Source organism: Bowmanella yangjiangensis, from assembly GCF_017255015.1.
Classification (GTDB): Bacteria; Pseudomonadota; Gammaproteobacteria; order Enterobacterales; family Alteromonadaceae; genus Bowmanella; species Bowmanella yangjiangensis.
Window position 1 is genome coordinate 58,772 of sequence record NZ_JAFKCS010000001.1, and the last position, 57,671, is coordinate 116,442.

Annotated in this window: 48 protein-coding genes and 1 pseudogene (1 of these 49 cut by a window edge); 33 read left to right on the forward strand and 16 right to left on the reverse strand. The window is 50.2% G+C overall.

Annotated elements, in window-relative coordinates; translation table 11 throughout:
* The 9 genes from J0A65_RS27230 to J0A65_RS00295 form a co-directional block, all read left to right on the forward strand.
* Nucleotides 1-1,359, forward strand: a 1,359-nt coding sequence (locus J0A65_RS27230; RefSeq protein ID WP_232849659.1) for a bifunctional aconitate hydratase 2/2-methylisocitrate dehydratase, incomplete at its 5' end; no start/stop codon positions are given.
* A gap of 569 nt (nucleotides 1,360-1,928) precedes the next feature.
* Nucleotides 1,929-3,104: a hydroxymethylglutaryl-CoA reductase gene (locus J0A65_RS00260; protein WP_206592108.1), complete on the forward strand. Its 1,176-nt coding sequence runs from the start codon at nucleotides 1,929-1,931 to the stop codon at nucleotides 3,102-3,104.
* Between the two features lie 49 nt (nucleotides 3,105-3,153).
* Nucleotides 3,154-3,522: a hypothetical protein gene (locus J0A65_RS00265; protein WP_206592109.1), complete on the forward strand. Its 369-nt coding sequence runs from the start codon at nucleotides 3,154-3,156 to the stop codon at nucleotides 3,520-3,522.
* A 62-nt stretch (nucleotides 3,523-3,584) separates the two neighbouring features.
* The gene (locus J0A65_RS00270; RefSeq protein ID WP_206592110.1) at nucleotides 3,585-4,019 is read left to right on the forward strand and encodes a DUF192 domain-containing protein; all 435 of its coding nucleotides are present in this window, start codon (nucleotides 3,585-3,587) and stop codon (nucleotides 4,017-4,019) included.
* Nucleotides 4,020-4,105: 86 nt separating this feature from the next.
* Nucleotides 4,106-4,456: a DUF4870 domain-containing protein gene (locus J0A65_RS00275; RefSeq protein WP_206592111.1), complete on the forward strand. Its 351-nt coding sequence runs from the start codon at nucleotides 4,106-4,108 to the stop codon at nucleotides 4,454-4,456.
* A gap of 2 nt (nucleotides 4,457-4,458) precedes the next feature.
* Nucleotides 4,459-5,019 carry an isochorismatase family protein gene (locus J0A65_RS00280; RefSeq protein WP_206592112.1) on the forward strand — a complete coding sequence of 187 codons (561 nt, stop codon included), beginning with the start codon at nucleotides 4,459-4,461 and terminating at the stop codon, nucleotides 5,017-5,019.
* A 180-nt stretch (nucleotides 5,020-5,199) separates the two neighbouring features.
* The gene (locus J0A65_RS00285; RefSeq protein WP_206592113.1) at nucleotides 5,200-6,033 is read left to right on the forward strand and encodes a hypothetical protein; all 834 of its coding nucleotides are present in this window, start codon (nucleotides 5,200-5,202) and stop codon (nucleotides 6,031-6,033) included.
* A 10-nt stretch (nucleotides 6,034-6,043) separates the two neighbouring features.
* Nucleotides 6,044-9,313, forward strand: coding sequence for a hypothetical protein (locus J0A65_RS00290; protein ID WP_206592114.1), 3,270 nt, complete (start codon nucleotides 6,044-6,046; stop codon nucleotides 9,311-9,313).
* Nucleotides 9,314-9,318: 5 nt separating this feature from the next.
* A complete protein-coding gene (locus tag J0A65_RS00295; protein ID WP_206592115.1) occupies nucleotides 9,319-10,761 on the forward strand; it encodes a vWA domain-containing protein in 1,443 nt (480 codons plus the stop codon).
* Here the strand turns inward: J0A65_RS00295 and J0A65_RS00300 are convergent.
* From J0A65_RS00300 to J0A65_RS00310, 3 genes are read right to left on the reverse strand one after another with little or no spacing between them, the layout of a single operon-like run.
* Nucleotides 10,748-11,677: a hypothetical protein gene (locus J0A65_RS00300; protein ID WP_206592116.1), complete on the reverse strand. Its 930-nt coding sequence runs from the start codon at nucleotides 11,675-11,677 to the stop codon at nucleotides 10,748-10,750. The genes J0A65_RS00295 and J0A65_RS00300 overlap by 14 nt on opposite strands.
* Nucleotides 11,677-12,240, reverse strand: a complete 564-nt coding sequence (locus J0A65_RS00305) for a hypothetical protein (protein ID WP_206592117.1) — start codon at nucleotides 12,238-12,240, stop codon at nucleotides 11,677-11,679. The genes J0A65_RS00300 and J0A65_RS00305 overlap by 1 nt, the downstream gene beginning before the upstream one ends.
* 43 nt (nucleotides 12,241-12,283) lie before the next feature.
* The gene (locus J0A65_RS00310) at nucleotides 12,284-17,581 is read right to left on the reverse strand and encodes a putative Ig domain-containing protein (RefSeq protein WP_206592118.1); all 5,298 of its coding nucleotides are present in this window, start codon (nucleotides 17,579-17,581) and stop codon (nucleotides 12,284-12,286) included.
* Between the two features lie 162 nt (nucleotides 17,582-17,743).
* Here J0A65_RS00310 and J0A65_RS00315 point away from each other — a divergent pair, with 162 nt between their 5' ends.
* Together J0A65_RS00315 and luxS are read left to right on the forward strand one after the other, a co-directional pair.
* Complete coding sequence (locus tag J0A65_RS00315; RefSeq protein WP_206592119.1) at nucleotides 17,744-20,029, forward strand: serine/threonine-protein kinase; 2,286 nt, start codon at nucleotides 17,744-17,746, stop codon at nucleotides 20,027-20,029.
* A gap of 111 nt (nucleotides 20,030-20,140) precedes the next feature.
* Nucleotides 20,141-20,650: an S-ribosylhomocysteine lyase gene (luxS, locus tag J0A65_RS00320; protein ID WP_206592120.1), complete on the forward strand. Its 510-nt coding sequence runs from the start codon at nucleotides 20,141-20,143 to the stop codon at nucleotides 20,648-20,650.
* A 64-nt stretch (nucleotides 20,651-20,714) separates the two neighbouring features.
* Here the strand turns inward: luxS and J0A65_RS00325 are convergent, their stop codons facing one another.
* The gene (locus J0A65_RS00325) at nucleotides 20,715-21,506 is read right to left on the reverse strand and encodes an alpha/beta fold hydrolase (RefSeq protein ID WP_206592121.1); all 792 of its coding nucleotides are present in this window, start codon (nucleotides 21,504-21,506) and stop codon (nucleotides 20,715-20,717) included.
* A 318-nt stretch (nucleotides 21,507-21,824) separates the two neighbouring features.
* Between J0A65_RS00325 and J0A65_RS00330 the strand changes: the two are divergent.
* Both J0A65_RS00330 and J0A65_RS00335 read left to right on the forward strand, forming a co-directional pair.
* Nucleotides 21,825-22,031: pseudogene (locus J0A65_RS00330) on the forward strand (GFA family protein); the annotation flags it as partial.
* An 8-nt stretch (nucleotides 22,032-22,039) separates the two neighbouring features.
* On the forward strand, nucleotides 22,040-22,846 hold the full coding sequence (locus tag J0A65_RS00335; protein WP_206592123.1) for a class D beta-lactamase: 807 nt from the start codon (nucleotides 22,040-22,042) through the stop codon (nucleotides 22,844-22,846).
* Nucleotides 22,847-22,885: 39 nt separating this feature from the next.
* Here J0A65_RS00335 and J0A65_RS00340 read toward each other — a convergent pair whose 3' ends face one another.
* Both J0A65_RS00340 and J0A65_RS00345 read right to left on the reverse strand, forming a co-directional pair.
* Nucleotides 22,886-23,416 carry a hypothetical protein gene (locus tag J0A65_RS00340; RefSeq protein WP_206592124.1) on the reverse strand — a complete coding sequence of 177 codons (531 nt, stop codon included), beginning with the start codon at nucleotides 23,414-23,416 and terminating at the stop codon, nucleotides 22,886-22,888.
* Between the two features lie 128 nt (nucleotides 23,417-23,544).
* A complete protein-coding gene (locus J0A65_RS00345; RefSeq protein ID WP_206592125.1) occupies nucleotides 23,545-24,081 on the reverse strand; it encodes an ECF-type sigma factor in 537 nt (178 codons plus the stop codon).
* Nucleotides 24,082-24,585: 504 nt separating this feature from the next.
* Here J0A65_RS00345 and J0A65_RS00350 point away from each other — a divergent pair.
* The 6 genes from J0A65_RS00350 (at nucleotide 24,586) to J0A65_RS00375 (ending at nucleotide 34,070) form a co-directional block, all read left to right on the forward strand.
* Nucleotides 24,586-24,855 carry a hypothetical protein gene (locus J0A65_RS00350; RefSeq protein WP_206592126.1) on the forward strand — a complete coding sequence of 90 codons (270 nt, stop codon included), beginning with the start codon at nucleotides 24,586-24,588 and terminating at the stop codon, nucleotides 24,853-24,855.
* A 282-nt stretch (nucleotides 24,856-25,137) separates the two neighbouring features.
* Entirely contained in the window at nucleotides 25,138-26,973 is a 1,836-nt protein-coding gene (locus J0A65_RS00355) for a sensor histidine kinase (protein ID WP_232849660.1), read from the forward strand.
* The gene (locus tag J0A65_RS00360) at nucleotides 26,970-28,313 is read left to right on the forward strand and encodes a sigma-54-dependent transcriptional regulator (protein WP_206592127.1); all 1,344 of its coding nucleotides are present in this window, start codon (nucleotides 26,970-26,972) and stop codon (nucleotides 28,311-28,313) included. The genes J0A65_RS00355 and J0A65_RS00360 overlap by 4 nt, the downstream gene beginning before the upstream one ends.
* Nucleotides 28,314-28,607: 294 nt before the next feature.
* Entirely contained in the window at nucleotides 28,608-31,613 is a 3,006-nt protein-coding gene (locus J0A65_RS00365) for a TonB-dependent receptor domain-containing protein (protein WP_206592128.1), read from the forward strand.
* Nucleotides 31,614-31,668: 55 nt separating this feature from the next.
* Nucleotides 31,669-32,571: an alpha/beta fold hydrolase gene (locus J0A65_RS00370; RefSeq protein WP_206592129.1), complete on the forward strand. Its 903-nt coding sequence runs from the start codon at nucleotides 31,669-31,671 to the stop codon at nucleotides 32,569-32,571.
* 2 nt (nucleotides 32,572-32,573) lie between these two features.
* Nucleotides 32,574-34,070 carry an SLC13 family permease gene (locus J0A65_RS00375; RefSeq protein ID WP_206592130.1) on the forward strand — a complete coding sequence of 499 codons (1,497 nt, stop codon included), beginning with the start codon at nucleotides 32,574-32,576 and terminating at the stop codon, nucleotides 34,068-34,070.
* A 35-nt stretch (nucleotides 34,071-34,105) separates the two neighbouring features.
* Here the strand turns inward: J0A65_RS00375 and J0A65_RS00380 are convergent, their stop codons facing one another.
* Both J0A65_RS00380 and J0A65_RS00385 read right to left on the reverse strand, forming a co-directional pair.
* Complete coding sequence (locus tag J0A65_RS00380) at nucleotides 34,106-34,891, reverse strand: DUF748 domain-containing protein (protein ID WP_206592131.1); 786 nt, start codon at nucleotides 34,889-34,891, stop codon at nucleotides 34,106-34,108.
* Nucleotides 34,892-35,011: 120 nt separating this feature from the next.
* Nucleotides 35,012-35,941, reverse strand: a complete 930-nt coding sequence (locus tag J0A65_RS00385; protein ID WP_332874281.1) for a 1-aminocyclopropane-1-carboxylate deaminase/D-cysteine desulfhydrase — start codon at nucleotides 35,939-35,941, stop codon at nucleotides 35,012-35,014.
* 30 nt (nucleotides 35,942-35,971) lie between these two features.
* On the opposite strand from J0A65_RS00385, the gene J0A65_RS00390 reads away from it, so the two are divergent.
* A complete protein-coding gene (locus J0A65_RS00390) occupies nucleotides 35,972-36,364 on the forward strand; it encodes an MAPEG family protein (protein WP_206592132.1) in 393 nt (130 codons plus the stop codon).
* Here the strand turns inward: J0A65_RS00390 and aceK are convergent.
* On the reverse strand, nucleotides 36,361-38,100 hold the full coding sequence (aceK, locus tag J0A65_RS00395; RefSeq protein ID WP_206592133.1) for a bifunctional isocitrate dehydrogenase kinase/phosphatase: 1,740 nt from the start codon (nucleotides 38,098-38,100) through the stop codon (nucleotides 36,361-36,363). The genes J0A65_RS00390 and aceK overlap by 4 nt on opposite strands.
* Nucleotides 38,101-38,160: 60 nt before the next feature.
* Between aceK and J0A65_RS00400 the strand changes: the two genes are divergently transcribed.
* The 5 genes from J0A65_RS00400 (at nucleotide 38,161) to ung (ending at nucleotide 44,284) form a co-directional block, all read left to right on the forward strand.
* A complete protein-coding gene (locus J0A65_RS00400) occupies nucleotides 38,161-38,553 on the forward strand; it encodes a response regulator (RefSeq protein WP_206592134.1) in 393 nt (130 codons plus the stop codon).
* A 376-nt stretch (nucleotides 38,554-38,929) separates the two neighbouring features.
* A complete protein-coding gene (gene thrA / locus J0A65_RS00405; protein ID WP_206592135.1) occupies nucleotides 38,930-41,389 on the forward strand; it encodes a bifunctional aspartate kinase/homoserine dehydrogenase I in 2,460 nt (819 codons plus the stop codon).
* Complete coding sequence (gene thrB / locus J0A65_RS00410) at nucleotides 41,389-42,345, forward strand: homoserine kinase (protein ID WP_206592136.1); 957 nt, start codon at nucleotides 41,389-41,391, stop codon at nucleotides 42,343-42,345. The genes thrA and thrB overlap by 1 nt, the downstream gene beginning before the upstream one ends.
* Before the next feature lie 2 nt (nucleotides 42,346-42,347).
* The gene (gene thrC, locus J0A65_RS00415; protein ID WP_206592137.1) at nucleotides 42,348-43,628 is read left to right on the forward strand and encodes a threonine synthase; all 1,281 of its coding nucleotides are present in this window, start codon (nucleotides 42,348-42,350) and stop codon (nucleotides 43,626-43,628) included.
* Nucleotides 43,625-44,284, forward strand: coding sequence for a uracil-DNA glycosylase (ung, locus tag J0A65_RS00420; RefSeq protein ID WP_206592138.1), 660 nt, complete (start codon nucleotides 43,625-43,627; stop codon nucleotides 44,282-44,284). Before thrC ends, ung begins: the two co-directional genes overlap by 4 nt.
* A 53-nt stretch (nucleotides 44,285-44,337) precedes the next feature.
* On the opposite strand, the gene J0A65_RS00425 is transcribed toward ung, so the two are convergent.
* Entirely contained in the window at nucleotides 44,338-44,508 is a 171-nt protein-coding gene (locus J0A65_RS00425; protein ID WP_206592139.1) for a DUF3545 family protein, read from the reverse strand.
* Nucleotides 44,509-44,746: 238 nt separating this feature from the next.
* Between J0A65_RS00425 and J0A65_RS00430 the strand changes: the two genes are divergently transcribed.
* Nucleotides 44,747-46,117 carry a sensor histidine kinase gene (locus J0A65_RS00430; RefSeq protein WP_206592140.1) on the forward strand — a complete coding sequence of 457 codons (1,371 nt, stop codon included), beginning with the start codon at nucleotides 44,747-44,749 and terminating at the stop codon, nucleotides 46,115-46,117.
* Between the two features lie 176 nt (nucleotides 46,118-46,293).
* Entirely contained in the window at nucleotides 46,294-46,722 is a 429-nt protein-coding gene (locus J0A65_RS00435; protein ID WP_206592141.1) for an N-acetyltransferase, read from the forward strand.
* Nucleotides 46,723-46,767: 45 nt separating this feature from the next.
* On the opposite strand, the gene pgi is transcribed toward J0A65_RS00435, so the two are convergent.
* Together pgi and tal are read right to left on the reverse strand one after the other, a co-directional pair.
* Nucleotides 46,768-48,411, reverse strand: coding sequence for a glucose-6-phosphate isomerase (pgi, locus tag J0A65_RS00440; RefSeq protein ID WP_206592142.1), 1,644 nt, complete (start codon nucleotides 48,409-48,411; stop codon nucleotides 46,768-46,770).
* A 100-nt stretch (nucleotides 48,412-48,511) separates the two neighbouring features.
* Nucleotides 48,512-49,465, reverse strand: coding sequence for a transaldolase (tal, locus tag J0A65_RS00445; protein WP_206592143.1), 954 nt, complete (start codon nucleotides 49,463-49,465; stop codon nucleotides 48,512-48,514).
* A 212-nt stretch (nucleotides 49,466-49,677) separates the two neighbouring features.
* Between tal and J0A65_RS00450 the strand changes: the two genes are divergently transcribed.
* From J0A65_RS00450 to J0A65_RS00460, 3 genes are all read left to right on the forward strand, one after another.
* Nucleotides 49,678-50,199 carry an O-acetyl-ADP-ribose deacetylase gene (locus J0A65_RS00450; protein WP_206592144.1) on the forward strand — a complete coding sequence of 174 codons (522 nt, stop codon included), beginning with the start codon at nucleotides 49,678-49,680 and terminating at the stop codon, nucleotides 50,197-50,199.
* Between the two features lie 139 nt (nucleotides 50,200-50,338).
* The gene (gene yaaA / locus J0A65_RS00455) at nucleotides 50,339-51,112 is read left to right on the forward strand and encodes a peroxide stress protein YaaA (protein ID WP_206592145.1); all 774 of its coding nucleotides are present in this window, start codon (nucleotides 50,339-50,341) and stop codon (nucleotides 51,110-51,112) included.
* Nucleotides 51,113-51,226: 114 nt separating this feature from the next.
* Nucleotides 51,227-51,964: a MipA/OmpV family protein gene (locus tag J0A65_RS00460; RefSeq protein ID WP_206592146.1), complete on the forward strand. Its 738-nt coding sequence runs from the start codon at nucleotides 51,227-51,229 to the stop codon at nucleotides 51,962-51,964.
* A gap of 399 nt (nucleotides 51,965-52,363) precedes the next feature.
* Here the strand turns inward: J0A65_RS00460 and J0A65_RS00465 are convergent, their stop codons facing one another.
* The 4 genes from J0A65_RS00465 to J0A65_RS00480 all read right to left on the reverse strand — a co-directional run bounded on the left by J0A65_RS00465 (nucleotide 52,364) and on the right by J0A65_RS00480 (nucleotide 55,124).
* The gene (locus J0A65_RS00465) at nucleotides 52,364-52,789 is read right to left on the reverse strand and encodes a DUF4426 domain-containing protein (protein ID WP_206592147.1); all 426 of its coding nucleotides are present in this window, start codon (nucleotides 52,787-52,789) and stop codon (nucleotides 52,364-52,366) included.
* 182 nt (nucleotides 52,790-52,971) lie between these two features.
* A complete protein-coding gene (locus J0A65_RS00470; protein WP_206592148.1) occupies nucleotides 52,972-53,520 on the reverse strand; it encodes a YggT family protein in 549 nt (182 codons plus the stop codon).
* 21 nt (nucleotides 53,521-53,541) lie between these two features.
* The gene (gene proC / locus J0A65_RS00475; protein ID WP_206592149.1) at nucleotides 53,542-54,360 is read right to left on the reverse strand and encodes a pyrroline-5-carboxylate reductase; all 819 of its coding nucleotides are present in this window, start codon (nucleotides 54,358-54,360) and stop codon (nucleotides 53,542-53,544) included.
* 59 nt (nucleotides 54,361-54,419) lie between these two features.
* Nucleotides 54,420-55,124 (reverse strand): YggS family pyridoxal phosphate-dependent enzyme, encoded by a 705-nt coding sequence (locus J0A65_RS00480; protein WP_206592150.1) that lies wholly within the window; start codon nucleotides 55,122-55,124, stop codon nucleotides 54,420-54,422.
* A 118-nt stretch (nucleotides 55,125-55,242) separates the two neighbouring features.
* Here J0A65_RS00480 and J0A65_RS00485 point away from each other — a divergent pair, with 118 nt between their 5' ends.
* The 3 genes in view from J0A65_RS00485 to J0A65_RS00495 are tightly spaced (at most 11 nt apart) and all read left to right on the forward strand, a layout consistent with a single transcriptional unit that may run on beyond the window.
* Complete coding sequence (locus J0A65_RS00485) at nucleotides 55,243-56,280, forward strand: type IV pilus twitching motility protein PilT (RefSeq protein ID WP_206592151.1); 1,038 nt, start codon at nucleotides 55,243-55,245, stop codon at nucleotides 56,278-56,280.
* 11 nt (nucleotides 56,281-56,291) lie between these two features.
* Nucleotides 56,292-57,404: a PilT/PilU family type 4a pilus ATPase gene (locus tag J0A65_RS00490; RefSeq protein ID WP_206592152.1), complete on the forward strand. Its 1,113-nt coding sequence runs from the start codon at nucleotides 56,292-56,294 to the stop codon at nucleotides 57,402-57,404.
* A gap of 6 nt (nucleotides 57,405-57,410) precedes the next feature.
* Nucleotides 57,411-57,671, forward strand: the 5' portion of a protein-coding gene (locus tag J0A65_RS00495; RefSeq protein WP_232849661.1) for a putative signal transducing protein. Its footprint extends 60 nt past the window's final position; only the first 261 of its 321 coding nucleotides appear in the window; it begins with the start codon at nucleotides 57,411-57,413; its stop codon lies off the right edge, out of view.

Genomic DNA, 57,671 nt, shown 5'->3' on the forward strand with positions numbered 1-57,671 from the left:
CCAATGACCCGTGATGAACTGAAAGACCTGGCTTGTCTTGGCTTCTCTGCCGATTTGACCATGCAGTCATTCTGTCACACTGCGGCCTATCCTAAGCCAGTTGATATTGAAACTCAGCATACCCTGCCAGACTTCATTATGAACCGTGGTGGTGTATCGCTGCGCCCTGGTGACGGTATTATTCACAGCTGGCTGAACCGTATGTTGTTGCCCGATACCGTAGGTACAGGTGGCGACTCGCATACTCGTTTCCCCATTGGTATTTCCTTCCCGGCCGGTTCTGGTTTGGTGGCTTTCGCGGCCGCTACCGGCGTTATGCCTTTGGATATGCCTGAGTCAGTGCTGGTACGTTTTAAAGGTAAGATGCAGCCTGGTATCACTCTGCGTGATCTGGTGCATGCCATCCCACTTTACGGTATTAAGCAAGGCCTGTTGACCGTTGCCAAGAAAGGTAAAGTGAATGCCTTCTCTGGTCGTATTCTGGAAATTGAAGGTCTGGAAGATTTGACTGTTGAGCAGGCATTTGAACTGTCTGATGCTTCTGCTGAGCGTTCAGCAGCGGGTTGTACCATCAAGCTGTCTCCAGAGTCTATTGCTGAGTACCTGAACTCCAATATCACTATGCTGCGCTGGATGATCAGCCAAGGTTACGGTGATCCTCGTACCCTTGAGCGTCGTGCACGTAAGATGGAAGAGTGGTTGGCTAAACCTGAACTGATGCAAGCTGATGCAGACGCGGAATACGCTGAAATCATCGAAATCGATCTGGCTGATATCAAAGAGCCAATCGTCTGCTGCCCCAATGACCCGGATGACGCTAAGACCCTGTCTGACGTAGCTGGCGACAAGGTCGATGAAGTCTTTATCGGTTCTTGTATGACTAACATCGGCCACTTCCGTGCCGCCGGTAAGTTACTGGAGCAGAACAAAGAAGCCCTGACCACACGTCTGTGGATGTCACCACCGACTAAGATGGATCAGGCGCAGCTAATGGAAGAAGGTTACTACAACATTTATGGCCGTGCCGGTGTGCGCACCGAAATGCCAGGATGTTCACTGTGCATGGGTAACCAGGCACGTGTAGCCGCTGGCAGCACTGTGTTGTCTACTTCTACCCGTAACTTCCCCAACCGTTTGGGTGACGGTGCCAATGTGTACCTGACCTCTGCGGAGCTGGCGGCAGTGGGTGCTATTCTGGGTCGTATCCCGACCACCGAAGAGTATCTGCAATACGCCAGTAAGATCGATTCTATGGCCGGTGATATCTACCGTTACCTGAACTTCGATCGTATGGATGAGTTCAAGCAAGCTGAGCAAAAAGCTAAGGCAGAAATCATTCCTACTTTGAATGTAGCCTGATAGCTGACTAAGCATTGAAAAGCCGGGACTTGTCCCGGCTTTTTTATGCTTAGGATGAGCGGTATGGCGCGGTGGCTTGGATGCCAAAGAGCGCCGATGTCCAAGGATGGACGGGCAGATAATTATAAGCTACCTCCCTGTAGCTTACCTGCTTCGCAGGCCAGCTAAAGCTGTTCCATAGCCTTCCTTACGCTATGGTGCTCCTCGGCTTTGTCTCCTGAGTCGCTCTACCTCCTCCGTCCGTGGAGTCGCGCATTTTCGGCACTTTCGTTATCCCTTCTTAGCACACTGGGACCCACAGGTTTTCCTTGTTCGTCACAGAGCAGTGCAGTTAAATTCATGCACTATATTGGTGCGAAAATTTGACTACTGCTTTAGCCTATTCAACTTTTTTGACAACCAAGCTGTTGTTATTTGTCATGTTTCTGCCATCTGCCCAACGTTTAATGGTAACTGGCGTAGATAATGCTAAAAATAGTAGTGAAGTCACGGCGAAAATACCGCCTTAAGGTAAGAAAACACCTGAAAAGTAGAATTTCCATTTAGATGAGCGCACTGAAGGACTAAGCATGAACATAGACGATCGCATTCCCAGGGACAGACGCAATGATTACAGCCGGGAGATGGCCGACAAACGCCGTAGTTTTCTTGCTGATAAAACCGGGGAGACACTGGAATACACAGGTCAATTCACTATTGATCCTGGTGTATTGCCAGGCAATATCGAGAATTTTATCGGTATAGTACAGATGCCGGTGGGTATTGCCGGACCCGTACAAATAAACGGTGAGTATGCTCAGGGGCAATTTTATGTGCCTTTGGCAACCACCGAAGGTACTCTGGTTGCCAGTTATAGCCGTGGTATGCGGGTGATCAATGAGTGTGGTGGCGTGACAACCACAGTCGTCGAACAGTTTATGCAGCGTGCGCCAGCCTTTTTATTTGAAAATGCCCGTCAGGCTCGCGACTTTGGCCAATGGGTTAGTGCCAATTTTGCCACTATTGCCGAAGTGGCAGAAAGCACCAGCAGTATTGCCAAACTGCAACATATCGAACAGTGGTCGGTGGCCAAAATGCGCTACCTGAGGTTTAACTACACCACCGGCGATGCTGCCGGACAGAACATGGTGAGCAAAGCCACGCTGGCCGCCAGTGAATGGATCAAACAACATTCTCCTATCCCCTGCGATTACCTGCTGTCGGGCAATATGGATACCGATAAGAAACACTCGCAATTGAATATGATCCACTCCAGAGGGCGGCGGGTGATTGCCGAGATTGTGCTGAAAAAAGAGGTGCTGCGTAAGATTATGCACGTAGATAGCCGGATGATGGCCAAGGCCGCCGTTTTGTCTAATGTGGGTGCCCGGATTGCCGGGGCTGCCTATAACGGTCCCCATTCAGCCAACGGTATTGCCTCTTTGTTTATTGCCACCGGGCAGGATGAAGCCAATGTGGTGGAGTCTCACGCCGGTCATATGTCCCATGAGTTACTGGAAAACGACGATCTGTATTTGTCGGTGACGTTACCTTCGTTAATTGTTGCCACTTATGGCGGCGGGACTGGGCTACCAACCCAAAAAGAGTGCCTGAATTTATTGGGATGCTACGGTAAAGGCAAGGCCAACAAGTTTGCCGAGATTGTCGCCGCGACTGTACTGGCGGGTGATATTTCGCTGGCTTGTGCGGTGATCGCCGGCCACTGGGTTAGCAGTCATGACAGATTAGGGCGTAACAGGCCCTAATCTGCTAACGAGTTATACTTGATAGCAATATGAAACGCGGAATGTAAGTATGCTGGAGCACGGTACTTTTACCCTTAACCTGAAAGGCCGGGTATTACATACCTTTCCTATGGGCAGTTTTAACCGACAAGGCTTGGTGAAATATCGCCAAGCCTTGCTGGCCGCAGTAGTTGGAAAGAGTAACTGGGTACTGTATGAACACGCTGGCAATGGCGCTGCCCTCACCAATGATGCCTTGCCAGAGCTAATCGCCACTTATTGCTTGGCGCAATCGGCTGGATGTATTGGCATCGCTTGTGAGGTCGGGCCGTTGTTTATGGATTTAATCAACAGTGCAGCAAAGGGAAAGGTACATATTCCCCTGCTGTTGTCCGAGCATAGTACTGACCTGGACGACTTTATCAGCCACTTACCCTAATCGTTGCATCGCGTCTTATGTGCCGCTAACGTGTTACCTCGTTTATTTATTTGGAAATTGGCATGCGTTTGATACTGATATTGTGCGGTCTGAGTCTGGCCCCGCTTCTGGCTATGGCCGGTGAATCCTTGTTTGGTCAGGTACAGGTATCGGTGGCTGACAAGCAGTTATCGTTGGAACTAGCGCAAAGTTATGAGGCCAGAGCTCGAGGCTTGATGCATCGAGAGCATCTTTGCAGCGATTGCGGCATGCTGTTTGAGTATACCGAGCCACGGGTAATCAGCATGTGGATGAAGAATACCCTGATCCCATTGGACGTAGCTTTTGTCGATAAGCAAGGCAGAATCTTAGTTATCAAGCCTATGCAGCCCCATGATTTGACTCCGGTTGATTCTGAACAACCTGCCAGTTACGCATGGGAAATGAATCAGGGCTGGTTCGCCCAAAATGGCATTCAAGCCGGGGATCAAGTGTCGTTCAAAGTACAGAATAACTAACCCGGCTGGTCGTAGTAGTGTATTTCTGGAATCTCTTGTAGAGTCTCGATTTCGGGTATCTAAACAAAAACAAAAGGAAAATTATCATGTCAGACTCACTTCCCACTGAATCCAGTGAAGTTAGCCAGGATTCTAAGAATCTGGCCTTATTGTTGTGGATCGGCACTATCTTTTTTGGCTTTATTCCGGGATTGGTGTTTTATCTGGTAAAGAAAGACGATGCCTATGTACTGGATCAATCTAAAGAAGCCTTGAACTGGTCCATTACGGCTATTTTTGCCTATATTGCCGCATTGATCCTGACCGTGATCCTGATTGGTGCATTACTGCTTCCTGTGATTGGCCTTGTGCACCTGATTTTCTGTATTTTGGGTGCGGTAGCGGTATCCAGTGGTAAGGAGTTCCGCGTACCTTTCGCTATCCGTCTGCTTAAATAGCTATGCCCGTCCGGCTAAACGCGCACAATAGTGCCCTGATACTGATTGATGTACAGGGCAAACTGGCGCGCATGATGCCGGACGTATCCGGTTTGTTGGCCCGCATAGGTGCTTTGCTGCAAGCGGCTGACAAGCTGGGTGTCCCTATCATCTGGTTGGAACAAAACCCGCAAGGCTTAGGTGCAACCTTGCCCGAACTCAGTGCCTTATTGGCGGGGCGTCAACCTATCATAAAACAGCATTTCGATGCCTGCGCTGAACCTGAATTTCACCAGTGTTTATCTGAGTTAACTGCCGAACATCTGGTGGTGTGTGGTATTGAGGCGCATGTCTGTGTTTATCAAACAGCCATGGGGCTATTGGCGTTGGGTAAGCAGGTGCATGTGCCGGTTGATGCAGTTGCTTCGCGCTATGACGAAGCCAGACAACTGGCTGTAACGCGGTTGGCACAAGAAGGGGCCAGACTCAGCAACAGCGATATGCTGTTGTTTGAATGGCTGGGCAGTGCCAAACATCCTGAATTCAAATCTGTGCTCGAACTGATCAAGGGCTTAAGCCATTGATAAGGTGCAAGGTGCAATACAAATATCTAGCTGCCTTGGCATTTTCCTCTCTGACACTAAACCCCTTCTAATCGCTTCTGACCTTTTCCCACACCGGCAAAAATATTTATTGTCGGTGGTGTCCGCTTTTTTCACCTAAGCACGATCTATCCCTGTTACAACCAAAAAAGGGACTAGAACATGAAAGCTTATCAAACTCTTGCCATCTCTCTTTGCTGCTTAAGCAGTAGCGCTTTTGCTGATATTCAGGCGGTATATGATTTCGCCGGGCAACAAATGGATATCGTGGTAAAGAACGACCAGCAAATGCGCATGAATTTTGCGCAAGGTCAGTTTTTATTGCGTCAGGGCGACGATGTATACAGTGTCAGTGGCGACCCCAAACAAGGCTATATCGCCATATCACTTAAGGACATAGCCGGTGTGGCTTTCGGCGGTCAAACTGCGGAAGCCGCTGCCACTGAGATGAAACCCGAGATTGTAAATACCGGTAAAACCGAGAAAGTCGCGGGTTTCCCCGGCAATATCTTTATTGCCACCTATATGCAAAACGGCAAGAAGGTGCGCTCAGAGATGGTGTTGTCCAAAGATGCCCGTCTGATTGAGATTCGTCGTGCGCTGCTGGATATGACCGCCAAGTGGGCCAGTATGGTGGGGGCCGATGGTGCGCTGCCCAAGCAGTTTGCCCAAATGGAAAAGCAGCTCGACGGCTATGGAGGTTTGCTAAGGCTCGACGATGACATGCGCCTACTGAAGGTCAACAAGGTGAGTAAAGGCGCCGACTACTATTCCCTGCCTGCTAATACCCGTATCCAGGATCTGTCGATGGTCTCGGGCATGCTCGGCGGTACCAAAAACATGAATTGTGAAGGAGAAGCCGCAGAGTATAACCCGCTGTGTTTGATGCAAGAGGCGACCGGTGAGGCGGTAGATGAAAGCAAAAACGAAGCGAAGCAAGAAGCCAAAGAAAAGGTCAAGGAAAAAGTAAAAGGTTTCCTCAAAGACCTGTTCTAAGGAAGAGAAGATGCGCGCAGTTAGCCTTGTCTTTGTTTCGCTGCTTGCTTGGTCAAACCTGAGTTTGGCCACGGAGCGTTGCCCCAGCAGTTTTACCGGCAAAAATGCTCCAATACTTGAGCCCGGCGAGGTGATTGGTAGTGTGGATGTGCCAGTATCTGAACCTGAGCAATTGTTTGCCTGGGTAAAAGCGCAACAAGGCGAAGGCTATCTGCTACCCCTTGAAGGCAATGCGGATGCCCTGCGTTTTAATTTGCTTTGGCATCCGGATACGCCCTGGCAAGGCGGGCGGGCCGACATCATTCTCACCGATGGTGAATGGGCCTGCCCTGCGGTTGGTGTAACTATTGCTCCCCTGCAACGTGCTGATGGGGCCTTAGATGCGTTGTTGGCCCTGCTCACCCAGGGATTGGAAAATGAAGCCTTGCCACTGGGTAAAAATGTCGACAGCCTGCGCGAGCAGGAGGATGGCGATATTCCCGCCTTGCAGATTTTATCGGCTTTTTCTCTGTCACTGGCCGATGACGCCGATCCCCAGAGTTTTGCCAATCTGTTGGCGAGCATGCGTGCCGACCCCGAGCAGAGTGAATCGCTGGCACTGATGGAGGCGCTGTTAGCCGCTACCGGGCTGCTGGAAACTATGTATGAAGATTTGGCGAGCCGAGCGGCGGCAGTGCGAATGCCAGACGACACGGAGCCGCTACCTCCACAAACACAGCTTTTACGTATGCTGGAAAAATCTCAGCATGGCAGTGAGATGGCGCTAGTGCCGTTGATATATCAGCCAGCATCCGAACAAGCTGGGCCATTTCTGCCCGTCGGCTCTACCAGCAAAGGGCCTGCCCCGTCGTTTAACTTTTCGGTGTTTCCTGATGCTAAGTCCTTATCTGAGGCTATGTATGGACAGTTTCACTCTGAAACTGGCTTATTGCCGGATGTGCAGATTTACCGTGATGCAGCTGGTGCCTTATTTACAGCGGGTAATGCCTTGGCCACGGTGGCGGGCAATAAGAAGCTGGGTAAGGTTTACGATTATGCCGGGCAGGGCTTATTCATATGGACCATATTTGACAAGCTGCGAGACGGCCTTTACCCACATAAATTGCTGGACATGAAAATTGCCGCGTCCAACGACCTTATTTATGTGCATACCAAGCCGGACGGTGGCGTGGTAAACGCGATTTGGGTTACACCAAGAGCCAAAGGGCTGGACATGAGCAAAATCGCCCTGGATTTTGTTTTACAGTATCTACCGGTCAATAAGCTGGCCAGCACCCGCACTGGGTCGGCTGCGAGTCTGGCAAGAAACAATTTTGGACGTCAGCTAGGTGCGGAGGCACAAAGTCAGTTTCAAAAGTCGTTGTATAAAGCACAGCGTAACGACGGGCTGCTGGAAGGTCTGTTAGATACCTCCAAATGGACAATATTAGGCAAAATTATTGAAAAACTGCCAGGTAATGGCGTGATCCCACCTTTTGATTATCCGCCGGTCAATATTTATCAGCGAGGTTACGTTGACCTCAAGCTGTCCAGAACTGGCGTTGTTGAGGTGGATTTTCCCGAAGATGGGCTGATGATCTATCGCGCCGTGGCTGCGGGGCGTGTGCTGCTTAACGCTTATACCCGTTCGGGAAAGTTCGGCAATACCAACGCCACGGCAGAATATGAAGTGCGGGTAAGAGAAAGTCAGGGTCTGCATATCAACCCTGGCAACCCAGTGGTGATGCCTGGTGAAACTATCCGGCTGTTTATTGCCTGGGGAGGCGAAGAGACCAGCTTACCGCCGCAGTTTGTCATTGATTTTCAAACCAGTCAGCCAACTCATCAATACAAGTTGTCCAGTACGCCAACACGCATGAACGTCAATGGATATGCACAGTGGGTTTATACCCTGGATGTGTCCACCAAGGCCAATGAACAACTTTTTCCTATCCATGTGTCTGCCTGGCTCAAAGAGCGCCCCGACATTAAGACGCAGGCCCGCATTGATCCAACCACAATTGTGCCGGGGGAAGGCTGCATTGAGCCAGACAGTACAGTGACTTTTCGGGTACCGGTGAGCGGCGGTAAAGTCATGCAGGGATTGAGTTGGCGGGTGCTGGAGGGGCCAGGTCAGATTAGCCGGCAGGGGGTTTATCAAGCCCCGGCCAAAACTCAAAAAGGGCAAAGTGTGCGGATTGAAGTGCGCTCTCAAAAGGGCCTGGTGCTGAGCCGGGAAATGCGTTTGTCCTGTGGCTGTGAGTGGCGCTTTAGCGCTTACGGACAGCAATGGGAGGGAGATAAGGTGTCTATCACCTCTTTTCATCAGCCGGGCAGACCAGTTGGTCATATGCTTCAGGCGGGGGACGATGATTCAAGCCTGATGATTAACTCTGATCAGGCACCAGGGCCAGGTTCGCTGCGCGGTGTGCTGAACGCGACCTTAGGTCAGCGGTATTTATTTACCAGTGGTTGTACCGATGAGAATCACGATGGTCTGTGTGATGCCGTTGAACGTAAAAAGGATGAGCCCGTGGAGCCGCCCCCGCCGACTTATACCATCACCTCAGTAGCCGGGGGATTTATTGAGGGGGTGATGTCCGGTCAGGCCATTGAAGGGCATCTGCTCAACGGTCAGCAGTCTATCTTACCTTCTACCCCGTTCAGTTTTCGCTTTCGCGCCAAACCAGCAAACTTGGATACGCAAGATCTGGGACTGGCTCGCGCCTTAGTCTCGTCTGCTGGATATACGTCCGAAGCTACCCTGGCAGAATTCGCTCAGCTCAGTGCCATGCTCGGGGTAGGAACTTGTGACTCCGATCCTGAGTGGGAACAAGCAAAACGCGGACGGCGCCGTGGAGGTGAAGATGACTACTCTGAAGGTGCGGCAGAAGACGAAGTAAACCCGCAGGAATCCTCTGATCCCTTCGGTCATCAGGGGGCTGAAGAGGGGGATGTCAGCCAGGATTACACTGACACAGATCCTTATGGCACATCATCACCTTCGCCTGAATCGGCCATGCTGCCCGATGACAGTATTCCGCTGTTGCCAAGCCTGCAATGCATCAATCCAGGTCAGGTCATCGACTTTTATTTACCCGCAACGCACAGTGCGCTTCGCGCCATGTTGGTGCTAAAAGTAAATGGCACAGCGCAGTTAAGTGATGATTGGCGATATCAGGCCCCGGCGATGTTCGAAGAACCTTTTGTGCGTGTCAGCTTGCATGAGAGTCAAAGCGGTATGCGTTTAGCACAGTACTTTTATACGGCCGGTTGTAACCGGTCCACAGCTAAGGAATAGCCTTTATGAAAACCGCCCCGCTGTTTGCACTTTTTTTGTCACCCTTGGCTTTCGCAGATGACAAACCACCCTTAGAAGCACCGACCGCCATTGTTATCGATGTGTCTAACTCCATGTGGGGACAAGTGCAAGGTACGGCCAAAATTGACAGTGCCAGAAGCGCATTACAGCGAATGCTGGAAGACTGGCCACAGAATCGGCCGCTGTCTCTCTGGGCCTATGGTCACCGAGTGAAATCTTCCTGTGACGACATCGAGCAAATTGCGTCGCCTGGTGAGCCGAACAGCGCTGCGCTCCAAGACAAGATTAATCGTCTGACGCCCAAAGGACGCACGCCGCTCACCGCTGCGGTGGAGCAAGCCGCTAGCGCCATGCAAGGGCAAGGCGGTACGGTGATCCTGCTCACCGATGGCATTGAAAGCTGCGAGCGCGACCCTTGTACCCTGGCTGCCACATTGAAGGCGCAGGGCATTGAGTTCACCGCGCATGTGGTGGGATTTGATATACAAAAGGAAGCCGATAAAGCGCAGCTTAGCTGCCTGGCGAGCAGCACCGGTGGGCGTTACTTTGATGCGGGCAACGAGCAGGCCCTGCGCGAGGCCCTGGATAAGGCCCGGCAAACCGATAAGTTACCGGAAGCCCCAAACATTGTGCTTATTGGCGCACAGGAGGTCATGGCGACACGCCTGTTCAGCTTGAGCTGGCAAGGTCAGGCACAGATTGAAGATAAGGTGGTGTTGGTTAAACAGGGAGCCACTCCTTCTCCGGGTAATGTAGTAGTTGAAGCTAAAACCTTTGGGCGTGACAAGGTTGAGCTGCTGGCCCCTGCTGAGCCTGGCCAGTATCAGGCGCATTATCTGTTTGACAGTTACAATAGGCGGGAAAGCCTATCCCATCTGGATGTGGTCGTGACGCCGCTGGTCGCTACCCTAACCTGGCAGGAGCCGGCTCTGGCGGGCAGTGATCTTATCGTAAGCAGTGATATTCAGACCGATGCTGAACTGAGTCTGGTGTTGGTCGGTCGTGGACAAGCCATGTCGCAAGCGTTATCCCGTGCCAGTTTTACCGATGGGCAAGGGGAGCTGCGGCTAGCTAACGACAGCGGCGAGTATGACTTGTTATTGGTGGCAAACTGGCATGCAAACCGTGAGGAAATGTTACGTCAGCCATTGAGTATTGCACCCATGCAAACCACGTTGACTGTGCAATCAATTCAAGGACAAACAATCAGCATTGACTGGCAGGGGCCAGGCGCCGAAGGGGATAAAATTGTGCTGGTGGCCAAAGGTAGTCAGGATAGTTGGGGCGGGGCCCTGGACGGAGACTTCCCCAGCCGCTCACCGCTTAGTCTTACCGCACCTTCTTCTGGACAGTACGATGTGCTGTATGTCAGCGATTACTATGGCGCACAGACTGAACTGGCAAGAGTCACCGTCAGTCTGCCTTAGGTTGGCAATCTGACTGACGGTCCGGGTGGCACAGGTCATAGCCGAACAGGGCTACCTCGCCACCTGGCCACACCCATAGTTCCCGCCAGCTTTCACTGAGGCTGTCATCGCCCAACTGTGTTTGTCTGGCCAGTGCATGCCATACAGGATCATTCCCTTCAACATTCGTGCTAAGCAGAATCTCCAGTAGCGGTTTATCCGGTAAATCACCCGGCTCTAAATTCGCCAGCGTCAGGGTGTGATACAAGGTATCCAGCAGCCAGGGTTCGCTCACGCCATGCTGTAGCCGGTAAGGTGCTTGCCATATAGGTAGATCTAGTGGTTTATCTGGCATGGCTTGTGGTGGTGACAGGGTTATTGTAAGGCATGAATAACCCAAACAATCCTCAGCGCTGGCCTGCTCATCACCGAACTGTCTTCGACTTGCCGCCACTACATGAGGCGCACCATACAAATTGATCAAATCAAAGCGCCAGCTTATATGCGGCCCTTCGCCAAATTCTTGAAGCGGTGCGACATGCGCTTCACCCAGTTCCAGCACCAGCTGTTTATGCAGCATGGGGCCAAGATTAAAGCGACTTAGCTCGATACGGCTGAGGGCCGGAGATTGAATGGACTGTGCGGGGTAGCGCCACAGGCGCAAACGATAACGAACCCGTGGCAGGGGGATTTCCTGGCTGGCAAACAGAAGATAGCTATAACTGAACTCTGATAACTGCGCAGCCAGCGACTGACCATTGGCATCAAAGCCACTGCCATCATGGTTGCTAAACCACTCTTTGTTCAGGGTAAAAAAGCCCTCTCCCTGCCATTGCTGTAACTTTGTCTGGGAGATGGCCTGATAGGGCTGTTCCAAGGCACCGGCGCTACTCGCCAGTGCCAGGGTCAGCCAGCAATATTTGCGATTGCGTGACATTAGAACTTGCCATGCTCACTGATAGTGGTGAGGAGCTTTTGGGCAGTATCTGCAGGGGCATTGGCGACTGAAATAACCACCAACAGGTCATCGTGGCGCAGCAACCCCTGGGTTTCTTTCATCTTGCCTACCGACACTTCCCGGATAAAGCCTTGGCCCCGGGCCAGATCGTCAACCTTTTGATTACGACTGAGATTGCTCCAGTGGCGTTCGAAGTCCAGTGTTGGTTTTTTACCTTTTTCTTCCATCAGGCTGTTGCCCTTGGCAAAGCTTTCCGGCGTATAGAGGCTGAAAATCAAGGTGCGCTGCTTAAACTGTTCAGCAAAGGTCGTGGGTGCCGGGTCATCGACAAACAGCACTTTACAGCGTGATGCCACGCCGCTTAAGCGGCGTTCAAAATCATCAACCAGGGTAGTTTGCAATTCGATATTGGCCGCCAGAATGTTTTGTAAACTGCCAGCATCCAGTAGTTCACATGCTGATTTTTCGTCTATGGGGCTACTGGTTGCCTGATTACAGCCAACTACCAGGGCAAGTAGCGCGGATGCGATGGTTTTCTTCATGGATGAGCTCCAAAGTTTTAGGGGGGCAACGGCCCCCCATGGGTTAAGGGCAACTGGCAATATCATTGCCAGCGCATTGATAAATCACGCTGTCATCCAGGATCCGATAAGGGTCCTCGTTGGATGCCAATTGAATAAACAACGCCAATTTGTACAAGGTGCCGGTGTTGTTATGGCGCAGGATAAAGTTGGGGGTAATGGCGGGCCCGGCAACGGGATTACCCTGTCCATCAAAGTCAATAGTGCCCAGCAGCGGATTCTCTGCCGGGGTCTGTAGTGGGGTAAAATCACTGCCTATGCTCCAGGTCAGGGCACCCAAAGATTGCGGGTCTAAATGCAGCGCAGTGGAAGCCGGTTGTGGGCTCATTGGTTGCAGCATCTGCCAGGTTGCTACCTGGCTTTGCACATGGATGCTGACATTGGCCGCCTCAAAACCCTGAGTTGACAGGGGGAGATTCAATTGGCTCAGGAGGTTGTTGGGCGACACGTTGTCTCTCACCAGCATCATTGCCAGCATGTCAGTTCGGTCGGCACGTTTTAAACTGCCGTCGCTACTGTCGAACATCAGTGACTGATGAGTTTGGGTATAAGGCGCGATGCCCGACCACGGCGTGGCGGTCCACATTGTCTGAACCGGGCTGGCAAATACCGCCATATTCATACGCACATTGCAGCGCCATTCAGTCAGGCTTTGCATTTCCTTGGCATTGGGCATGCGCCAGTCACTGTGGTTGTGATTAGTGCCATCCACACGGTCATTGAAGCTGGCCACCTGCGCCAGTCCCTCAATCCAACTGAAACTTTGCGCGGCACCACTTAAAACACATTGTTGCGTGGCGTCATCAAAGTCATACCCCAATGCACAGCGGCGCCACATCAAATTGGTATAGCTGTCCAGCAAAGTACCGTCGCCGATTATTTGGAACCTGTCACTGGCAGCCGTGCTGGGTAGCAGATTGTCACAGACCTGACTGCCATCTATTTGGGGCTGTGCATTGGTGGCCTGAGCATAGAGGCTGGGAGGAGCGCCACTAACCAGCAATACACTGCGCTGGCTAAGGTTAGTATCTTGCACCAGTGTATAGGTTCTCAGGTCAAGTGCCTGGCTGTTGGGTTGCTGACTGAAGTAAGGGATATCGGCCACAGCAAACAGACTGTCACTGCCGATTGGCAGCGGCAAAGGGCTGCCGCTTGCCAAGGCTGGTGGCGTGAACAATAAACTACCGTGCTGCATATCGGCGATGCTCATTAGCTCATTCAACGCCGGTAATCGCCAGTTGCTGAGCCCGCAGAGGCTTTGCTGATTTGTCACCTTGATATAACTCGTCAGGTTACACTGACTGTCAGAATGGCAATTCAGTGGATCGCTGTTGGTTGCATTAACTGCATAGAGATTATCGCCGTCATGTAACCCGGCATTGCCCACAATGCCGTCTGCACCTGGCTTAACTTGCCAGACAAGGCCGGTGACATCGTCCCGCCAGCATGACCATTGGCTGCCTGCTGCCTCAGAGCCGTTGTCGTCCCAATCCTGGTTTTGCTGGGCGAGGGCATTGCCCTGGCTATCCAGTTTGGTGAAACTGTCGGACGGTGTTTGCTGGCCTTTGGCGTCGGCCCCGGTTAATCCATCCTGCCCTTGCACCACGTTGCTGTTGGGATCAGTGGAACATGCCAGTTGGGACAGCCCGCCTGCCATGCTGTCGTCGTCATTGGCACATAACAAATATCCGCTATCTCGCAGGTTGAGGTTCTGGGTTTGCTGGGCGGTGGCATAAGCCAGCGGACTGTCTTGTCCCTGCCCAGCGAGGTTATAGGCGACGACTAGTGCGTAGCGGGCACTGCCGTTGGTCAGTTGGATTTGCTGGTGGGTGCCGGTCAAGTTATCCAACATCTGGCCTTGTGGCAGTCCCTGATAGTTGCTTGAGTTGAGGCTGGCATCATCGGCCAGATACAACCTATAACCTATAGTTTCAGCAGCATGGCGGGGAGCCACTGCTTGCCAGTTGATATCAATCAAACCATCCGAACCGACGGCTGACAACTGCTGTATTTGCGCTGGCACGCCGAGAATGCGCAGGGTAAAGCTAAGCGTATCAGTGCCAAATTGATTGGCTGCGCTTACCTCTACCTGAACATCCCCATCAGTGGCTGTGCTGCCGGTAATTTGCCCGTTGCTTGGGTTGAAACTTAAGCCAGCGGGCAGCGCGGCATTGATACTCCAAGTGTCGACATGGCCGCCGCTGTTAATTGGTTGCACACCGATGGCCTGATTGATAAAGAAAACCGGATCCATGCTCAAACTCAGTTGCGGCAGATTGCCATCCACAATAGTGAAGGTCAGTGCCAGGGTGTCGCTGCCTCCGCCATTAGTTGCGGCAATCACGACAAAGTGATTACCTGGCTGAGTGGGGGTGCCGCTGATTTCACCGCTTTGGGTGTTAAGGCTAAGGCCAGTCGGCAAGCTGCCCTGGCTTACAGACCAACTCGCGGCCTGGCCGCCGCTGTTGGAAGGGACAAAACTGAATATCTGGTTAGTCAGGATTTGGCCTGGTAACTGACCACCGAGAGCGGGGGGAGTAGGCTGAACAACGAGAGTGACGTTGTGACTGCTGCTGCCTGCACCATTGCTGGCGGTAAACTGCAATGGATAACTGCCACTCACCGTTGGTGTACCAGATAGGGTGCCATTTTGATGATTCAAGCCGCTGGGTAATGTCCCTTGAAGTTGCCAAGCGCTGACAGCTCCTCCCTGATTGGTCAGGCTGAAGCTAAAGGGCTGGTTCACCATAGCGTTGCCAGGGCTGCCGCTTAAACTGGGCGGTAAAAGCGGTTGAATAACTTGGGTGGCCAATGACAAGCTGGCCACTTGCCCTGCGGCATCTTCACCTTCCACCACAAAGCTGTAAAACCCCGCTGATTGTGGTGTGCCGCTGATTACGCCAGTTTGGCTGTTAAGTATCAGTCCGGTTGGCATACTGCCAGAGGCCAGGCGCCAGGTTAAGACGCTGCCCTGCAGGGTTTGCAGTGCCAGGCTCATCGGCTCGCCCAGATTCAGGCTGGCAGGTAAGGTGCCACTGATTTCCGGTGCTATCGACCGAATGAGCAGAGGGCTGGTCAGGGCAATGGTGCCATCCAGTTCGGTGGTTAGATTGATCGTCACCTCAAACTCACCACTTTGCTCGGGCGTACCGGCAATAACCCAGTATTCCAACTGCTTGAAGTTTTGCAGTTTAGTGCGCGATTGCAGACTTAATCCCACCGGTAAACCACTGACCTGCCAGTTATGCACCGGATCGGCAAAAATAAATCTGTCGTCGCTTTGGTTGTATACCAAGGTGAATTCATAACTTTGCGTTAATCGTCCGCTTGGCAATTCGCTGAACCCTAGTACGGCCGGTTCATAAACGCTGATCATTGGGCGGTAGTTCGTCTGCCCAAGGTCATCTCTGCAGGCATCGGCTTGTTGTTCGCAGACCACCATGTAAGGCAGATACTGGCCCTTTTGTGCCGTGCTGAAACTGAATTGCCCGGAACTGGGGTCTAACTGCATACCATTGTCTGGATTTACCAGCGTAAACAGATAGGGAGATAGGCCGCTGGAAGGCGTCAGATTCAGACTTAGGTTACTGCCGGTGAGGATTTTATGCTCTGCCGGTATGTTACTGGCGACAAAAGGAGGTGCCACCCCCAACTGCAGACTGGCTTGGGCCTGATTGCCAAATGCGTCGCTGACCTGCACTAAAAGTGACTGTTCCGGCTGCAGGGTTTGCGGGGTGCCGCGGATAGCGTTTTGCTCAAATTGCAAACCGGTCGGCAAGCTACCATTTAATACCTGGTATTGGCGACCTTGTGAGCTGATACCCAGGGTTTCCAGCCGGTTGAAATAGGTTTGGCCAAGCCTGGCCAGCTTTTGATGAGAGATGATGAGTTTCGACTCTGGGGCCAAAGCCGTCACGCCGGCTTCCACAGTGGATACATAGCCAGTGCGTCCATGCATGTCTTGGGACTGGAAGCTGTGCTCACCGTAACAATCCACTTCAGTGCCCCAAATCGCATTGCCATTCGCATCTAAACCGGTCTTGATACGACGTTCAATGCAGTATCTGGCCTTGAGCGGGGCAATCAAGGGCACCAGCCACTCGCCATTGGCACGGGTGCAGAGACTTTGCACGCCAGCGTATAGTTTGTGATAGTCGACGCAGTACAATCCAGCCGGATCCGTTGGTCCAATAACCCAATGGTTAAATTGACCGAAGCCCCAATAGCTGAAGTGGGGAAGGTCAGCTGTCACTGACCAGCCGCTGGGGCTTTGCTGATCGCGTTGCAGGGTACCGGTAACTTCTTCCTGCCACTGGCCGTTTTGCTCGTTCAGACTGCTGAGCACAATAGGCTGACCTTCAACCAAGGAAGAAAGTAAATCCTCATCATCTTCCTGATAAGGGAATGTTACGCTAACAAATTGGCCTGGCTTAAGGCTCAGAGGCGAACCTTGCTGAGTGCTAAAACTGAGGTTGGTGACCTGACTGGGGGCATTAGCAAATTGCAGTGCTGGCAGGTCGGGATTTTGGCTGATGTCCGCCATCAACAGCTCGTTTCCCTTTGTTGTTCCTTCTACCTGCCAGGCGTTGGCCGGAATATTCAACTGCAGGCCGTTTTCAGCGCGCAATTGCTGTGCCTGACCGCCATCAAAGGTGAGTTGGGTTTGTACCGGTTGCAGCTCAATGTTTATCAGGGTGAATGCTTCACTCAGCTCCTGTTTAAGAGGTGCCAGATAGGTGTTATATCCAGCTTTGGCTATTTTTATTAGCGCCTGAGTGTCAGCCATATCGTCAATTTGCAACTGACCCTGAGCATCTGTGTGGTAGGCAGTCCAACTGGGAGGCTGACCAATCCATATTTCCTGGTTGCTCAGTGGTGTGCCATCCGGCGTGGTTAGCGTCAGTTGGTAGGTAATGGCGAGCGCTGCCGGTAGCGCAGTGAAACTATGGGCTACCACGACTTCGGCATTTTTGTCATCACGAACAGTGACGGAAAAACTAAATTCCGTTTGCTGCGCTAACTGGGGCAGGTTCAGTTGCTGCTGCATAGTCAGTTCGGTTGACTGTAAAGCCAACTGAGGCCCCTGAGTTTGTGCCCATTTAATTGCGCTTATCTGCCCGTCTTTATCTTCAGCTTGCAACTGTAAGACAACCTTATGTCCGGATGCTGCTAGCTCTGGTCCAGACAGACTGACAATGGGGGGGCTGTTGGCTGCATCGGGTTCGGTGGCAGGAGAATGGCTTGAGTCTGATCCACAAGCGCTCAACAAGCTGACCAGTCCGATGGTAAGTAGCTTTTTCATTTCTGCAACTCCATGAATTTTTTCCAAAGCCTTAAATCGTGGTAAGGGGAAAAAAGCGGACATTGTTGAATGGTGATTGGTCAGAGGGACGGGAAACGCTTGTCAATTGCGCAGAACTTGCTCCACAATGCATGCACAAAAAAACAACAATGGAATGTGTTTGTGCAAGTCGCTCAGTTGATGGACGTGTTTGAAAAACTTGTAGATATACCTTCTGCTGAGCGCGAGCAGTGGCTGTCACAGCAACAGGATTTAAGCCCGGACATCATCGCTCGAGTGCGACGAATGTTGGCGGCGGAAGATCGGCACCCTGAGCATTTACCTGCCTCATTACCTTATAGTGTTTTGGGAGTCTGGCGTCTTGAGTCCTTACTTGGGGATGGCGGCAGCGGCCAGGTGTTTCTGGTTAAACGGGATGATGAGGTTCATCAGGAACCTGCCGCACTGAAATTAGTCAAGCCTGATCAGCAGGGTCTGGAACAGGACTTTGCGCTGGAACGGCGACGCCTGGCTAAACTCAACCATACCAATATTGCCCGCCTTATTGATGGCGGCAAAGCACCAGACGGCAGCCTGTATATGGTGGTTGAGTACCTGCAAGGTACAGATCCCATTGCCTACATTAATTCCCATAAACTCTCTTTGCGTGCACGTCTGCTGTTGTTTTTGCAACTTTGCGACGCAGTGGCGTATCTGCACGGCTTTGGCCTCATCCACCGGGATATCAAGCCGCAAAATGTGGTGGTATCCAACAGCGGGCATTTAAAGCTGATTGACTTTGGTATCAGTGCCGAGCTGGGTCAGCATACTGGTAAAGAGGGCGGCACACCCGCCTATGCCGCACCAGAAGTTTGGCAGGGGGGGGCACCTTGCGCCGATCAGGATGTGTATAGTCTGGGATTGATGCTGTTCAGTATGCTAAGCGGAAAGTGTCTGGGCCAGCAGCAATCAAATCTCGGCTTATTGGTGCAAACTTTGTTTGATAAAGCCAGATTAAGCCCGGCAGACTTGTCGGCCTTGCCTGGTGAGCTTAGCGCTATAGTGCAAAAGGCTTGCAGCCAGACACCGGGACAACGTTATCAGTCGGTACATGCCCTCAGAGCCGACGTAGCGGCAGTGCTGGATGGGCGCCCGGTCAGCGGATTTGGTGGCTGGGGTTATAGGTTTCGCTGTTTTGTCAGACGCAACCCCTTTGCCAGCGGTCTGGCGTTATTGGCTATGGTGTTTTTAGGCAATGGTTTGTATCAGGGGTACCAGGCGGCGCTTGAGCGCGACAGATTGCGTGTTGAGGAACAAAAGCAGGCTGGCGTAATGGAGTTTCTGCTTAGTCTGTTCGCCAGTCGCCCTGACACTAAGCTTACTCCCCAGGAAGTGCTGCTGGCTCATGAGGAAAGATTACTGACCAGCCTCAAGCAACAACCGGATGTCGCCGCGCCAATGGTGTTGCAGGTAGGAGAAATATATAACCTGGTCAAAGATATCAACGGGGCGCAGCGCATGTATCAGGCGCTGTTGGATAACCCGCAGGTTTCAGCAGATATTCAGGCCACAGCGGCCTTTGGTTTGGCCACCTTATGGCAGTTATCAGGCAAGCTGCCGGAAGCTGCTGTGTTGCTAGGGCAGGCTCAGCGCTTTTGGTCAAAGGACAAGCGCTATCAGATTGAATTGATACGCAGTCGCGACCTTGAGGCTAGGTTACTGCGTTTAGGTGATGAGCCTAAGCAAGCCATCACCTTACTTGAAGATACGCTGCTTGAGCTTCGCCAATCCTGGCCCAACCCCAGTCGCACTAGGATGCTGTTGCAAGCCTCTCTGGGGCAAGCGCATAGGCAGTTAGATCAGTTGTCTCAGGCACAACAAGCTTTTACCGATGCAGTGAATACCGCAGAGGCCATAGGGTTGGGTGCAAGTTTGGATATGCTTAACTGCCGGGAAGCTTTGGCCGAGATCAGTTTACGGCAAGGGGATATTCAGCGTGCTGCCAGCGAAATTGGCGAAATTGCCCAATTGAAACTGACATTGGTCGGCGAGGGCGCGGCCACCGCCGCCAGCTTTGCCAATCATGCGACTTTGCTGGCTAAGTTGGGCCAGTTGGACGAAGCAGAACAAGGTATGCAGCGTGCGCTGGTGATGGCACAAAAAAGTGAAGGTGAGGATGGCATGTTGAGTCTGTCCAGCGAGATGGGATTAATGGATATCAGGCTGAAGCAAGGCAAAGACCAAACAGAGGGCTTTTCTGCACTGAGCAGCAGACTGGAAACCATGCAGCTACACCCTCTACTGAAGTTTAAGCTACATGCGTTGACCATACGCTTTCTGGCAGACCAGGATAAAGAAGCGGCCAGGCAACGGCTGGCTGAGTTTGAACAAGATCTCGATGCCATGGGGGAGGCTGGTGCCATGTATCGACGCTTCTTTTTAGAGGCACAAAGCTTGTTGTCTGATTAGCCAAAACTTGGCTGCAATGTCAGTCTTCAGGCAGGACAGAGTTTATGCAAAATCGGTGGCATGCTATGCTTGCGCCTAACCTAATCCAGATAATTTTCAGGCGAGAGTATCATGCCGTTATTAGATAGTTTTACCGTTGACCATACCCGTATGCATGCTCCGGCAGTGCGCGTAGCCAAAACCATGAGCACCCCAAAAGGCGACACCATCACGGTATTCGACCTGCGCTTTTGTATTCCCAATCAGAATATTCTAAGCGAGAAGGGCATTCACACCCTGGAGCATCTGTTCGCCGGTTTTATGCGTGACCACTTAAATGGTAACGGCGTGGAAATTATTGATATTTCGCCTATGGGCTGTCGTACCGGCTTTTATATGAGCCTGATTGGCGAACCGTCTGAGCAGCGCGTAGCAGATGCCTGGCTGGCGGCCATGCAAGATGTGTTAGAGGTAGCCAATCAGTCTGAAATTCCTGAACTAAACGAATACCAGTGCGGTACTTATGAGATGCATTCGTTACTGGAAGCGCAGGATATTGCCCGTGATGTAATTGGCGCTGGGGTGCAGGTTAATAAAAATGATGACCTGAAACTTAGCGACGAGATTCTGGGTAAACTGTAACTGGTTTAGATATGATAAAACCCGGCCAAGGCCGGGTTTTTTATTGGCAAGTTTGGCTCTATTGTTAAGAGTCCTGACGGATAGCTTGCACAATTTTCTCTGCCAGGGCCTTTGGCATACTCAGCATAGGTAAGTGACCGCTGGCTAAGGTAAATTGCTGGTCAGGCTGAATAGACGCAGCGATTTTTTGCTGGCTGGCAAGGGAGATGATTTGATCCTGCTCAGCAAAGATATAGCTGGTACGAATCGCCTCCAACTTACTGACTGAAAGATTGACCTGACCGTCGCCGGTGGCCGCCGGTTCATCCACTGCTAAGTTAATAACTTGCGGATAATAGGCCGGAATTGCGGTGAATGTTTCAGCAAAAGCCCGCGGGTTGGTGATCCTCATCCAGCCATCTTGATAGGTAATACCGCTAAAATAGTGTTTTTCATCCGCTTCACTTAGCAAAGCAAATGGCTTGGCACCCTCTATGGGCGCGACCGCCGAGACATACACTATATCCGTGATGCTAACCGCAGGGCATTGGCTAAGGGTCTGATGTGCTATGGCGCCACCTTGGCTATGCACTACCAAGGCAATCGGGCCTGAAATCGCGGTCAGGCTTTGGCAAAGGGCTGCTGCTGAACTCTCCAATGTGGCACTTGCCGGGGCTGGGTCACTGCCTCTTCCTGGCAGATCAACAGCCTTGCTGGCTAAGTCGTGTTTTTCTAACTCTTTTTGCAGTGGTTGCCAGGCGGCGGCATTAAAATGGGCGCCGTGCACTAAGACTATAGTTGGGGCTGGATCAGTTGGTGTCGGGGCTGAGCAGCCCAGTAATGCCATAGGCAACAGCGCGGCCAGATATTTTCTCATGTTTACTCCTTATATGAGAATGCTTCCTAACTGCTGATTGTACCTGCATATCAGTATAAAAAACTCAAATTAACGAAAGCTTACAAAGGTACTCTGCGACTAAGTATCGGATTGATTTAGGTAAAGTCTGAGCTTTAATATTGAGTCTCAGTTTGCATGCTATAGGTTTATACCTGCCTTCCAGCTGTGTGAAAGGATTCTCGCCCCGTTAATATTTGCTTACCTAATTGGTCCTGCCAGTAATGAATGTTTCATGAGAAGTGATAAGGCTTTAGGTAAGATAAACCAAGACAATTGAACGATGAAAAGGCAGAGGGAATGTACCAGGGGAGTTGCTTATGTGGCGCCGTGCGAGTCATTGTAGAGGGAGAAGTCAGCAGCATTATTCACTGCCATTGTTCTTTGTGCCGCAAGTCCAGTGGTACGGCATATGCTACTAATGGTTTTGTACGAGCTGAGGAATTCAGCATTGTTAGTGGCAAAGATGTGCTGGGCTTTTACGAAACCAAACCTGGTCGAAATCGAGAACTCTTATGTTAAAACGCTTACTGGCAACCGGCTTACTCAGCCTTTCATTGTTACAAACAACCATGGCGCAGCAAGTTGAACCTTGTGAAGAAGGTGAAGCCTGCACTCTGGCGCTATACAGCGAAGTCAGTGAAAAATGGCAATTTATTAACCCATCCAGAGCACATCAGGACTTTGCGCCTTATTCTACCTTTAAGATCCCCAACACTTTGATTTTGTTTGAAACAGGTCAGATCAATAGCGCTGACAGTTACAGTATTGATTTACATCGTTACCCTCAGCAAAGCTGGTGGTTCTCTTCCTGGCGTGAGCCTGCGCATAAGTTGAAATCAGCTTTTGATCACTCGGTATTGCCTTTGTATCAGCAATGGTCTGCGGATTTAGGTAAAACGGCGTATGAGCAATATGTGGCGGAATTTGGCTATGGTAATAAGGATGTATCTGGCCCGGTTGACCGTTTTTGGTTGGGGGATAGTCTGCAAATTAGTGCGGTAAATCAGGTTGAGTTTTTGCGTAAATATAAACATCGTCAGTTGGGACTGAAGGACGCAACCTATGAGGAATTTGAACCCGTATTTTTGCAGCGCAGTGGCCAGAATGTCAGGCTCTATGCCAAAACTGGCGGCGGTATGTTGCCAGAAGGCGGCGCTAGAGGCTGGTATGTGGGGATAGTGGAAGATGCCGCTGGAAGCCATTATTTTGCATTTAATATGGATGCAGAGAACTTTAGCCAGTTGGCTAAAATCAGGGTCGAAAAAGCCCTGGCTAGCTTACGGGCCTTCAATGTTTCAGTTCCGGCAATGAAAGACTAGATGCAGCCCCGGCAAATACCGGGGCGATTTATCAAACCACTATTGTTCAGAACGACGGCCTTGCGCCTGTTCTTCGGCATCTAATTTGATGTAGAGGCTGTCCAATTTGGACTGTAAGGCCGCTTCACGTTTAAGATCCGCTTCATTCAAGTCGTCTTTTTCTGAAAGCAGATTTAACTGGTCTTCCAATTCAGCGATCTGTTTTTCAATTTGCTCAAGCTTATCTTGATTGTCGTTTTCCGCTGTACTTTCTACACAAGTTCTCAGCTTTTGTGCCGGGATACCGCTTAACTTGCCTACGCCGACATACAGGCATTGATTTAGTGCCTCTTCGGACGCATCCGGTGTATCCAGACATTTATCCAGTGTCTGAACAAAGTGGTCCTTTAAACGCTCGGCTCGCTGGTTTGTGCATTGCGCCAATTGAGTAAAAGTTCCGTCGTCCTGGAACTGGTTGATAATTTCCTGCATCAGTTCCTGTTTGTAAGCACTGACATCCGACGTCATGTTTTCGGCAACACTGAAAAACGGCAAGGCTGAAAGCAACAGCCCCGTCAGCAAACACTTCATATTATTATCCTTCGCTAGGTGAGTGGAGCCGACGAGTTGCCCGAACAGTAGGGAATGGCTGGTCAGCGTGCAGGGATACTGGCACGAAAAGCGGGGCAAATCTGTAACCCTTTGTTAGCAAATTTTTATCAAATGGGGCAAAGCTCGCTGGTCAGCCAACTGCGTGCTTTTTGCCAGTCACGTCTGACGGTACGTTCGTTTATACCTAGTAGCTCTGCTGTTTCTTTTTCGGTTAATCCAGCGAAGAACAGACATTCAACGACGTTGGCTAATCTGGGCTGTTCTTGTTCCAGTGTGGCCAGCGCATCTTCAATATCCAGCAACCAAGAGCCTGGCTCATTCACGCCATCCAGAATATTCAGCCATTCATCCAGATCTGGGGCGCTGCGCTTATCTGTGTTCTGGGCGCGAATATAATCGATAAGTGCGTAGCGCATTGCTTTACTGGCCGTGCGCAGAAAGTGCTGTGGATCAGACCAGCTGTGCATGTCTTTCAGGCGTAGAAAGGATTCATGCACTAATACCGTGGTACATAAGGTGCCGCTTCGCAGCCCAATCATCCAGCGCTGCGTGCTGGCTACTTTTTTTAGTTGCTGATAGAAGCTGTCGATGAGTAGGGCGAGTCCCTTTTGATCGGTTTGGTAGTTGAGGTTAGTGCTGCTCATTCAGTACCTGGCAATTCCGTTGTCTTCCTGTTCCGGTTAAAAAGTATTCCATGCTTGTTGAAATTAGGAAACCCATTCAGCCAGACAAGTACAAAAAATCCCCATGAAAACTATCGGACAGGCTAATGCCGGTGTGATTGGGCTATGAGTAGTTTACAAATTACTAACTGTCAATTTTTCATACATGTTTTTTTCTCTGGTCTTGCTTGCTTATTTAATATTTTGATTTTAAACACTTTTACTTATTGGTCTGAATTTTGCCTTAGCATTTTTAAGTGGTGGTGCTGGTTGATTGAACAACCTGGCATCGATTTTTTGGAAAGTGTTGCAGCTATGCGGGAATGGGGTGCCCATACCCCTGGGTAGATAGGACAGTTTCGTTGAGACGCTCCCTGCCTTTCAGGGATAGACCGTCCAACCCCTAGGCTTGGGAAAAATAGCACGGGTTATTTGACGTATGGCTATTTTCATCAACACTTAAAGGTACTTAGCAAAGGATTGCGTATGGAAAAGCAAGCCAGCAAATTATTGGCACAGCAATTAGTGCATCAACCCGCATTTTCCCTGGTTGCCCTACAGGTTGTGGCAGAGGTTGAAAAAGAACTGGGCAGACAAGCTTCGCTTGGTGAAATTCGCGACGTGTTAACTCACCGTAACAAGCTACGGCATCTCGCAGAAACATCACATAACCCCGAACTTCTCTCTGCGCTTGCAGACCCCTCAGACAAACTGGATAAGGTGTTGGCTACCTGCGCCGAACTACTAACAGAGTAAACCTTCGCCGCCTGTTTTTCCTCACCGTCTCTTTCTTGCCATTTGTTGCAAGATTCTCCCATTTTGAATGTAGTGTTTTGATTCTCTTAAGGAATCTACCCAGATTCATCGATTAATTTGTCTACCAGTTAAGCGCACTGTTGTCTAAATCGGCTAGGTGGTCAACGGCATACTGCCAGGTCAAGGCTGGAGGGAGCTTTGCATTCTCAAGCTAAATCTGAATAATGAGTGCCCTTTGTTATCTGGTTGTTAAAAATTTACTGCTGGTGGTACATCGCTCATATGCAACAAAAAACGGCCAATATCTTACCAACCAAGGGTAAGCGCCTGTCTGCCCATCTAAGTCTTATGACGGTGTTATGGGGTTTCATGGCATTAGTTGTTGGCGTTTTGGCTTATTATCAGGGGGAAACCCGTATTGAAGAACAAGCCTGGCAACGGCTCATTGAGCTCAGTTCCAAGTTGGAAATTGAGTTGGATAAGTACCGAACCCTGCCTAAAGTGCTTACCCTCCACCCAGATGTTGAACAAGTGCTTACTGTTACAGATGCTCAGACCCTGCACGCTGCTAACAGCCTGTTAGCACGTTACAACGAATCCCTGTCCAGTGATGTGGTGTACCTGTTGAATATACAGGGCATTACGCTGGCTTCCAGTAATTGGCAGTCAGAAGATAGTTTTGTCGGCAGTGATTACCGTTTTAGGCCTTATTTTCAGCAAGCCGCTGAAGGACAGGCCGGGAGCTACTTTGCTCTCGGTACAGTGTCGGGGCGACGGGGATATTATTTTTCCTATCCAGTGCATAAAGAAGGCAAAGTGATCGGTGTGTTGGTGATAAAAGTTGCATTGGCGGTACTAGAGGAAAATTGGCCGGAAGAGGCCTTTGATTTTTTGCTGACGGATGTGCATGGCGTTGTGTTCTACAGCTCCTATCCACAATGGAATTATCAAACCCTTGCGATGCTTGCACCTGAAGTGGAGCATCAGTTGTTAGCCCAGAAACAATATGGTAACGGGCCTATAGCGGCACTAACAAGAGCCAATGGCATGCCCGAGGTTCTGTTGCAGCCCCGGCTCAATCTGAACAAAGATGGACGCAACGAAACCTTCTTGCAAGTGCATAAAGACATGAGTACCGCAGGCTGGCGGCTGTTTGCATTAGCCCCCATGTCTTTAATTTATCAATATGTGATTTGGAGCTTATTGCTCTATTCCGTACTCTTCTTGTTAGTTTATCTGATCAGTTTCTCCTGGCGTCGTACGGTCGAAGCGAGGAAGCAACTGGCCGCGATTAATGAGCAATTGGAACATAGGGTTGATGAGCGAACCGCCGAACTCAGCCAATCCAACGAACAGCTAAAAGCCATTATTGAGAAATATAAACAGACTGAACTGACGCTTAAACGAACTCAGAATGAGCTTATTCAAGCTGGCAAGTTGGCTATGCTGGGAGAGATGGCAGCCAGCATTAATCATGAATTGAATCAACCTTTGGCGGCAATGCGCATCTACACAGAAACACTACAGTTGTTGGCTGGACGAGGAGACATTCAGGCAATTAAGGAAAATGCGAATGAAATCCTCAAGCTGAACAAAATGATGGCTAAGATAATCGGCCAATACAAATTGTTTGCACGCAAATCGGCAGGAAAAACCGGACCTGTGTCGGTCACTGAAACGCTGACAGCTTCTTTAGCTATTCTGGACAACAAAATGCAGAAAATGGGAATCCGCATCGACCCCGAAGGGCTTTCAGATACATTACAGGTCATGGCGGACGCTATCCCATTGGAACAGGTCATTATTAATTTGCTTAATAATGCCTTACAGGCAGTTGGAGAACAGGCTTCCCCACATATTGTACTGCGGGTTGAGCAGCACCAAGAGGCACTGCATCTGGTGGTTGAGGATAACGGCCCTGGCTTCGCCGATGATGAATTAGAGCGAGTTTTTGAACCCTTTTATACCACCAAGGGACAGGGGTTAGGGTTAGGGCTGACTATTTCTAAACGTATTGTTGAGTCATTTGATGGCCATATTCTGGCCGAAAATGGTGCAGGGGGCGGGGCTCGCTTTGTGGTTGTACTGAATCGTTACATTGCTGAGGATATCCTATGACAACACAGGTCATTCTGATTGATGATGAGCCCGCTATACTTAATGCGCTAAAACAACTATTGCATCTGGAAGGCTACCAGAGTCGCACCTTCAATCAGGCTAAGGACGCTTTGACGGCTATTGAGACGAATTGGTCTGGTATCGTCATTACTGATATCAATATGCCGGGGATGGACGGTATAGCCTTTTTAAGGCAAGCCTTGAAACTTGACTCTGAGCTACCTGTCATCATGCTCACTGGCCATGGCGATGTGTCTACTGCTGTCGAAGCCATGCGTATCGGCGCTTACGATTTCCTGGAGAAACCTTTTTCGAATGAGCATCTGCTTGAGGTTCTTAGACGGGCGTCAGACAAACGCAAATTGGTGCTTGAAAACCGCGAGTTAAAAGATGAGCTGTCCGCTCAGGGGGCTGCCGGCCCACGAATTTTGGGAAACCATCCTCAAATCAAAGAACTCAGACGTGTTTTGGCGCGCATTAAAGATATTCCGGCCGATGTGCTGATTAAAGGGGAGACGGGCTCAGGCAAAGATCTGGTTGCGCGTTATCTGCATTACAACAGCAAACGAGCTGCGGAAAACTTTGTTGCTATTAACTGTGGTGCTATTCCCGAAACCATGATTGAGAGTGAACTGTTCGGGTTTGAAGCCGGAGCTTTTACCAGTGCACAAAAACGTCGGGTAGGCAAAATTGAGCATGCAAACGGCGGTACTTTTTTTCTTGATGAAATCGAAAGCATGCCCATGCCACTGCAGATTAAATTGTTGCGGGTGCTTGAAGAACGCAAGATCGAACCCTTAGGCAGTAATAAAATCGTAGATCTGGACATCCGCTTTGTTGCCGCAGCCAAAGTCGATTTGAGGCAATTAGTTGAGCGAGGGGAGTTTCGCGAAGATCTTTATTACAGGTTGAATGTATTGAATGTGCAGATCCCTCCTCTGCGTGAACGCAAAGAAGATATCTCGTTGCTGTTTCAGCACTTCACCGCGATAGCCAGTAGCCGCTTTGACACTGATGCACCCAGATTGGATTCAGAGCAGCTTTATAGACTTCAATCTCATGCCTGGCCGGGCAATATTCGTGAGCTGCGCAATACTGCTGAACGCTTTGTTTTGATGGGAGGTGAGTCGGTATTGGAGCAATCGGATGACGGTAGCGCTCACGCAGGCATGACACTCGCCGAAAAAGTCGGCCATTTTGAACGCTCCCTGCTGCAGGAAGCGTTACAAGCGAATGAAGGTAGACTGGTCGATGTCCAGCAACAACTCGGGCTGCCACGCAAAACACTGTACGACAAAATGCGTAAATACGGTCTGGATAAAGGCGACTTCAAAGTCTGAACCAGGCTTCCATGGGACAGGTATTTTCTGCATCTGCATATTGTCTGGGGGGATTATCACCCGCCCATTTTGGCTAAACGGGTGGCTTCTCACCCGTTTTTTCTTGTTTGTATACTACGTACATATTTAACGTTTTGTTTTCAAATGTTTTTTCTTTTATTTTTAATGTTGGCAGGCATGTTGCAAATTGGTTAACGCTGTAATTTTTTGTGGGTAATTCTTCCCTTTCTAACAAGATTGGATGGCTCGCTAAAACATTACGTTAACAAAACCACGCACGTATCAGGTACAACAATGATAAATCCAATAACACGAATCATCAGACACAGATACCTAAGCAACAAGCCGTTATCCTGGGTGGCCATGGTAACTGTCCTGAGCACGCCAGTTATGGCGCAGGAGACTTCTGCAGATACAGCGGTTGAAAAAATTTCCGTTGTGGGTTCCCAAATCAAAGGCGCGCAGATCAGTGAAGCGCTGGCCATGTCACAGTTAGATGGTGACGATATTGAACAGATGGGTATCGACTCGGGTGATGAATTGCTGCAGCTAATTCCCGAAAATGGACAGAATTTTTTTAATGAAGCGGGCAACATCAGTGGCGGCGTCAATGCAGCACGCGGCGACATCGGCGCCTTCAACCTGAGGAATATGGGCACCGGCAACACCCTGGTGTTACTTAACGGTCGACGCATGGTTAATGCCGCTTCCTACCAGACCGAGGAAGTCGGCGGCAGCTTTGTCCCGGTGAACACTGTGAACTCGCAAACGATTCCGGTGTACGGCATCAAACGGGTTGAAGTACTGCGCGACGGTGCGTCGGCCATTTACGGCGCCGATGCGGTCGCCGGCGTCGTTAATACGGTGACACCGGATGACTTTGAAGGTTTTAATGTCCATCTGAAGTGGACGGAATTTGAACATTTGCCTCGTGACGACCAAACCCTGTCTATGCAATGGGGTCAGTTCTTTAATGAAGGTCGCACCAATGTGGGGGTGACCTTTAATTACTATCAACGTGACAGGGTGAATTCTCAGGATGACCCCCGGTGGTCCAATGCCGATCTGACCGAGCGCCTTTCACCTGACTCGCCCTGGTACGGAAACTCTGAGTTCGTCGGTGACAGCGCTAATTCTATCTATGCTCAGTACGATATTCTTGACCGGATCGCGGCCGGTCATAGTCTGCGCCAGAATGGTTTGGTGGATGCCAGTGGTGAATTTGAAACTTACCCTGTTGGTGATCCTCGTTGTATGTACGAGATGGGTAATGGCTTGTGTGGGGCGGCAGATGGGCAGGGCACTTATCGCTATAACATGAACGAGAACCGCGACCTGACGTCAGCGTTGGAGCGCCTCAATCTGTTTATGAATATCAACCACAGTTTTGACAACGGTTGGGAGGCGTTTACTGAAATCTTGGCATACCAGTCAAGCACCAACCTGATCCGTCATCCCACTTCTCCTGTGTCTACCTCTAAGTTTATAGTGGCGGCGGATAATTACTATAACCCGCTGGGGCCCTGTGGCTCTGCCAATCGTTTACCTGACAGCCTGATTGGGGCAGATGTACCCTGCGAAGGATTGGCGCTGGAGATTGATAACTACCGCTTCTCGGAATTACCACGCAGCGTCGACAATGACGGTAAAACCTTCCGTTTCCTGCAGGGACTGCGTGGCAGCTTAGGAGATTGGGACTGGGAAACAGCCGTATCCTGGTCAAAGGACCGTAAAGAGGATGTCACCCATAACCGGGTGTCGAATATCCTGATGCAGGAGGCCCTGAATGACACCAGCGCGGCCGCCTACAATCCGTTCAGCGGCGGGGTAAACAGCAATGTCGAGCGGGCGCTGATCGATGTCAGTCGGGTCAGCGAGTCGGAACTTAAAACCTTTGATGTGAAATTCTCCACCCCTTACCTGTATGAGCTGCCAGCGGGATGGATCGGTTTTGTGACAGGCGTTGAATATCGTGAGGAGTCCTTTTTTGACGATCGGGACGAGCGTTTGGATGGCACTATCCAGTTTGTTGATCAGGATGGCGACACTTATCCCTATGTTTCCGATGTGGTGAATTCCAGCCCTACCCCCGACAGCAGTGGTGAGCGTGAGGTTTCTTCGTTATTTGCTGAATTGCAAATCCCGGTGCTGGAGAATCTTGATGTGCAACTGGCCCTGCGCTATGAAGATTTCTCGGATGTGGGTGATACCACGGTTGGCAAAGTGGCATTTGGCTGGCGGCCGTTTGAACCGCTGCTGGTCAGAGGTTCATGGTCAGAAGCGTTCCGGGCGCCGAATCTGGTTACCATTAATGAGGAAATTGTGGCCAGAAACCAGACCCGCACAGATTACGTCTGTCTGTATGCAGCTGAGAATGGAGGAGATCCTGAGCAAACTGCGCTGGAATGCACTACCTCATTGCAACGGGTAGCACAAGGGAGCGATGAACTCGAACCTGAAAGATCCGACAATACGTCCTTGGGTATTGTCATAGAGCCTCTCGAAGGATTGGCATTAACCCTCGACTTCTGGTCGATTAAAAAGAAAAACACCATTGGTCTGTTTGGCGAAGAAAACCATACGTTGCTTGACTTGGTATACCGGCTGGAGCAGGGCCTGGGCAATTGTGCAGATAACGCTTTCAATCAAGCCGTAAATCGCGATGCGGTTGCTGCCGATGATGCAGTGTTTTTTGAAAATGCCGGTATTTGTGCGGCGGGCAATATTCGTTTTATCGATGACCGCTATGCAAATTTAGATACCCGCACCGTCAGGGGGTATGACCTGGGTATTTACTACAATGTGGATACCGAATTCGGCAAGTTCAAACTGGATTACAACGGTTCGTTCCTGGATAAATTTGAACAACAGGCGGGGGGCGATGCAGCCATGCTGGTCGCCGCACAGCAAAATGGACTGTTGCCGGAGAGTTACCCTGTTGCTGGCTTTGCGGATTTGGTTGGTCGCGACGGCAACCAGGATGAAAAACATAGTCTGCGACTCAGTTGGCGCAATGGCAAATTCGGCGCATCGCTGGCCGGTTACCGTATCGGGGATTTTTATCAAAGTGCCCTGACTTTGGAGGATGGAACACGTTATGTGATCCCGGCGATGACAACGGTGGATGCGACGTTCGATTATCACACCACTATCTATCAGGCCAAAACCCGGTTCCGTTTAGGAGTAAAGAATCTTACCGACGAACGAGCCCCTCTGGCAGCGTCTTCTTTCGGCTTCTTTGAAGACGCCCATCAGGACTATGGCCGGTATTTCTATCTGGATGTAAAAGCCAGTTTCTAATCGACCTTCTTGCCGCGGCGGGACTTCCCGCCTTTTTCCAGACAGGAACATTATTATGTTGCACCACTTCCCAAAGTTTTTGTTATTGATGAGCTTGACGTTTTTTATGACCAGCGTCTCTGCGTCTGCTGTTGGTGAGCTTCCTTGGCAGAATACCGAGAAAGGACACTATTATTTCTCAGGTTGGGCTGGAGGAAGACTGGATATTCAGTTTAGTGTGCCCAAAGACAGTCATGCCGATACACCGGTATTACTCATCATCCCGGGTGCACGACGTAATGCCGGACAATATCGCGACCATTGGCATGCCTTGGCGTTAAAATATGGGTTCATTGTATTAGCTATAGGCTGCAATAATCACACTTGCCCGACTGAATACGACTATAACCTTGGAGGTTTGCAGAATGAGCAGGGGCAGGAACAAGCCTTAGCGAATCAGTTCTTTTCTGCACCTGAATTAGTCTTCCACGATTTTGTCGACAAGTTTGCCTCACGACAACGGCAGTTTGCCCTATATGGGCATTCCGCTGGTGGAGGATTTGTTCATCTGTATATGTTGGCCCGCTCTAATGCGCCTGTAAGTCAGGCCGTGTCGGCCAATGCAGCGTTTTTCACTATGCCAGAACTGCAGATGCCGTTTCCGTTTGGACTACATAACACGGCATTTGACGCACAGGACGTCAATGCATGGTTGCGCAAACCACTGACCTTTATGCTGGCAGACAATGATCTTGGGCCAAGAACAAAACCACTTAGTAATAGCGAGCAGGCGAACCTGCAGGGGCGCAATGTGTTTGCCCGTGGTCTGGCTTTCTATGCTAAGGCCATAAATTGGGCAAGTGGGCAGAAGCTTCAGCCTACATGGGCCTTGGAAGTTGTACATGGAGTGGGACACGATAGTGCCAGAATCGCTCCTCATGCCGTAAAGTACCTGTTCCCTGAATTAGAGGGGAGATAGGTATGTGTGAAGTTAATCAGAGCATATCCGCAGACGGGCAAACTGAGCTCCCAGGGCGCGGTATATATCAAAACATCAGCCTTTGTTTGGGGCCTTTGCTGGCCGCAGTTATGTTGGCAATACCTGCGCCTGATTTACTCGGTCAGGCCGGTTGGGCTACTGCCGCTATTGGTGTGTGGATGGCAATCTGGTGGGCCACAGAAGCGGTGCCTGTTCCGGTAACCGCACTGATGCCTTTGGTTTGTTTTGCTCCACTTGGCATATTGGACATTAAAGCGGCCTCAGCACCCTACGCCAATCCAACCATTTTTCTGTTTCTGGGGGGCTTTATTCTTGCTGCTGCCCTGCAGAAGTCGGGTTTACATCGGCGGATCGCCTATTTCATTCTTGGCTTTGTCAGTACGGGGGCACAAGCAATTATTCTGGGCTTTATGTTGGTCAGTGCTGTGTTGAGTATGTGGATGACCAATACCTCTACTACTATGATGTTGCTGCCTATTGCCCTATCCATTTTATCCAGCCTGGATCTCGACGAACAATCGGTATCAGAGCGTGCCCGTCGGAATTTTCATTTGTCTTTACTGCTTGGGATAGCGTACGCCGCGACCATAGGTGGGATGACGACACTGGTGGGTACGCCACCCAATGCGTTTCTGGCGGGGTTTATGAGCGAGACTTATGGTTTGGACATTGGTTTTGCACAATGGATGTTGGTTGGTGTGCCACTTGCTGCAGTGATGCTGCCATTGACTTGGTGGGGACTGACACGCTGGATATATCCTGTGGACTTTAAAACGCCTGAACAAGCCAGGCTAAAGCTGGTTCAGCAGCGAAAAGCGCTGGGAAAGATCCGAAAGGAAGAATGGCGGGTCGGCAGTATATTCGCATTAGTAGCTTTGGCCTGGATGACACGGCCACTGCTGCAGCAATGGTTTCAACTGGACGGTTTATCGGATGCCGGGATTGCAATGCTGGCGGCGGTAAGCTTGTTTGTGGTGCCTAGTGGCGAGAAAGGACGTGGCGCCCTAATGGATTGGCAGGACATGCATGATATTCCCTGGGGGATTCTGTTGCTATTTGGCGGTGGACTGAGTCTGGCGGCGGCGGTGTCGACATCCGGCTTGGCGGAATGGTTAGGACAAAGTCTGATCAATCTTAATACCTTTGGCATGCTGATACTGGTATTAAGTGCAACGGCCATGGTGGTCTTTCTGACAGAAATGACCAGTAATCTGGCTACGGCCGCGACATTTTTGCCGGTAGTGGCCGCTATTGCGCTGGAGATTGGTGGCGTACCTATTACTCTCACTGCACCTGTTGCATTAGCGGCAAGCTGTGCCTTTATGTTACCGGTTGCCACACCTCCCAATGCCATTGTTTTTTCATCCGGTTACATTAGCATTCCGCAAATGGCTAAAGCAGGATTTATGCTCAATCTGCTGTGTATTGTGCTGGTGACTTGGGTATCACTATGGTTGGTTCCCCTAGTCTTTGCTTAATAAAAAAAGGGGCTGGAATCAGCCCCTTGAAATGTCTATTTATTGCCCAACAAGCCTTTTAGCTTTTCCTTGGCCTTATCTTCCAGCTTTTGCTTTTCCTCGTCGATTTTCTCTTTTGCAGCGGCCTTGGCTTTATCTTCGAAAATATCTTTGACCCGCTGTTTAGCTTGCTTGATAAGGTTATCCAGCATGCTATCCATGATGGCTGTTCCAACCTGATCGGCTGGCAGGCCGTTAGGTACACCTACAGGTGAAGACTGGAAGGTCGGCAGGGTCAAATCATACTGTTTTTTATCCAACTTCAGCTCACCGGTATCCATGGCTTCGAAATTAATACGTAGTTTGGCATCCTTAATGGTGACTTTTTGTACCGAAACCAGTGGGCTTGGGCCGGTACTTTCTGCTGTTGGCTGGCCGTCGCCTTTAGGCAGCATGGCCTGCAGGTTGTCTTTTAGTACCACCAGGTTGGCTTTGCCACTGGCATCCACTTCATATAACACAGTCGGCGCATCAATCAGTACTTCTTCGACAATGTAAGGCTCTTTGGTCGAGGTACCGAGATCGAGTTTTACTTCACCCAGGCTGAAAGCCTGGTCATCAGAGTAGCCATTGGGGTTATGTACATTAAATCCGCCAATGCTCATACGTGCTTCAGCAAAGGACAGTTCTACCTTGTTGACCTGAACCTGGGTTTGCAATGCTTTGCTGCCCTGGGTTTCCATTTGACTGCGGATCAGTTCATCTACGCCGGAAACCAGATAGAAAACGACACCAATAAAGGCCGCTACCAAGACCAGCAATATGACCAGAATTTTCTTCATCATTTATCCCTTAAAAATTAGTCTACCCAATTTCGCCCTAACTGAGGCGTACCCTTGTAATCCTACTGAATAGCCTGGCTAAGCGCCAGTTTCTGGGCACTTTGGTGCGATGGCCTGTCGTTATTGGCGGGCACCTTGCAAGCCGCCGGTATGAATGAGCAGAACACGGCTGCCTTGAGGGAAGTAGCCTTCGGCCAGTTTCTGTTTAAGGGCCCAGCAAGCCTTGCCGCTGTACACCGGCTCAATGCCGATGCCGGTGTTGGACCTGAAGGTTTGGCAAAATGTATGGAGCTCGGCTGTGCTTTTGGCATAGCCGCCAAAATGAAAACGATGCTCGATATGCCAGTTTGTAGGGGCTGATCTGGGGAGCAGGTTAGTGACAAGCTCCTCCAGATAGCCTTCACCCTTCAGTGCCGCAATACCCAGTAGCTGGGTATTATCCTGTTGCTCCGTTTGCCTGGCTTGAATAAGTCCAGCTAACGTCCCGCCACTGCCCACAGGCACTATGATATGACTAAATTTTTGTTTTTGTTCCTGTAGGATTTCCGCGACCCCCGGCAGAGCCTGAGCCTGACTGCCACCTTCCGGTACAATCATGGCGTTGGGATGGGCGGCCCGCCAGGCTTCGATAAAGTCACTTTGGCTGCGCTGTTGGTAGGTGGCTTTGTCCAGATACATAATCTGCGCCTGCCACTGATACAGATCGCGCAGCATAGGTGTGGGATTCTGGCTGTAGTCTCCTCGCACTAGTGCCATTAACTGTATGCCCAGTTGCTGACAGCAATACCCAAGGGCATGCAGATGGTTCGAGTGGCCACCGCCGAAGCTGATAATTTCGGCGACGCCCTTTTGTCTGGCTTCCAGTAGCGCATATTTAAGCTTTCGCCACTTATTGCCGGAGATAATGGGGTGAATCAAATCATCTCGTTTAATAAACAGCTCAACCTGCTCACTCCCCGGCCAATCTACGCAAAGTGGCTGCACAGGTGAGGGGGTGTTGATGTTCAGTGATGCAGAAATTTCTTCTGCACAGAAGGATGAATCTGGCACTATGGTTGAAACTTGGATAAGGAACTCACAATGTACACGGTTTTGCTCTGTTTGTTGATTGCCAGTCTGCTGCCTTTGCTGGCCAAAGCCCCTCTTGCCATTGCTCAGGCCAAAGCGGGCGGCTATGACAACCGCCACCCGCGTAATCAGCAGTCTGCATTAACAGGTTTTGGGGCGCGGGCCAAAGCGGCCCATGAAAATGCCTTCGAAGCGCTGATCATGTTTACGCCAGGGGCATTGGCTGTGCTGATCACCGGGCAGGCAGACAGCTATGCGCAATATTTAGCGATGACCTTTATTGCCGCGAGATTGTGCTACAACCTGTTTTACTTATTGGATTGGCATTTGGCGCGCAGCTCAGTATGGACTGTTGGTGTGGGTTGTTCTGTGGCGCTGACCTGGCATGCACTGCAAGCTGTTTAATCCGGCGGGTAGCGACGACGGAACTGCTTGGCAGCCGGGTAAGGTAATACATCTTTAATTAAACCACCGGCCATTTCTTGCTGAATTTTTTGCCACCAAATGGGATCCATCAATTCAGGATGTTTAGCCTTCAGCAGTTCCTTCAGGTGACGTTTACCAACGATAAAATGCTCAAACTGTTCGGGAAATACATCGTCGGGAGCCACCGATAGTGTATCCAGGGCATAAGGATCATCTGAGCGGGGCAGGGTGCGAAAATTGCGCTGGTTCATGTAGCAGACTTCGTCATAGTCGTAGAAAATTACCCGGCCATGGCGGGTAATACCAAAGTTTTTATGGAGCATGTCGCCAGGAAAAATATTGGCCGCAGCGATTTGTTTGATGCAAAGACCCAGGTCTTCTATGGCTGCGGCGACTTTGTCTGGATCGGTTTCTTGATCAAGATATAGGTTCAGCGGCGTCATTTTGCGTTCGATATACAAGTGCTTGATGATCACTTCCTGCTCGGTCATTTCCAGACTACTGGCGGCAACTTCCTGCAGTTCTTCCAGCAAGGTATCGCTGATTCTGTGCCTTGGCAGGCGAAAGTTCATATATTCATGAGTATCTGCCATGCGGCCAACCCGGTCGCTCATCTTAACCAGTCGGTAGCAGTCTTTCACATGTTCGCGGGTGATCTTCTTACTTTCGGCGAATTCGTCCTTAATGACTTTAAATACCACGCCATATGAGGGCAGATGAAATACGGCCATGACCAAGCCTTTAATGCCGGGCGCGGCTTCAAATTGATCGTCGCTGTGCTGCAGATGTTGCAGGAAGTTGCGGTAAAACACCGTCTTACCGTGTTTGTAGTAACCCAGGGCAATATACAGCTCAAAGTGCTTCTTGTTGGGTAAGAGTTCCTGCAAAAATGCCACCACTTCGGCCGGATGCTGCGTGTCGACCATAAAATAGGAGCGAGCAAAACCAAACAATACACTAAGGTCGTGACGGTCGGTCAGCAAGGTGTCTACACACAAGCCGCCATTAGGGTCGTGCATCAGGGCAATGACAAAGGGAATGGGCTTATCGGCGGTACACATTCGGCCCATCAGATAGGCCGCCTTATTTCTGTAAAACACGCTTTGTAGTATTTCTACTTTGTGAATGGTTGCCAGTTCCTGTTTGGAAAAACTGTCTCGTAAATAGCGTTCAAGATTCTGCAGGTCGCGCTCTACGTTGGTGTAAGGCAGGCGGAAGGAATAGCTGGATAAAATAGCCTCTAATGTGGAACGTATTGTGCCACGGGCATCAAAGCTGTTTACCACGTTGGTGCGCATTTGCCCTGGCAAGTAGCAACGGCTGGGCAACACAAACATCATTTCATCATCGATTTTCTGGTGGCGGAAGAGTCTGCCTATGACCGAGTTGAAGAAGGTTTCGGCTAATTCGAATTGCCCATGATGATCAAGTTGTTTAAGGTAATGCTGCTTAAGTTCTCGCCAGAATTGCAAGTCTTGCTTGTGCGGATGGCAGCTCTGGTAGATCTCGGCAACTGCCTCGGAAAGGCTTTGGTCATAGATGGCGATTCGCTCGCGAGCGGCACTTTGTACGGCGCGCCAATCAGCTTGCTCGAATCTTTCGCGCGCGGCATTGGTAATACGACTGTACCAGCGAAAGCTTTTTTCAAAGCCCTTGAGAATTTGATAAGCAATACGGGCAGTGGAAGGGGAAGACAAAGGCGTTTCCTCACTCATAATGGACGCGCTCTTATGACGCGATAGTTCTGCAACAATAACGAGAATAACGGAACAACAATGGGATTTCCTGTATTGATTTGTGATGACTCCATGTTAGCGCGTAAGTCGGCGCAACGAGCATTACCTGACGATTGGGATGTGGAAGTGAGTTTTGCCGGAAATGGTAAAGAAGCTTTAGCCATGCTGCGTCGCCACCATTTCGGATTATTGCTGTTGGACCTCACTATGCCCGAGATGGACGGTATTGAGGTACTTGAACAGATTAAGGTCGAGGGTATTGAAGTATTTGTGGTGGTGATATCCGGTGATGTCCAACCGCAAATGCAGCAAAGGGTGATGGCATTAGGGGCGTTGGATTTTATTGCTAAGCCGGTGAATGGCAGCAGATTACTGACTACCTTGCAGGGATTTGGTTTATACCGACCGGAGCGACACACAGCGCATGGCTGAGCCCAAATGCCTATCAGCATAGGCATAAGATCAAATTAATATAAGTGACTGGTACTGTTTGGACCAATTGGAAGGAATTACGTCTTGACATATAGACGTCTATACGGCAAATTGACCCGCATGAAATTTATTCGTCGCACCACCACCACCATGATGATTACCACCACAAGACTGGTGGTCGCTGGCTAGTGCGCAAAAGAAAAACAACAAGCCCGCGACCCTCACAGGAAGCGGGTTTTTTTTTGAATTTTTCACAGGGTATTTGCCCTTTGGGAAAATCGTTACGCCGAGGTAAGGCCCGGCGACGGCCGCTCTTGTAGCGGACGAAAGAATACCCGTTCGTCAATGGCCGGGGTACAACATCTAGGAGCAGCAAATGAAGGTAATGAAATTCGGGGGATCGTCGCTCGCAGACGCAGAGCGTTATCTGATGGTCAAAGACATCGTGCTGCCAACCCACCAGGATTGTGGTGCAGCAGTTGTTCTGTCTGCGCCTAAAGGCGTGACCAATGCCTTATCGTCGCTGGTTGATATGGCGGTGGCTGGACAGGATTATCAAGAACTGTTTGGCAAGCTGACCGATACCCTGACAGGCATTGTGCGCGATCTTACCCAACAGGTGGACAATTTCGACGGTGCCAGCCTACTTACCTACATTGATGAACTGCTTAGCGAATTGCATCGCAATCTGGATGGCATCAAGCTCATTCATTGCAGCCCGGATGCGGTTACCGCAAAAATACTCAGCCTGGGTGAATATGTCAGCGTCAACATCTTCAGCAAGCTGGTAGGTGCGCTGGGCTATGACAATCAAATCATCGACCCGGTCCAGTATGTTCTGGCAGAAGGTGACTATCTGGATAGTATTGCCGACGTGGCCGAAAGTCGCAGTCGCTTTGGTGATATTCCCAAAGACGGTTCTGTGCTGCTGATTATGCCCGGTTTTGTGGCGGCTAATGATAAGGGTGAAAAGGTCACCTTGGGGCGTAACGGCTCAGACTACTCTGGCGCTATCCTGGCGGCTTGTATTGATGCCAAATGCTGTGAAATCTGGACAGACGTGGATGGTGTCTACAACGCTGACCCTAACCAGGTGGAAGGTGCGGTGCTCCTGGATAAGCTGACTTATCAGGAAGCCATGGAGCTGTCCTACTTCGGTGCCAAAGTACTGCATCCAAAGACCATCGGCCCCATTGCGCAGTATCATATTCCCTGCCTGATTCGAAATACCCTGAATCCTGTCGCACCTGGTACTTTGATCAGTAATGAGCCAAGCACGGTCTGGACCAGTGTCAAAGGCATTTCGCATCTGTCTGATGTGACCATGTTCAATGTGGCAGGACCGGGTATGAAGGGCATGGTAGGCATGGCCAGCCGTGTGTTTGAAGTCATTTCCAACGCCAATATTTCTATTAGCCTGATTACCCAGTCCTCCAGCGAGTACAGCATCAGTTTTTGTATTCACAACAAGGATGCCGGTCGCGCCCTGGCGCTGTTGGAAGATGCTTTCCGTCTTGAATTGGAAAATCAGCTACTTGAGCCTATCGAGATGCGCCAGGATTTGGGCATAGTGACCCTGGTGGGTGACGGTATGCGCAAGGTTAAAGGCCTGGCCGCCAAGTTTTTCAGTTCTCTGGCACAGGCCAGGGTCAATATTGTCGCTATCGCACAGGGCTCATCGGAGCGCTCTATCTCTGCCGTGATCGAGAGCCGCAAAGCCAAGGAGGCCGTGAAGGTCGTGCATCAGAATTTCTTCTCCAATCTTCATACTATTGACGCCTTCCTGGTAGGCTGCGGCACAGTAGGTGGAGAACTGCTTAGCCAAATCGCGCGCCAGCAAAAACAGTTGCTGGAACGTAATATCAGTTTAAAAGTGTATGGGGTGGCGAATAGCCGTTCCTTGTTACTCAAACCTGGTGGTATTGATCTGGAAAACGGTTGGCGAGATGCGCTGGGCCAGAGCCAGCAAGCTTTCTCCTTGGAAGCGCTGGAGAATTTTGTGCAGGACAACAGCCTGGTCAACCCTGTGGTGATTGATTGTACCACCAGTGAAGATGTGGCCAATCTGTACCTGGATATGCTGCAAGCAGGTTTTCATGTGGTTACACCTAACAAGAAGGCCAATACCAAAGACATGGCTTCGTATAACTTGCTGCGTGATACCGCCCAAAAGACCCGTCGCCAGTTTTTATATGAAACCACAGTGGGAGCTGGCTTGCCGGTTATCGATAACCTGCAGAAACTGATTTATGCCGGAGACGAGTTGATTCGTTTTGAGGGCATTTTGTCCGGTTCTTTGTCCTTTATTTTCGGCAAGCTGGAAGAAGGGTTGAGCCTGTCTGAAGCGACGGTGATTGCCAGAGACAAAGGCTATACCGAACCCGATCCCCGCGATGATTTAAGCGGTATGGACGTGGCGCGTAAGCTGCTGATTATGGCGCGAGAAGCCGGGCTGGAGATGGAACTGGCTGATATCGAGATTGAGTCTATTTTGCCTGCTGATTTTGATGCCTCTGGTTCAGTGAGTGAATTTTTGCATAAACTGTCCGGTTTGGACGGTCTTTATCGTCAGTTGCAGGCTAGTGCTGAAGCCAAGGGACAGGTGCTGCGTTATGTGGGCTGTATCGAAAAAGGCCAGTGCAAAGTGGGTATTCAGGCAGTGGATGCGAAGCATCCGTTGTATGTGGTCAAAGACGGTGAAAATGCCCTGGCCATTCACAGTCATTACTATCAGCCCATTCCTTTTGTTATCAGAGGCTATGGGGCAGGGGCAGCGGTAACTGCTGCCGGTGTTTTTGCCGATGTGCTGCGCACTATGCCGTGGAAGCAAGAATAATGAGTAGTGATATGGTACGGGTTTATGCGCCCGCTTCTACAGCTAATGTCAGCCTGGGATTTGATTCGCTGGGTGCGGCCCTGAAACCAATCGACGGTAGCCTGTTAGGCGATGAAGTTGAGGTCTACGCCAGCGAGCAGTTTGGTATTGAGGTAAAGGGGCGGTTTGCCAATAAACTGCCCAGTGACCCGAAAGAGAATATCCTGTATCACTGTCATCAGCATTTTATCGCCAAGCTAGAGGCACGCCAAAAGGAGCTTGTACCCTGTGCCATGGTGCTGTATAAAAATCTGCCCATCGGTAGCGGCCTTGGCTCGAGTGCCAGTTCAGTGGTAGCGGCGCTGCACGGATTAAACAGCTTCTACGGCGACCCGTTTAACGCTGATGAGATGTTACTGATGATGGGAGAGCTGGAAGGCCAGATCAGTGGTAGCGTGCATTACGACAATGTGGCTCCTTGTTATCTGGGCGGGTTGGTGCTCATGGCTGAGCAGGCTGAGCGCATCGCCATCCAGTTGCCGGTATTTGAAGAATGGTACTGGGTGGTGTGCTACTCCGGCATCAAAGTGTCAACCTCTGAAGCACGCAAGATCCTGCCGCAACAGGTAAGTCTTAAAAACACCCTCACCTTCGGCCGACAGCTGGGCGTCTTTGTGCACGCCTTGCATACCGGCGATCGCCAACTGGCGGCTAGTGTGATGCACGATGTAATAGCCGAACCTTACCGTAAAGCCCTGTTGCCCGGTTTTGATCAAGCCAGGCAATTCGCCGACGACAACCAGGCGTTAGCCTTTGGTATTTCGGGCTCTGGGCCAACGGTGTTCGCGGTATGCGACAATCTGGAATCGGCAAAACGTATTAACCAATGGCTGAGTGAACACTATATTCAGAACAACGACGGCTTCAGTCATATCTGTCAATTAGACCCGCAAGGGTCAACAGCAACAAGGGTATAAGTTTGGAATTGTTCAACTTAAAGGAAACCAGCGAACGCGTGAGTTTCAGCCAGGCGGTAAAGCAAGGACTGGGCAAAAACCAGGGATTGTTCTTTCCTGCCCATCTGCCCACTTTTGATGATATTGATGCGCTATTGGCCATGCCGTTGGCCGAGCGTAGCGCCGAGATTTTACACCGCTTAATCGGCGATGAAATCCCCAAAGCACGTTTGGCAGAGTTAGTAGCGAATGCATTTAATTTCCCTGCGCCACTGGCTAAGGTGGAAGAGGATGTGTACTGCCTGGAATTATTCCATGGTCCTACACTGGCGTTTAAAGACTTTGGCGGTCGCTTTATGGCCCAGTGCCTGTCTGAGCTGGCTAAAGGTGAAAAAATCACTATTTTGACCGCCACTTCAGGTGATACCGGCGCCGCAGTCGCTCATGCCTTCTATGGCCTGGAAAACATCGATGTGGTGATTTTGTATCCTAAGGGCAAGATCAGCTTGCTGCAGGAAAAGCTCTTCACCACCTTAGGTGGCAATATTCATACTATCGCCATTGAGGGGGATTTTGACCAGTGCCAGCAGTTGGTGAAAACCACCTTTGACGATGAGCAGGCCAGAACAGGTTTGCATCTGAACTCGGCCAACTCCATCAATATCAGTCGCTTGTTGGCGCAGATCTGTTACTACTTTGAAGCGGTAGCGCAGCTTGAGAATCGCGATAACCTGGTGATCTCTGTGCCTTCAGGTAACTTTGGTAACCTAACCGCCGCGATGTTTGCCAAGGTACTGGGTCTGCCAATTCAGGGCTTTGTGGCCTCGACCAATTTGAATGATACGGTGCCGCGTTATTTGCGCACTGGCGAGTGGCAGCCTAAGCCCACCATTGCGACACTATCCAATGCCATGGATGTTAGCCAGCCTAACAACTGGCCACGCATTGAAGCGCTGTTTGAACAAGGGTATCTGGATAAGGCAATCCTGCAATCTGATGCCATAGATGAAGAGTACACCCAAGTAGCTATGCGTCAGTTGGCGTCCCTTGGCTATGTCAGCGAGCCGCATGCGGCGGTCGCTTACAAAGCCTTGAAACGTCATCTTGAACCTGGTCAAACCGGTATCTTCCTGGGAACTGCCCACCCGGCTAAATTCCGCGATACGGTAGAAAATGTGCTAGGCCAGCCTATCAGCCTGCCTCATGAGCTGGCTGAATGTGCTGGCAAGGAAGGCTTGTCTCTGACTTTGCCTAATGATTACCAGCAACTGAAAGCTACCTTGTTTGAATTGGTGGGTAAGTGACAAGCTGGCAGGACGTATTGGGGCAGGAAAAGCAGCAGGACTACTTTCAGCAAATCCTGAGCTTTGTGAAGGCCGAACGGGACGCGGGTAAAACCATTTACCCGCCCCAGACCGATGTCTTTAATGCGTTCAAATACACGCCTTTTGATCAGGTTAACGTGGTGATCCTTGGACAGGATCCTTACCACGGTCCGGGCCAAGCCCATGGACTGTGTTTTTCGGTTTTGCCGGGCATCGCACCACCACCGTCACTGGTGAATATGTACAAGGAACTGCAGCAGGATATCGCTGGTTTTGAGCGCCCCGAGCATGGTTTTTTACAGAGCTGGGCGGAGCAAGGTGTGCTGCTGCTAAATACCGTGTTAACTGTGCAGCAAGGACAGGCGCATTCTCATGCAAAAATTGGTTGGGAGCGTTTCACCGATAAAGTCATTGAGCAGTTAAATCTGCACAGAGAAGGACTGGTGTTCCTATTATGGGGCAGTCATGCACAAAAAAAGGGCGCGATTATCGACAGACAACGTCATCATGTATTGATGGCGCCGCACCCAAGCCCGCTATCAGCGCACCGTGGCTTTTTCGGCTGTGGACACTTTTCCAAAGCTAATCAACTGCTAGTGCAACAAGGCTTGAGCCCGGTTAACTGGCAGGTCTGACAACGGCAAATCGCGAGAAATAAAAAAGCCCTGCAAGAGCAGGGCTTTTTTAATTAGGCTTCACTCAGCTCTTCATCCAAGAGCAAGTCCAATTCGGCCAGTTCGCGGCGAAGCCGGTACTGATCCTGTATGGCTTCGATCTCTCTCCATTTGCGTTTTTTGCTTTTGTTCTTAGCGGGACGGGACTCTATGTCGAGCATTGACAACAAATCTGACTGATCCACAGGAGATCTCCTTTTTTTTGTTTACCGCAAGACAGGGTATATCACAACCACTGCTAAACTAGAACAACTTTTGTTACTTTTTATTAACATTTTTTGAAGTTTTCATGACATGACCTCTAGCTAGGTTGTGTCGAAAAAACATTCAGTTAGATAAGGCAAGAAGCTTACCAAGCTGCACTAACTCGGTTAGGATAATCGGACTATTTGAGAGTTTTATGACAGTCGGCTCGAGACCCTGATGCTGCTTAAGCTGGAAAATTTACTGCTGGAAGTATCCAAGTCTGATCGGATAGATTTGGGCGACATGCGTGAAGCTGAAGAACTGATACTGCAGTCTTTACTCAAAGGATTAAGTATTGAACGGGCTGGCATATGGATGCGCGATGAGTACTTGGATGGCATCCGCTGTACGTTGCTTATCGACCTGCACCAGCAAGCTCGCTATGAAGATCTGCTGCTGACCCGCAGCCAGTACCCTAAGTACTTTTCCGCATTAGATGAGGAACGTTGTATATCGGCAGAAGATGCGTTGTCACACCCAGCCACCGCCGAGTTTGCCGATGGTTATCTTGTTCCCCTTGGTATCGTTTCTCTGCTGGATATGCCAATTCGCCACCGGGGTAAAATGGTGGGTATTGTCTGCTGTGAACATATTGGTCAGCCCAAGCGCTGGAGCGAAGATGAAATGAGCTTTGCTGCCGCCATGGCTGATTTGGTGGGACGGGCTATCAGTGCTAAAGAAAGGAATGACTATGCCAGGCAGTTGGAGCTGACGAATCAGTCGCTAGAGTCTTTGGTTAAACAGCGCACTGCCAGCCTGGAAAAGACCCTGGTCAGCCTTAAGCAAGCTCAGCAGCAGTTAGTCGAAAATGAAAAAATGGCCAGCCTCGGCAGTCTGGTTTCCGGAGTAGCGCATGAAGTCAATACGCCACTTGGTGTTGCGGTAACCGCAGCCAGTCATTGCCAATTGCAACTGCAGGAATTACGTCATGAGGTCGAGGACAATAAGCTGACACGCAGCAAATTGGACAGCAAGCTGAGCAGCATGGACGAGTCACTGCATCTGATTAACCAGAATCTGGCCAGGGCCGCCGAGTTGATCCAGAACTTTAAAAAGACCGCGGTAGATCAGCATAATCTGGCGCTGACCGAGTTTGAACTCGGCGAATATGTGGGGGTGGTAATGTCCAGCCTGGTGCCCATACTTAAAACCAAACATATTGCCTTTGAATTATTGAATCCGGTCAGCATTCGGATGTGCAGCTATCCGGGGGCGCTGGCGCAGGTGCTGACCAATCTGGTTAACAATGCCAGTCAACATGCTTTTGATGCCAATACCGACAATGTGATTCAGATTCAGTTACTCCCTCGCGGAGAGAAAGAGGTAGAACTTTGCTTCAGTGATAATGGCAAAGGTATGCCTGAAGAGGTCGTCAAAAAAATATTTGAACCCTTTTTTACCACCAAGCGTGGACAGGGGGGCTCGGGCCTGGGTTTATCCATTTGTTACAACCTGGTCACGGCCAAGCTAAAAGGCCAGATGGCCGTTGAATCCACCTTAGGAAAAGGTACCTTGTTCCGCCTTACCTTACCCCTTCGTGTTGAATAGCCAACAATTTTTTACTCATTCAGAGGCCTGCATCCGTTAGGCTGGTCGTGCCGATAAGATAACTTTCAAAAGTAAGCGCGGGATGCATTCCTGCAATGCGCAAGGTCGGCAAAGATCTAAGCTTTATCGCTGGGTCATTTATTCAAACCCGCTCTTTGTTGTGCCAGGAGGCAATTATGATTCGAGTCGCCAATAAGGACGATTTGCCTGCCTTGGTTTCTATTTGGTATGAAGCATCAGTAGAAGCCCATGATTTTATTCCTGCCAGCTTTTGGCAATCCCAGAAAACCAATATGCAGGAGGTGTATCTGCCTGGGGCGGACACTTGGGTGTATTATCAGGACGGCCGGTTAGCTGGCTTTATATGTCATCATCAGGGATTTATTCCAGCCTTGTTTGTGGACAAAGCTTATCAGTCGCAGGGGATAGGGCAGCAGCTTCTGACATTTTTAAAGACTCAATATCCGGTCTTGTCGCTGGCGGTTTACGCCAAAAATTCAGCCGCGCATCGTTTCTATCAACGTCATGGCTTTGTTGAAACTCAGCGTAAAGGCTGTGAGCATTCCGGTGAGGAAGAAGTGCATATGCATTGGCACCAGGCCTAAAAAATGAAAAAGGCGGGTTACCCCGCCTTTTTACTACCTTGCCGCTTATTGGTTAGCCGCCCTGAAGCGGCTAATTAAGGCGTTGGTGCTGGCATCAAAGTCCAGTTCAGCCGCGCTGTCGGTCAGTTTAGCCAGGATATTGTTGCCCAGCACTTTACCCAGCTCTACGCCCCATTGATCAAATGAGTTCACCCCCCAAATGGCACCTTGCACAAACACCTTATGCTCATACAGCGCCACCAATGACCCCAGCGTTTTAGGGTCGAGCTGATTAAACAACAGCGTATTGCTTGGTTTATTGCCGGGCATGGTTTTATGGGTGGCCAGCGAATGACGTTTTTCTTCACTCAGGCCTTTGCCTTCCAACTCAGCATAAGCCTCTTCATAGGATTTGCCCTGCATCAGTGCCTGAGTCTGACCAAAACAGTTGGAGGCCAGCATGGCATGATGAGTGTTGTCCTGATTCGGCACGTTCAAAGGCAGCATAAAGTCGGCCGGGATCAGCACCTGACCCTGGTGAATAAGCTGGTGGAAAGAATGCTGACCGTTAGTGCCTTCACTGCCCCAGATAACCGGCCCGGTGGCATAATCTACCTGCTCGGCATCTCCCGCTACGGACTTACCGTTACTCTCCATATCCAATTGCTGCACATAGGCAGGAAAGCCACGCAGGTAGTGGTAGTAAGGCAACAGCACATGACTTTGTGCGCCAAAGAAGTTGGCATACCAGATCCCAAGTAAACCCATCAGCATCGGCAGGTTTTGTTCAACTGGCGCTTCTACGAAGTGGCGGTCCATGGCATAGGCACCATCCAGCAGTTCACGGTAGCTGTCGTAGCCGAGCCCTAAAGCAATCGGCAGACCAATGGCCGACCACAGGGAGTAACGTCCACCAACCCAATCCCACATGGGGAAGATGTTATCTTCGTCCATGCCGAAGTCCACCGCGGCTTTGATATTGGAGGATACGCAGATAAAGTGCTTGGCTATATCCTGCTGAGTGCCACCGGCTTGCAGGAACCAGGCCTTGGCCGTTAGGGTATTCTGCAAGGTTTCCTGTGTGGTAAAGGATTTGGACGACATCACTATCAAGGTGTCTTCGTGGTCAAGCCCAGCCAGCACATCCTGGATATGGCAGCCATCAACGTTGGCCACAAAATGCAGTTTGATGCCCTGATACCAATATGGCTTTAAGGCTTCGAACATGATTTTCGGGCCTAAGAATGAGCCGCCGATGCCTATGCTGACGATATGTTTGATAGCCTTACCGGTATAGCCTTTGTGGCTGCCGCTGTGGATACGCTCTACAAAGCTCTTGATCTTATCCTGAGTGGCCAGCACCTCTGGCATAACATCCTGGCCGTTCACTAACACTGGCTTACCGGAGAAATTACGCAGCGCGGTATGTAATACGGCGCGTCCTTCGGTGTGATTGATGATCTCGCCTGCAAACATGGCATCACGTTTAGCACTGACCTGACGGGTCTCTGCCAGACCAAACAAGGCCTTTAAGATTTCATCGTTGATCAGGTTTTTGGAGTAATCCAATTCAATACCGCAGGCCTGGCTGGTATAGCGCTGCGCACGTTGGTCATCCTGTTTGAACCAGTCACGCATATGTTGGCCGTTCAGACCTTGAGCCAAAGCTTGCAGTTGTTGCCAGTTGCCGGTTTGAGTCAGGCTAGTCATCTTGTCTCCATTTTTCCTGCGAGCCGCCACATTTCAGCAACGGCCAGAATCTAGAAATAGGTGCGCCCGCGAAGGGCGGGCGCAGAATTATGGGCTGTATTTAGAAAAAACCTTTTAGCACAGTTTCCAGCTTCACCTGATCGGCGGCAAAACTGCGAATACCCTGAGCCAGCTTCTCGGTAGCCATGGGGTCTTCGTTCATCTGCCAGCGGAAATCATTTTCGCTGATACGTTCACCGGCTTGCTTACTGGCGCCCTTGTCTTGCAGTTTTACCTCAAGAGGGGCATCCGTCTGAGCTAGCTGCTCCAATAAATCGGGGCTGATGGTCAAGCGGTCACAACCTGCCAGTTCGGTAATCTCGCCGGTGTTGCGGAAGCTGGCACCCATCACCACGGTTTTGTAGCCGTGGTCTTTGTAGTATTGATAAATCTGGGTAACCGATTGCACGCCGGGATCTTCGGCCGGAGCATAGTCTTTTTTGTCGGTATTGGCTTTGTACCAATCCAGAATTCTGCCGACGAAGGGGGAAATCAAAAACACGCCGGCTTCTGCGCATGCACGTGCCTGAGCGAAACTGAACAACAGGGTCAGGTTGCAGTTGATACCTTCCTGTTCCAACTGTTCGGCGGCGCAAATGCCTTCCCAAGTCGAAGCGATCTTAATCAGAATGCGGTCTTTCTCAACGCCGGCTTCTTTATATAGGGCAATCAGCTTGCGCGCTTTGTCGATAGTCGCCTGCGTATCGAATGACAATCTGGCGTCTACTTCAGTAGAGATACGACCAGGGATGATACCCAGAATTTCACAACCAATACTGACCGCAAGCTTGTCACCGGCATCCAGTAACTGTTGCTCGGGGTCGTTGGACTGCTGCTTGGCCCAGGCTACGGATTTTTCGATCAGCTCACGATAATGTGGCAAGGAAGCCGCTTTGAGCATGAGTGAAGGATTGGTAGTGGCATCAACGGGGTGATATTTGCGAATTGCTTCGATGTCGCCCGTATCTGCGACCACAGTAGTAATTTTCTTTAAAGACTCCAGTTGATTTGCCATGGGATCCTCTAGATTGAAAGTTTATTTCGTAAATTTACAACAAAATGAGCTTTGTCTCTATTACGAATTATGATTGATACCGAGACTTTTGTGATAAGCCCGGTATTGGAAGGCCATCCGGATGGTGTCATCGGGACGTGCCGGGGGAACACTTATTTATTAAACTGAGTTTGCGGCTAAGTGTAACGGTTTCAAGGGGCAAGGCACAGAAGATGGCAGCAAAAATCACGCTGATTAACGAGGATATTACGACTTTGCCTGTTGACGCTATGGTCAACGCGGCCAATCAGAGCTTGCTTGGCGGTGGTGGGGTGGATGGGGCTATTCATCGTGTGGCCGGAGCGCAGTTGTTAGCTTGTTGTCGTGACCTTGGTGGTTGTGCGGTTGGCGAAGCTAAGATCACCCCAGGCTTCAACTTACCTGCCCGCTATGTGATTCACACCGTTGGCCCCATTTGGCAAGATGGGCAGCATGAAGAAGCCAGGTTACTGGCGGCTTGTTATCGCAACAGTCTGCGCCTGGCTGGGGAATACCGGCTTAGCAGCATCGCCTTTCCTGCTATCAGTTGTGGTGTATACGGCTATCCTATCAACCAGGCTTGCAAGCTCGCAGTGCAGACGGTGGTTGGCGTTCTGGATGATTATCCTCACCTGACAAAGGTTATCTTCTGCGCCTTTAATGCAGAAGTTTACCAAGCGCTAGCCGCTGAATTAGCTGTCCTGGATTTAATTTAAATCGGTTAGGCTGCCCACAACCAGCTTTGGGGTTAGTGGTTATTGATTGACTCTATCGGCGATATCGTTTTAGTGAATTTGCTCCCAGTCATTGTGCTGGCTATAGTAGCGGCCAACTTGTAGTTATACTCGGAAGCCTATGCTGATCGTCCTCTCTCCAGCCAAAAACCTTGATTTTGATACGCCACCAAAAATTAAAGAATTCAGTCAACCGGATATGCTCGATCAAGCCAGTGAACTGATTAGTGTTTGCCGGGATTTGTCACCGGCCCAGGTGGGGAGCCTGATGCATATCAGTGATAAGCTGGCGCATTTAAATGTAGAACGTTATCAAAGCTGGGCGCTGCCTTTTACTGCAGATAATGCTAAGCAAGCCGTTTTGGCCTTTAATGGTGATGTTTACACTGGGCTTGAAGCCAACAGCCTGAGCCAGGATGACCTGCGCTATGCTCAACAGCACCTACGCATATTGTCTGGCCTGTATGGCTTGCTAAAGCCGCTGGATTTGATGCAAGCATACCGACTGGAAATGGGTACAAAGTTAGCTAACCCAAGAGGTAAGGATCTTTATCAATTTTGGGGAGAGCGAATTACTACTGCACTAAACCACGCTATGTGTGAGCAGGGCGATAATGTGCTGATAAACCTCGCATCCAACGAGTATTTTAAATCTGTAAAGCCCAAAAACCTTGACGGCATGATAGTTACCCCGGTGTTTAAGGATGCCAAGGGCGGCCAGTATAAGGTTATTAGTTTCTTTGCCAAAAAAGCCAGAGGCATGATGGCGCGCTTTATTCTGCAGCGGCGTCTGACCGAAGTAGAACAACTTAAGGCATTCGATATCGGCGGTTATCGTTTCGATGAACAACAGTCGACAGCTACTGAGTTGGTGTTTCTGCGTGACGAGCAATAACACAGTGAAGATCCAATTCCTGATTTTTTCTGTATAAGTTTGATAAATAATTAGTCGAGTCTGTTTTGACAGACATAACGCAGACTGGCAAACACACTAAAGGGAGATGCAGCAATGCAGATACGGGCATTGGCGTTGTGCCTGGCACTCGCAGGCAGTACACAAGTTTTAGCTGAGGAGCAATGGGGGCTGGGACTTGGGGTTATTTCTGCCGCCTCTCCCTACCAAGGAGAGTCCAAGGATGTGCTGGTTGTGCCACTTGTGAGCTACGACAATGAGCGTTTTCATTTCAGTGGCGTGTCGGCTAGCTATGACCTCTATGAAGACGGGGCATTCAAATTGGCTGCATTCGTACGCCCAGGTTTTGACTTTTTCAGGCCGGATGACGCCGATGACGAAAGCATGCGCTCCCTAAAGCGGAGAAAATTCTCCGTCCTGGCAGGTGTTCGTTTGGAGACCGAGCTAGGGTTTGCCAAAGGCAGCCTTGCCATGGCCCATGATATTACCGGAAATGCCAAAGGGTATAGCCTTGAAGCTGGCTTAAGCCGGCAGTTTATTCTCAATAGGGCCCTGATGCTCAAAACCGAGTTGGGTCTGGTGTATGCTGACCAAGAGACCGTAGATTATTATTACGGAGTAGACAACGGAGAATCCCCTTATTTTGCTGCTTATACCGCGGATAGTGCGCTAAACCCTTATGTTTCCGCGACCTTAATGTATCAGTTGGACCCTAACTGGCAGCTATTTAGCAACCTCAAAGTCAGTGAGTACGATAGTGAGATAAAGGACTCTCCCATAGTTGAACGGGATCGCGACGTGCAGTTTATGGCGGCGCTGAGTTATAAGTTCTAAGCCGGACTGAGGTGGCGAGCCAAACATTGATAAAGGTCGGCTTTGCGGATAGCTTTGGTGAGGTAGGGATCCATACCAACCTCTTTGGCTCGCTGTAGATCCTGAGGCAGGGCGTTAGCAGACCAACCACAGATGATCAATGTCTGAAGCTCAATGAAGGCTTATCCAGTGTCGTCGACCAACCGGCCGGGGCTGCGGACTATTGGTCGAGTAATTCCCGGCTAGTTTGAATTCTGATACATCAGCAAATTCCGGGTGCAGCAAATAGTCCAGATAAGCTGTCTCGACAATATGAACAGAACAGCGCAATGACTCTATAAGTGGCAGGGCAAGTAAAAACTGGGACTTAATGCCTGGACACTGAGTTAATTCACCGGGTTCGAAAAGTGATGTGAGAGGTTATTCAATATAAAGCTTCTGCTGAAAACGCAACCTTTGCTCAGTGTTACCCTTACTCAATTTGATATCGAATTTGATGTCTTCTTCGTAACGAAATGACAGCGTGGCAATGTAGTAAATGGCTTTGCCCTCAGTGATCTGTTTAAACTCAAGGGGCTGGCTACGTCCCATTAAATCGGTGGCAGTACCGCTAACCAGTACATTCTGAGGCGCCTGAGTAGCGCTATCCAGCACAGAGATATTTACCAATGCATTGTATTTACTGCGTTGGATACCATAGGTGCGGGCAACTTCCGGCGTCAGGAAGCTGCTGGTTAACGCAATATAGTGGACGTCCCATGCTCCCAACTGCTTCATCTGTTCAGCCTGGCTAAAGGGCGCCAGACTCAGGGCACAAAATACAGCAAGGATCTTAAGCAATTTCATTGGTTTTCTCACACAGCAAAATGTGGCTTAAGTATAGTCCGCCAGCTTGGCATATGGCTATGATAAGTCAGAAGAATTTGCACAGATAAACGGCGCTTTTGAGGTGCTGTTCATGGATAGAAAAACGGCCCGTGACGGGCCGTTTCAATCGATGTTGAGTCATCTAAGGTCGGTAGAGGTGGCTAGGCCAGTCCCAGGTCTCTGAGCAAAAAAGTCAGAAATTGAATGGCAATAATAGCGATCAATACTGATAAATCGAGTCCGCCCATGGGGGGAATGATTCGGCGGATGGGCGCCAGTAAGGGTTCGGTCAGTTGGTATAAGACCATTTCCATCGGGTTCTGTCCCTGACTAAACCAGCTCAACAGAGCACGGATGATCAGGATCCAGAAAATCAGTGACAGTGTCTGGTTAACCAACACAATAACGGAGCCGAGCAATATCGCCAGTGGATTAAATAGCTGCCAACTGTTGTCATCAAGCACAAAGTTCTCAACGGTCAATTTTATAAAAGCTACGAGCAGCGCCAGCACTAAGGTGGCCGTATCCAGTTTTCCTAAGGACGGTAAAACCCGTCGCATAGGACCCACCAAAGGGTGAGTCGCTCTGACCACAAATTGACTAAAGGGATTATAAAAATCTGCCCGGGCAAACTGTAACCACAAACGCAGGATCACCACCATCAGATAGAGATCAAACAAGGTACCAATCAAAAATTGCATAGAACTCATGGTGTTTTCCCAAATGAAAAATTAAAAAGCCTTGCTCATTACGCTGGCTCTGTCTACCGCGGCCTGCATGGCATCGGCAACCAGTGAGCGCAGCCCTTGTTGTTCAAACTGTTCAATCGCCGCTGCCGTCGTGCCGCCTTTGGACGTAACTTGGGCTCTAAGCTCGGCTAATTCAAGGCCAGGATTGTGACAAACCATGTTCGCTGCACCCAGCATAGCCTGTTGGACTAACAATCTTGCTGTTTGGCGGTCAAAACCCAGCTCCATGGCTTTGTCTTGCATGGCTTCCAGAAACAGAAAAAAATAAGCGGGGCTACTGCCAGCAGCAGCGGTGACGGCATCCATCATACTTTCTTCTTCAACCCAGGCGATTTGGCCAACCTGAGCCAGCAAGTCTTGGGCAAAGCTTCGATCAGCTTGGGATACCTGCGCGTCAGCGTACAGGCCTGTCATTCCTAATCCCATGGCACTTGGTGTATTCGGCATAGTGCGAACAACCGGGTAAGTGCCACCCAGCATAGCTTGTAGCCGCGTAACGGGCAGGCCTGCTGCAATGGAAATAAACAGCTTACCTGCCAAGTCGGTGGTCTTAAGTGGTGCTGTGGCCACTTCCATCAACTGCGGTTTCACAGCTAACACCACTACCTCGGCATCTTTGCTGGCATCCAGATTATCCTGACAAACGGCAATGCCAAATTCCTGCTGAAGTGCATCCAACTTAGGTCTGGATGGGTTACTGGCGGTTATTTTTTCTGCCGGGTAACCGCTTTTCACCATGCCACTGATGATACTGCGACTCATATTGCCTGCGCCGATAAAGGTAATTTTTCTGTGTTGCATGTCTCTCCCGTTCGCTTTTATGTCCGGTTGTGGATGCGTGTTGTCATCAACAATTATGTCTAGGTCTCGGCGCGTTTTGCCCTTGCACCGAAGATGGCCGTTCCTAATCTTACCATAGTAGAACCGGCTTTAATGGCTGCTGGCATATCGGCTGACATCCCCATGGACAAGGTATCAACTTGTGGATAGCGCGCTTGTAGTGCACTAAACAGCGAGTGCAGTTGGCTGAAAACTCTTTCCTGGGCTTGTTCGTCCAGGTCCGCCGCTGGAATGGCCATTAAGCCGCGCAAGGTCAGATTTGGAAGGCTATTGACCTGTTCTGCCAGGGCAAAGAGGGCGGCTTCATCGCCAACCCCTGACTTACTTTGTTCGTGACTAATATTAATTTGCAGCAAAACCTGTAAAGGAGCACTTCCTGCTGGCCGTTGCTCGCTTAGTCGCTGGGCGATCTTGAGCCTGTCTACCGACTGCACCCAATCAAAATGCGCTGCCACCAACCGGGTTTTATTCGACTGCAAGGGGCCGATAAAATGCCACTCTATGTCCGGGTAGGCTTGCAAGGCTTGGATCTTCTCGGCCCCTTCCTGAACATAGTTTTCCCCGAACAGGCGCTGACCCGCCTGATAGGCTTCCAATATGTCCTCGACAGGTTTAGTTTTACTGACTGCCAGTAGTTGAACCTGCGAAGGGGATTTATTAAGCATCTGGCATAAGCCAGCGATGGTTTCAGATGCGCTTTGTAGTCGTTCTGCTATGGTTTTCATGAGTGAGTCTTTGAGTTGAATCAGGTTGCCGACATAAGGTTATGTCAAGGCATACCGAACTTACCAGTTTTCTGTGGTACATCTTGTCTTTTCAGACAGTTAACAAACGGAGTGGGCTGTGGATATTACCGAACTTTTAGCCTTTAGTGTCAAGAATAAGGCCTCTGACTTACATTTGTCCGCCGGGCTACCCCCTATTATCCGGGTGGATGGCGAAATGCGTCGTCTCAATGTACCTGAACTCGATCACAAGCAAGTGCATGCGTTGGTCTACGAAATTATGAATGACAAACAGCGCAAGGAGTATGAAGAGAATCTGGAGACCGACTTTTCCTTTGAGGTGAAAGGGCTGGCCCGTTTCAGGGTCAACGCCTTTGTACAGAACCGCGGTGCGGCGGCGGTATTACGCACCATCCCCAGTGAAGTGCTGACCCTGGATCAGTTGGGCGCTCCGCAGATTTTCAAGGAAATTATCAACCAGCCCACAGGTATAGTGTTAGTGACCGGGGCCACGGGTTCGGGTAAAAGTACCACCCTGGCCGCCATGATAGACCATATCAATAGCAACAAGCGCGAGCATATTCTGACGATTGAAGACCCTATAGAATTTGTTCACGAAAATAAGATGAGCCTGATTAACCAACGGGAAGTGCATCGGGATACCCATAGTTTCAACAATGCACTGCGCAGTGCATTGCGTGAAGACCCGGATGTGATTCTGGTGGGTGAATTACGTGACCTGGAAACTATTCGACTGGCTATCTCAGCGGCTGAAACCGGCCACTTGGTGTTTGGTACACTGCACACCAACTCTGCACCCAAGACCATCGACAGGATCATTGATGTGTTTCCGGCTGAGGAAAAGTCCATGGTTCGCTCTATGCTGTCTGAATCCTTACGTGCGGTTATTTCACAGACGCTGCTGAAGAAAGTCGGCGGAGGGCGAATTGCAGCCCATGAAATTATGTTGGGTATACCCGCTATCCGTAACCTCATCCGCGAAGATAAAGTACCGCAGATGTACTCGGTAATTCAGACCGGTCAGGCCCATGGCATGCAGACTATGGATCAGTGTTTACAGCGTCTGGTGGCAATGGGGCAAATCACCTCTCAGGATGCCGCCGCGAAATCCATCGACAAGCAACCTAAGTTCTAGGAGACGCTAGCATGATGATGCAACCCTATTTACAAGGTATGGTGGACTGCGGTGCATCGGACTTGTTTATTACCGTGGGCTTTCCCGTCAGCGTTAAAGTCAACGGCAGGATGACCCCGTTGGATGACCAACCTCTGTCTGCTGACATGTCCCTGGCGCTGGTGGAAAGCCTGATGTCGGAGAAACAGCGGGCGGAGTTTGAGAAGACCAAAGAGTGCAATTTCGCCGTGGCATTGGATGGAGTGGGGCGTTTTCGTTGCAGTGCATTCTGGCAACGCGATTTGGCCGGCATGGTTATCCGTCGTATCGTTACGCAAATCCCTAAAGTGGAGGAGTTGGGTCTACCTCAGGTACTCAAAGACATCATCATGTCTAAACGCGGATTGGTGCTGTTTGTCGGTGCCACGGGTACAGGCAAATCCACCTCCTTGGCTGCGCTGATTGGACATAGAAACCAAAATTCACACGGCCATATTCTGACTATCGAAGACCCTATAGAATTTGTTCATGATCACGCTAACTGCGTTGTGACCCAGCGAGAAGTGGGCATCGACACCCAGTCTTTCGACGATGCACTGAAAAGTTCATTGCGTCAGGCCCCGGACGTGATTCTGATTGGTGAAATCCGTTCTATGGAAATCATGGAATACGCGATGTCGTTTGCTGATACCGGTCACTTGTGTGTTGCTACCTTGCACGCCAACAATGCCAACCAGGCCATCGAACGCATTATGCATTTAGCGCCACCGGATCAGCATGAAAAACTGCGCTTTGACCTGAGTTTGAATATGCGCGCCATCGTTGCCCAACAACTGGTGCCCACCGCTGACGGCAAAGGTAGGGTAGCCGCTATCGAGGTTTTGATGGGCTCACCTTTTGTGCGAGATCTGATTCAACGTAATGAGATTGGCAGCCTTAAGGAGGCGATGCAAAAAGGCAAAGAAATGGGTATGCAAACCTTTGATATGGCGCTGTATGACTTGTATAAGGCCGGTCGGATTAATCTCGATCAGGCGCTGCACCATGCGGATTCTCCCAACGATTTGCGTTTGATGATTAAGCTGGACAAAGACGAAGGCCCTGGCTTGGGTTCTTTGTCGAATGTGTCCATTGACCTGGATTAAGTTCGCTTGTTGCGGCTGTACTGTCATGAAGATAGATTTCTGGTTTGGCAGGTCAGAGATTTGCTGGTCAGCCGCGGTATTCCCTGTTTCGTAAAAAACGAGTATGCCATTGGGGCGATGGGAGATTTATCCCCTTTTGATTGTTGGCCGGAAGTGTGGATAACCGACGACGAGTGGATGCCCAAAGCCAAGCAACTGCTGGATGAGTGGCAAAGTCAGTTGCAGCAAGGCTCCGCCTGGTATTGTAGGCATTGTGGCGAGGAAAAC

Coding starts and splice junctions, on each gene's coding strand:
- J0A65_RS00390 (WP_206592132.1), top strand. CDS start 35,972: ATGTACACGGTTTTGCTCTGTTTGTTGATTGCCAGTCTGCTGCCTTTG.
- J0A65_RS00450 (WP_206592144.1), top strand. CDS start 49,678: ATGGCAGCAAAAATCACGCTGATTAACGAGGATATTACGACTTTGCCT.
- J0A65_RS00400 (WP_206592134.1), top strand. CDS start 38,161: ATGGGATTTCCTGTATTGATTTGTGATGACTCCATGTTAGCGCGTAAG.
- J0A65_RS00325 (WP_206592121.1), bottom strand. CDS start 21,506: ATGAGAAAATATCTGGCCGCGCTGTTGCCTATGGCATTACTGGGCTGC.
- proC (WP_206592149.1), bottom strand. CDS start 54,360: ATGCAACACAGAAAAATTACCTTTATCGGCGCAGGCAATATGAGTCGC.
- thrB (WP_206592136.1), top strand. CDS start 41,389: ATGAGTAGTGATATGGTACGGGTTTATGCGCCCGCTTCTACAGCTAAT.
- J0A65_RS00310 (WP_206592118.1), bottom strand. CDS start 17,581: ATGAAAAAGCTACTTACCATCGGACTGGTCAGCTTGTTGAGCGCTTGT.
- pgi (WP_206592142.1), bottom strand. CDS start 48,411: ATGACTAGCCTGACTCAAACCGGCAACTGGCAACAACTGCAAGCTTTG.
- J0A65_RS00490 (WP_206592152.1), top strand. CDS start 56,292: ATGATGATGCAACCCTATTTACAAGGTATGGTGGACTGCGGTGCATCG.
- J0A65_RS00295 (WP_206592115.1), top strand. CDS start 9,319: ATGAAAACCGCCCCGCTGTTTGCACTTTTTTTGTCACCCTTGGCTTTC.
- J0A65_RS00285 (WP_206592113.1), top strand. CDS start 5,200: ATGAAAGCTTATCAAACTCTTGCCATCTCTCTTTGCTGCTTAAGCAGT.
- J0A65_RS00335 (WP_206592123.1), top strand. CDS start 22,040: ATGTTAAAACGCTTACTGGCAACCGGCTTACTCAGCCTTTCATTGTTA.
- J0A65_RS00360 (WP_206592127.1), top strand. CDS start 26,970: ATGACAACACAGGTCATTCTGATTGATGATGAGCCCGCTATACTTAAT.
- J0A65_RS00300 (WP_206592116.1), bottom strand. CDS start 11,677: ATGTCACGCAATCGCAAATATTGCTGGCTGACCCTGGCACTGGCGAGT.
- J0A65_RS00345 (WP_206592125.1), bottom strand. CDS start 24,081: ATGAGCAGCACTAACCTCAACTACCAAACCGATCAAAAGGGACTCGCC.
- J0A65_RS00260 (WP_206592108.1), top strand. CDS start 1,929: ATGAACATAGACGATCGCATTCCCAGGGACAGACGCAATGATTACAGC.
- J0A65_RS00305 (WP_206592117.1), bottom strand. CDS start 12,240: ATGAAGAAAACCATCGCATCCGCGCTACTTGCCCTGGTAGTTGGCTGT.
- J0A65_RS00265 (WP_206592109.1), top strand. CDS start 3,154: ATGCTGGAGCACGGTACTTTTACCCTTAACCTGAAAGGCCGGGTATTA.
- J0A65_RS00375 (WP_206592130.1), top strand. CDS start 32,574: ATGTGTGAAGTTAATCAGAGCATATCCGCAGACGGGCAAACTGAGCTC.
- J0A65_RS00275 (WP_206592111.1), top strand. CDS start 4,106: ATGTCAGACTCACTTCCCACTGAATCCAGTGAAGTTAGCCAGGATTCT.
- J0A65_RS00370 (WP_206592129.1), top strand. CDS start 31,669: ATGTTGCACCACTTCCCAAAGTTTTTGTTATTGATGAGCTTGACGTTT.
- J0A65_RS00280 (WP_206592112.1), top strand. CDS start 4,459: ATGCCCGTCCGGCTAAACGCGCACAATAGTGCCCTGATACTGATTGAT.
- J0A65_RS00480 (WP_206592150.1), bottom strand. CDS start 55,124: ATGAAAACCATAGCAGAACGACTACAAAGCGCATCTGAAACCATCGCT.
- thrA (WP_206592135.1), top strand. CDS start 38,930: ATGAAGGTAATGAAATTCGGGGGATCGTCGCTCGCAGACGCAGAGCGT.
- J0A65_RS00465 (WP_206592147.1), bottom strand. CDS start 52,789: ATGAAATTGCTTAAGATCCTTGCTGTATTTTGTGCCCTGAGTCTGGCG.
- luxS (WP_206592120.1), top strand. CDS start 20,141: ATGCCGTTATTAGATAGTTTTACCGTTGACCATACCCGTATGCATGCT.
- J0A65_RS00350 (WP_206592126.1), top strand. CDS start 24,586: ATGGAAAAGCAAGCCAGCAAATTATTGGCACAGCAATTAGTGCATCAA.
- J0A65_RS00355 (WP_232849660.1), top strand. CDS start 25,138: ATGCAACAAAAAACGGCCAATATCTTACCAACCAAGGGTAAGCGCCTG.
- J0A65_RS00435 (WP_206592141.1), top strand. CDS start 46,294: ATGATTCGAGTCGCCAATAAGGACGATTTGCCTGCCTTGGTTTCTATT.
- J0A65_RS00430 (WP_206592140.1), top strand. CDS start 44,747: ATGCTGCTTAAGCTGGAAAATTTACTGCTGGAAGTATCCAAGTCTGAT.
- tal (WP_206592143.1), bottom strand. CDS start 49,465: ATGGCAAATCAACTGGAGTCTTTAAAGAAAATTACTACTGTGGTCGCA.
- J0A65_RS00365 (WP_206592128.1), top strand. CDS start 28,608: ATGATAAATCCAATAACACGAATCATCAGACACAGATACCTAAGCAAC.
- J0A65_RS00470 (WP_206592148.1), bottom strand. CDS start 53,520: ATGAGTTCTATGCAATTTTTGATTGGTACCTTGTTTGATCTCTATCTG.
- J0A65_RS00270 (WP_206592110.1), top strand. CDS start 3,585: ATGCGTTTGATACTGATATTGTGCGGTCTGAGTCTGGCCCCGCTTCTG.
- J0A65_RS00290 (WP_206592114.1), top strand. CDS start 6,044: ATGCGCGCAGTTAGCCTTGTCTTTGTTTCGCTGCTTGCTTGGTCAAAC.
- J0A65_RS00340 (WP_206592124.1), bottom strand. CDS start 23,416: ATGAAGTGTTTGCTGACGGGGCTGTTGCTTTCAGCCTTGCCGTTTTTC.
- J0A65_RS00380 (WP_206592131.1), bottom strand. CDS start 34,891: ATGAAGAAAATTCTGGTCATATTGCTGGTCTTGGTAGCGGCCTTTATT.
- J0A65_RS00460 (WP_206592146.1), top strand. CDS start 51,227: ATGCAGATACGGGCATTGGCGTTGTGCCTGGCACTCGCAGGCAGTACA.
- aceK (WP_206592133.1), bottom strand. CDS start 38,100: ATGAGTGAGGAAACGCCTTTGTCTTCCCCTTCCACTGCCCGTATTGCT.
- yaaA (WP_206592145.1), top strand. CDS start 50,339: ATGCTGATCGTCCTCTCTCCAGCCAAAAACCTTGATTTTGATACGCCA.